The following is a 55,925-nucleotide window of genomic DNA, read 5'->3' as shown; positions in this document are numbered from 1 at the left end:
CGGTCAACAACTGCGTAAACGAGGGCATCCCCTGCCGAGCCGTCTTCGGGTAATACGTCCCGCAGTAGAACGGCTCCCCCGCGGGCGTCAGGAAGCAGGTCATCGGCCACCCACCCTGCCCGGTCATGGCAACGGTGGCATTCATATACACCGCATCCAGATCCGGCCGCTCCTCCCGATCCACCTTGATACACACGAAGTTCGCGTTCATCAGCGCGGCGGTATCCGCATCCTCGAACGATTCATGCGCCATCACATGGCACCAGTGGCAGGACGAATATCCTATGGACATTAGGATGGGCACATCCCGCGCCGCCGCTTCAGCCAACGCCTCGGCACTCCACTCCCGCCAATCCACCGGGTTCTCAGCATGCTGACGCAGATAAAGCGATGTGGCACTGGCTAATTGGTTCACGCCCACCAACCTCCTATTTCGAATCGACCCACAACCCACTCAGCCCAGCGCATGCCCCACGCTTCCACTGTGAAATCAGTCGGATTGGCACAACCGTCCCAGTATCGTGGTCTAGGCTCGTGCGCCATCGCATGAAGAGTAGTGCGCCATCACCTCAGCCAGTAGGAGCGGATATCTGGTCGCGAGTATCCAGCACCGATCCCAACCACCGGTAGCCCTGACCAGTCGGCGGCAACCGGGATCAGCACACCACCGCCTGCTGAGACTCCATCTGGGCAGCGTTGCGTTGCGTCGATGCGCATGCTCGCAGCGTTAGGTTCGTCGCATGGACCTAGGAATGCAGATCGCGTACGCATCGACGCTCCCGAGCGGGTGGTGACCGATGCATTTCTTGGTGATCGTCGTCGGACCCCACGTGCAACGGCAGTTGGCCTTCTGGGGAACCAGCACGCAGCTCACACCGTACCGCGAATACGTGACGGCCGAGGAGCTCGAGCAGCATCAGAACTATGCGCGAAGGTCCCCGGTCGATGGAGCACCCCGGCGGCCTGATCGTCCGCGAAACCTCGCCGGGCAGCAGCACACCGGCCGAAACCGTCGAACTCCAATCGGGCGGACGCGCGGGCCATGTCACCGAATACAACACCGACTGCACCGTCAGCGAAGCCGACTTCCGCCAAGGCGCGCTCGGCCCGACAACCGATATCACCAACCCCGACGGCACCCACACCCAGGTCAACACCGTCGGCGGTAGCACCAACGGCCACCCGGGCAGCATCATCACCGAAGACGACGGCAGCCGCTACGTTCTCGAACCTGACGGCACCGCTGTCCCCATCGACCGCTACAACAACGCCATCGGCACCGCGAACTACGGCAACCAATACGACCCCGTCACCGGCACCTGGCACAGCGACCCCGTCACGAACCGTGGCCTGATCATCACAGCCGCCGACGGCACCAGCACCCAGGAATGGTTCTTCCGCGACAAGAGCGGTGAAACACGCTCGGCCACCGCCTATTTCGACAAGAACGGCAGCCTCGTCTCGTTACAGTACCTCGACTACACCGGCGTCGAGATCACCACCTTCAGCACAATCAACGGTATTACCCTGCCCACCGACACCACCAAGATGGACGCCGGTAACGTCGTCGACAACGCCGACCTGGTTTTCAACGCCGTTATGGCAGTCACCGGTGTCGCTGAACTCGGCTACACAGCCGGACGATTGATAGGCAGCGAGCTTCTGGCCCGCGGATTGCTCGAGAGTGGAACGACCGCTCTTGGTGCCGAAACACTCACCAGCCAACTGGGTAACGCTGGAACAGCCCTCGGTGGGCGTGGCGGCAGCGGAATCGTCGCGCTCAACCCATCGACAGTACGGTTCAGCCAGAACAAGGTTAACGATGCCGCAGAAATCATCGAAAGCATGGCCCGCAGCGGCTGGGTCGGCGATCCCATCGATGTGGTTGTGGCCTCTGACGGCGGACTTACCGCGGTCGACAACACGCGCGTATTGGCCGCAAAATACACCGATACACCAATCTTGGCGCGAATTCACGCCTTTGACCAGCCGATCCCAGAGTCGATGGCGATACGCTTCACCCGCCAAGGCGATCTTCCCCAGACTTGGGGCGAGGCCATGGAGAACCGTATCGCAAACCAGAGTGCCCGATTTCGAGATACATATCCTGAGGGCGCGCCCCTTACGGGATGGACGGGAAACTGACGATGATCGAGTTGTTGAACGAGGGGGAACTGCCCGCGGGGTTCACCTACCCCCACGAATTCGCCCGGATAGTGGACCTTGGCCTACTGGACCTCGAGCCTTGGAATATCCTGCACGGCAAGGTGCTCGAGTTGCGATATCACGGCATGCGTGAACGATACCCCGAGCGGCAACTTGTGCCGTTCGCGGCACGCATCGACAACGACGATGTTGCGTGCTGGGAGCACGGATCGTCCGAGATCGTCACCGTTCACGACTTCGCTGAGCCTGGGTGGGAAAACCGCGACTCCTATCCCTCCTTCTATGACTGGCTCAGAAAAGCGGTAGACGACCTGATCGACTTTGACAGTTGATCTCCGAAGCCCGCGCCGGCCGATTCGGCCGATTCGACCTGCTGTCGTCGGCATCCAAATCAATCGACTCTGAAAGGAGTAGGCCATGACACCGCTTCCAATTCGAATCGAAAATATGCCGGACGACTCAGGCTTCCTCGGCATCGTGGACCTTCACGCCTACAACACATTCGTGAGCGAGAACTGGACCCTGGACTCCCTGTTCGGGCACTTCACGTCCGAAATGGGAAGGCGGACCATGCTGCTCTGGGGAACGGGCAGTGAGGGCAGCTGGCGAATCGACGTGTCCGCCTCATCGGTAGAACCACAGTTCCCCATCGCCCGGCAAGCCACCGGCCCCATCACCGTCACCAAGGGGGAGCTGATCGTCGTGAACTACGAAATCCTCACGATGGCCGCCCAATTCGAGAACGAACGCATCGACCGGGAAAAGGACTGGTACGGCACCGGCATAGATCTGCCCAACGGCGACTACGTATGCACCATCAGCCAGCTGACGGAACCCGAACTCAGCAGGACCCACGACGGCCCCGATTTCCACCTCCAACTCACCCCCGGTGAAACCCCGAACTGGACCAGCACGGCCTGGTTCGACCTCTGACCGGTGACGCGCCTACGGCTGTACAAGATCGCGCGAATCACCGGCCATGTCAGCTGGTGGGCATTCGTGGTCGCGGTGCTCCTCGGCACAACGACGACAGCCTCGATCGGCTGGTCCCGCGAACGCGTCCAATGCTCAACCGGCAATCCGACTCTGCAGGTATGCAGTTCGCTCGCCACTCGGGACGTGCCACCCGGAGTCGACATACTGGCCACCTACGCAACAGTCGCGCTCGGATTCGCCGTCGTGGCAGCCATAACCGAAGCGATCACGGTCAGTCAGCGCATACCCGGCGTGTTCACCATCGCCGTTCCGATCGCAGCCGCCACGGTGACCATCAAAGTACTCAACGGAACAAGCTGGTGGGAGAACAGTTTCGACTCCGCACGAACTGTCACACTCGTCGCGGCCGCCATCGCAGTCCGCGAGGCGTGGGCATACAAGTTCGCACCTGGAATAACAGACCTCAGCTCAGGCGCAGCCAGCACCTCGAAAGACTGATCCGGCGCGACCGGCCCAACCCCGCTGAATCGCTGGCGCAGATGGCCGATTCAACCAGAAATACAGCGTTTACCTGCGGAAATCCGACTAGTAACCTTAAACCATCACATGGCACCAGTGGCAAGACGCGTATCCGATGGACAGCAGAATCGGCACATCCCGCCGCGCCGCCTCAGCCAGCGCCACCACATCCCATTCCCGCCAATGCACCGGGTTGTCGGCATGCTGGCGCAGGTATGGCGAGGTGGCATCCTTCAGCAGGTTCACGCCCCAGCTTTCCACAGCGGCCCGCGGGCGAAACCCTCGACGACACCACTTTCCGCCTGAATCCAGACGCGCGGCCGCTCCGAATAGAGAGGTAGCCGCCCGCACCGGCAGTCGGCAGATTCAGGCTGGGTTCGCCGGCAGATCCACGGCCAGGGCGAGGTTGCAGTTCAGGCTGTCACGCCCGGCATGTCCTGCGGTAAACAAGGCAGCCCTGTGCGCACGATAAGGGCATGACCAGCAACGAGGGCGACGGTCGGCCGCCTATCCCGAACGTGTCGGTCACGTGGTGGCAACGTGCCGGATGGAAGTTCTGGACGTTGCAGATCGTTGGCTTGATCGGATGGGCTGTGTTCGTAGCGGGCATCGTGGCGGCCGTTCAGAACGAGCGGGACCTTGGGACCTACCGCGCAGAACCTCACCAGCAAATCACGGCTACGGTCACGAAAATTCTCATCCGCGAGCAGCTGGCCCGGCCATCGAGCTACGAGCTGACGGTGACCGCTACTGATGATGTGTCTCGCATCGAATTCCCCCGCGACAACTCGATCATCCGCCGCGCGTGGTCCGGAATGCCCGTCACACTCGAACGGTGGCATAGGAAAACGGTGGCGGTGAACAGTTCGGGTGCACGGGTGCTGACGACCGAAGCACCCGCCGTCGCACTGTGTCTGTCGCTGGGTTACGCACTCGGCGGTGCGGGATTCGGGCTGGCGGGCTCGACGCTGTGGTTCCTCGAACGCGACCGCACCCGTTACGCGCCGCACCGCGAAGCCATCTGCCTTGCACTCGCCTTCGACGCGGTCGTACTCCTGGCCGCTGCCATCCTGCTGTTGCGAGATCCCTTGCGGGAGAGCTGGTTCACACGGTGGGGGTTGAGCATGTCCTCGGCCGCCTGTGTCGCAAGTGTCGGCATCGGTCTATGGCGCTATCACCGGTCGCAGCGGAACCCGCCGGGTCACGGCGCGCACAGCGCAGTTCGATGAGTCCGCTGACCTGGTTGATGTGGGTATGAGATCGGCTCGCGACCGGATGCGGTGCGGCTACTGGTGCGATGTACGAGAACGACAGCCGTCCGATGCTACGCCAAGGTCCATCGACGTCGCGCCCCTCCGAGAGCATAGTCGACCAGTGCGGATGCCCTTCAGCCCACGTGGCCGCGCTACCCCCGCTACGCCGGATCGGGTGCAATCAGTTCGAGGTTCGGGAAGTAGGTTCGGAAACGCGCCGCGTCACGCGTCAGCAGCCGATAGCCCGCTACCGCAGCGTGCGCGCCGATGTAGAAATCCGGTAGCGGGCTTCGCTTTTCGCCTCCGCGGCGGCGATACGCCACGAATGCCTTGCTCGCCACGAACCCGGCCGGATAGGGCAGGCCCATCCGCCCCAATTCCGACTCCGGCAACGCATCGTCCAATTCTTCGATGGTGCCGAAGCCGCCAGCGACCTCGGCATAGATGATCGGATTGATCACGGTGGCTCCGAGGTCGCGCGCATCAGCCAACGCGTCGTCCGACCAGTCAGCCCACTTCGGGTCATTCGTGAGAATATCGAGGAGTACACATGAATCCACCAGCGTGACTGTATGTTCCGAGACCACCCGCAAGGCGCTGCTACTCCCCACGGAACAGTTCCATCAACTCATCAGTGCTCATCGACGTGGTCGCGCGCCCGCGCATATGCCCAGTGAGTCGCTTACCCCGCCGTTGCGCTCCCTCTCGACGCACGATCTCCAGCGTGTTGCCGACCTCGATCACCTCGACCTCGTCCCCCTCCTCCAGCGCGTACTTCCGACGGAGTTCGGCGGGAATGGTCACCTGCCCCTTGCTATTGAGTCGCATCGACAACCCCTTGTTCGTACGTACTACATCAGATACGTAATACTACGTCCGTCGGGGCGGTAGCGACCAGAATTCGGTGGGTCACAGCTCGAAATCAGCTTCAACGATGAGTTGGCCACGAAGAACTCCCCCGGTCAGCGCCGTTCCCATCTATATGTGATCCTGCCGAAGAACCGAACCTGCGACCGCTAGAACGATCACAGATGCCGCTCAAGCAAAACTCCTGAAACTCGGTCACTTGATGACATTTCCGATCGAATTCAACGCGCGCAGGACCGATCCGGAACCAAAATATACGTTTTACCTGCGGAAATGCGACTAGTAACCCTAAACCATCACATGGCACCAGTGGCAACTTGCGTACCCGATCGACAGCAGAATCGGCACGTCCCGCTCGGCGGCCTCCGCCAGCGCCGTGGCCTCCCACTCGCGCCAATCCACGGGATTGTCAGCGTGCTGACGCAGATAAGGCGATGTTGCACTGGCCAACCGGTTCATGCTTCCAGCCTCGTACACCGGGTCGGCGCATCACACGGCACCGCGCCACCTCGATTTCGAACCGGCTCGCCTACTGTCGCGGAGTCTCGGCGATGGCGGATCGGGTCGGCGCGGGAGCATCAGCGCCGGGGAGGACCGCGATGGCACCGATCGCGAGTACGCACTGGCGCCCAGCGGCGCGGCCGGCGGAGCCTGTGCCATTTGCCCTGTCCCCCGGCATTATCCGGCTACAGCCAGCCGCGGCGGCGGCGCAGGTAACCGGGCTCGAGCACGTATCGGTACAGGAACCGGATCGGGGTGGGCAGGAAGCCGAGCATCTTGGCCTGCGCGTCGGCGGGCGCGTCGTCCAGGGCCCACGGCAGGTACTCGGTCACGGCGCGAAGTCCGTTGCGTTTGCGCATTTCCGCGCCGAATGCCGCCCAGCCGGGCCCGCCGACGGTGCGGTCGATCAGCGGTAGCGCCATCTGCTCCTCGTGGGTGAAGTGCGTATCGAGCGCCGCGGCCAGGGCGTCCACATCCGACCGCAATCCCGGGCCGCCGGTGGAGCCGCTGATCGCGGATTCCACCTTGGCCAGCAATTCCTCGATGCCCTCGTGCTCGGTCTCCATATCCTCGAGAATCGCCAGGTCCGCGGGATCGGTGGCCGCGGCGCGCACCAGCGGCCACAGCGCGGCGTCCTCGGTGCTGTGATGCCGGTCGAGTTGGCGCCGGAAGGTCGCCCAGCCGATCCGCACCGCCGGTTCGGCGAGGCGATTCTCGGCGACGGCGGCGCTGAGGCGGATCAGATCGCGCATGCAGGCGTCGTGAGCCAGATACATTCCGAAGAAGTCGATCGTCGTGGTCGGTCTGAGATTGTTCATGATGATCCTTGCTCGATCTAGTTGAAATTTGTTGAGCTACAGCATGTTCGGCGGCAGGCGCGCACGGCTGCCCCCACCGTCCCTTCGCTCGCACGGTGTCCCGTGCCATTCAATTTAGTCAGACGGTATGTATGAATGAATCAGGTGCACCGGGTACTGTCAAGACTCATGAGTCCCCGCCAGTACAACCTGGGAAAGCGCACCGCTCAGATCGAGCAGAGTCGCCGACAGGTTATCGATGCCGCCCGGGCACTGCTGGGCGAGGCCGACAGCTACCACGGATTCACCCTCGACGCGGTGGCCAAGCGCGCCGACGTCTCCCGCGCCACGGTCTACTACCAGTTCGGGTCGAAAACCGGTCTGCTGGAAGCCGTCTGCGATGACCTCGGCGTAGCCGGCGGCCTCTCCGAACTGGTCAAAGCCTTCACCAATCCCGAACCACTCGCGGCGCTCGCCGAATTCATCGCCTGTTTCGCGCGATTCTGGCAGGCCGACCGCCCCGCCATGCGGCGACTGCGCGCGCTGGCCGCCCTCGACGCCGAAGTCCACGCGGTCATCAGCGCCCGCGACGAGCGCCGCCGCGAAGGCTTGGCGGTCCTGTCCGCCCCCTTCGCCGACCCGGACCCGTCAGCGCGAGACACGGCTCAGCAGGTGCGAATCTTGTTGGCCCTCACCAGCTTCGAGACCTTCGACACCATGGCCGGACCCGATGGCGACCTGTTCGACGCCGTCCCGGCGATCACCGGGTTGGCGGCCACCGTCCTCGGAGTGAACACGGAGGAGGATTCGGCGACTCACCCCCGATAAGGGTGGACACCGAATTCGCACACAGCCGATCACCGATCGAATTACCTGTTACCCACAGTAGCGGCAACTGTCCTTCGTATGTCACGCTGCATCCAGCAATGCCGCGACCAAGGGAGGTGCAGGCGTCAATGGCGACCCATGTATCTGTTCACAAGCCGGATGAGCCCGGACGAATCACCGCATTTCACCGCAATGGGCTGGTTTTCCCGGTGGTCGACACCGGGCCGATCTCAGGTGAGCCGGTGCTGCTACTGCACGGCTGGCCGCAGGACTCGCGCAGTTGGGGTGCGGTGGCATCGCTACTGAATCAGGCTGGGTACCGGACGTTTTCGCCGAATCTGCGCGGCGCGAGCCCGACCGCGTCGCCGCGCTGGCGGTGGGAGTATCGACTCGACGAGCTGGCCGCGGATGTGCTGTCCATGATCGATCGGATCGGGCGCCCGGTGCATGTGGTCGGCCATGATTGGGGAGCGGCCGCGGCCTGGGCCGCGGCGATCTCCGGACCCGACCGGGTGCGGTCGCTGTCCGCGTTGTCGGTGCCGCATCCGGGCGCGTTCGCCCGGTCGATGATCACGAGTCGGCAGTCGCTGGCGTCCTGGTACATGTACGTCTTCCAGCTGCCGCTGCTTCCCGAGCTGATGCTGCGCACCGGCCTGTTCCGCCGAATGCTCCGGCAAACGGGGCAGCCCGAGGAAATGGCCCGTCGCGATGGAGAACGCTTGCGCGACAGGGCGATCGCTCGCGGCGGCCTGCACTGGTATCGCGGCATGCCGTTCTCCTCGCCACGATTCCTGCGCGGCCGCGTGGGCGTCCCGGTGCTGCAGATGTGGAGTGACGGTGACACGGCGGTACTCGGCACCGGCGTTCGACTGGCGCGCCGGTTCGTCGACGGCCCGTACCGGCTCGAGGTCATACCGGGAGTGTCACATTGGATCCCGGAGGAGGCTCCCGAGCCCGTGGCCCGGCTCCTCGCGGAGCATTTCGCCGGCCCGGCCCACTGAGAGCCGCCTCACCACTACTCTGTGTTACAGTTTAGTGGTAGTCAGTAGCACTGAATAGTGCTTCCGATCGGAGGAGGACGCCACGGACAACTTGACGGAGATGCTGAAGGGCACGCTGGAGGGGTGCGTTCTCCAGATCATCGACAGCGAAGAGACTTACGGCTACGCGATCACTCGGCGGCTGAACGAGCTCGGGTTCGCGGACGTCATCGAAGGGACGATCTACGCCATCCTGATCCGTTTGGAGAAGAGCGGGTTGGTCGATGTTTCGAAGCGGCCATCCGGGGTCGGGCCGCCGCGGAAGTTCTACGCGCTCAACGATGCTGGGCGACAAGAACTAGCGACGTTCTGGGCGAAATGGAAGTACGTCTCGGCGCGTATCAACGAACTCGAGGAAATAAAGAAATGAGTTTCTGGGAGACAGTCACAGGAAGCGATCTCAGCAGGGAATGCCGAGCCTTCGAGGTTCGGGCCCAGGCACTCCCGGCCGAGTATCAGGCGGCGTGGGAACAGATCAAGACCCAGCTCTCGCCCTACGGGAGCTTCTCGGGCCGCAACTTGATGCCGATCCTCGACGGCGCTTTGGGGCTGCTCGAGGAGACGGCCTCGGATGGTCAAAGTGTGCACGAGGCACTGGGCGATGACATCAGAGGCTTCTGCGCGGCCATTGCCGGAGAGGAAGGAGCCAAGAGCTTCCGCGAGAAGTGGCGCGAGGAGCTGAACGACAACGTTGCGAAGAAACTCAGCCGGTTGGGAGGATGACGTGAGAATCCGCGACATGATCGAAGATAAGCGCGAGTGGCGAGCGCATATGGCGCGAGTCAAAGCGCTTCCGCCCGATTATCAGATCGTCTACAAGGAGATGCAGAAGTACTTCTTCAAGATCGGTCCGGTCGAACTGGTCGACGGGGGCCTGCTCTCGGGAGTCCTCGACTTCTTCGAGGAGGGGGTTGCGGAGGGCAAACGAGTCCTCGAACTGACCGGCGATGACGTCGCCGCCTTCTGCGATGACCTCGTCAAGGACTCCCCGACCTACGCCGACATCTATCAGGATTCAATCCGCAAGGGTAAGAGGTGATCTCGGCCCTCCGGGCCAGGTCATAGGCGAGCGGGCGGCCGATCAGGGCTTGTGCTGCAGCACGAACTTGCCAGGTACTCCATTTTCCTTGTCCGCGAACGCCTTCGGAGCCTCGGTAAGCGGGTGGACCGTAGCTTCGGGCAGGCGGATGGCGCCGGTCGCGAGGAGATTGGCCAGTTCGGTGAGCTGGTCGCGGTTCGGCTCCACGATGAAGTACACGGCACGACCGTCGGCGGGCTGGGCGGGCGGCGGCGCCGCGATCGAGACCAGGGTGCCGCCGGGTGCGATGAGCTCGATGGAGCGGGCGAGCACCTCGCCGCCGATCATGTCGAAGACCAGATCCATTGAGCCGCTCAGGGATTCGAGGGCGCCCTCGGCCAGATCGAGGAAGCTCGAGGCACCGGCGTCCAGCACGGCCTGGCGATCTCGGGCACGGCCGGTGCCGATCACCTCGGCCCCGGCGTTGCGGGCGAGCTGCACCGCCAGCGTGCCCACGGCGCCGCCCGCACCGTGGATGAGCACCCGCTGCCCGGCGGCGAGTCCGCCGTGGACGACCAGCCCCTGCCATGCGGTCAGGCCGGACATGGGCAGCGATGCCGCCTGTACATGGTCGATACCATCCGGGACCAGCGCCAGATCGCGCCCCTCGACGGCGACGAATTCGGCCGCCGCCCCGTCGCGGTAGCGGTCGATCATGCCGAGAACACGATCACCGATACGCAAATCGCTCGGATTGGTGCCGAATCCGAGCTCGACAACCACACCGGAGACATCCCGGGCCGGAATCGCGGGCGACCGATCACGCCCGGCGCGATCGACATACGTCGGCTCCCAATCCAATTCGCCGGGTGTGAAGGCGGCCGCGTGCACCTCGACGATCACATCCCCGACCGAGGCACGGGGGTAGGGCGCGACTTCGACGGTGAGATCGGCGGCGCGACCGGGCCGCGGCATGCGGGCGGCGGTCATGGTCCTGCTGGTCATGATTCCTCCAGATCGATTGTGGTGCCAAGATTTGTCAGTGTGCGAGCGGCTCGGCGAGTACCGATTGCCGCCGCGCCGTATTACGAGCGGCTGCACGGTGCGCGGCCACCGCGGCCAGCACACCCAGCGCCGCGATGGCGGCGAGACCGAGCTCCAGCAAGCGCGCCGACCCCAGTGGCGAGCCGCCGAGGTTCACCAGTACGCCGGAGATGGCAGCGCCGAAGGCCGTGGCGATCAACTGAACGGTGCCGATCGCGGCCGCGGCCTGCTGCGCCTCGGCCGGATCCGGACTACTGGCCATGACCGCCGCCGACAGATGCGGCCAGGCCAGGCCGATGCCCGCACCCGCGATCATCATGCACAGAGCCCACAGCAGCAGAGCCCACACGCCCGAGTGGCGGATCTGGGTGAGCGCGGTGAGCGTGAGCCCGATAGCCAGCACGGCGGGACCCGCCAATCGGAGCCGATCGACCGTGCTCGGCCGCCGCGCGCCGGCACTGACCACCTGTGCCAGCGTCCATCCCAATGATGCCGCGGCACCGACGAATCCGGCCGCCAGCGGGGCGAGTTCACCCAATTCCTGAGCGAAGAGCGGAACGAAGTTCTCCAGGCTGATACCGACGGCCAGCGCGACCATGGTCAGGTAGATCCAGCGCAGCGGTGAGCTCTCGGTGAAGGTCAGGCGCGGTAGCACCGTCACCGCGGCGCGGCGTTCCCAGCCCAGGAATCCGGCCACCACCGCCAGCGCGGCCACCATACCGACGGCGGTCCAGCCACCCTGCGGCAGCACACCGGCAATGCTGACCAGCGCGGCAGCCACCATCAAAAGGATCAGCGAGACCACCGGAATACGTTGCGCATGACCCGATTTCGAGGTACCGCGGAGCGCGAACGGCACGATCGCGCCCACCGAAACCGTGATCACCGCCAGGGCCGCGAAGGCCAGCCGCCACGGCCCCAACTGCGCGAACACCCCACCCAGCGCCGGGCCGATGAAGGTCCCCACACCCCACATCGCCGATACCAGCGCCGCCGCCCGGGCCCGCAGCGCGGCCGGGTACGCCTGGTGAATCACCGCGTACCCCAAGCCCATCAGCAGACCGCCGCCCAGCCCCTGCACCGCCCGCCCCGCCAGCAGCACCGGCATGGACGGGCTCACCAGACAGATGACGGTGCCGATGGAGAACAGCCCGAATCCGGTCAGATACGACCCGACCGGACCCCGCGCGGCGAGCATGGAACCCACCAGTGTCGAGGAGACGATCGAGGCCACCACGAAAACCGTTGTGGCCCAGGACAGGTAGCGCGCACCACCGATATCGTCGATGGCGGTCGGCAGCAGGCTCGCGGTGACATAGCTGCTGACGGCGTAGAGGGCGGTGCCACCGGCGAGCACGATCGTCACGCCGAGGCGGTCACGAGTGAGCAGATCGCCCCAGCGGGCATCGGCTTCGGATACCGAGTTCATCGGATTCTCAATCTCCCAGTACCGGGAAGTTGGCGCGAATCACATTGTGCGGATCGCGGTTTCGCTTGAGCTCACGCAGTCGCGCCAGGGTCTGCGCATCGAAGGCCGCGGCGGCGGACTCCCCGGGAGCCAGGAAGGTGTACGGCTTGGCGCCGGTGATGCTCGTACCGAGCGAAGCGATGATCTCCGCGAACCGGTCACCGATGGTCTCGAGCAGCTGCGGCAGCCCGAGTCCGAGCAGGTACAGCGCATAGGGTTCGGTGACCGCGCCACGCGCGCCGCCGCCCGGAACATCCTGTGCCAGCGCGCCACCGAGGTTTCGGATCTGCACATTGAGCAGCGGCGCGACGGGCGACTCGATGAGGGTCTTGACCACCGTGTCGTCGAGTCCGGTGAGCAGTTCACCGCGCGAGAGCGACGGGCTGGGATCGGTGGGCTCGGCGGTGATCTTGCCGATCTCGGCGGGGCTGAGCTCGCCGCGGGTGTCGGCGATGATGTCGTCGATCGCATCGAGCCGCCGGGTCAGGTGGCGGCCGTCGGCGGGATCGCCGAGGTAGGCGAAGTCGAGCGCGATGCTCGGCGCCATGCCGGGAATCTGATAGCGCTGCAACCACACCGACAGTTCGGCGGGCGCGTCGGTGGTGAGTTCGGTGAACAGGTCGAAGACCTCGGAGGTGCGATCGGCCGACCACATCACCCGACCGCCGTAGAGCCGGGGCAGCTCGAACAACTCGAACTCGAGACCGGTGACGATCGCGAAATCCCCACCGCCACCGCGCAATGCCCAGAACAGGTCCGGATCGGAGTCGGCGGTGACGCGCTGCGGACTCCCGTCGGCACCGACGATCTCGACCGCGCGGACCGCGTTCGAGGCCCAGCCGTACTTGCGGGCGAACCAGCCGAAACCGCCGCCGAGGGTGTATCCGGTGACGCCCACGACCGGGTTGCTCCCGGCCAGGCCGGTGAGCCCGTGCGCGGCCGCCGCGGCCTGCACCCGGCCCCAGGGCACGCCACTGCCCACCCGTGCGACACGCTGCTCGGCGTCGATATCGATGCTGTCGAAGTGCTTGGTGCGCAACAGGATCGCGCCGTCGATGTCGCCGGTGGCACCGTGTCCGGTCGGCTGTGTCACCACCGCGCGGCTCGACCGGCGGGCATACTCGAGCACTGCGGCGATATCGTGCGCATCGGCCACCTCGACAACACCGGCCACAGATTGTGTGACAGCGAAGTTCCACGGCTGTGCCGCGCGATCGAAATCGGCGTCGCCCGGCAGGATCACACCGCCACGGACCGCGGTGCGCAGGTTCTCGATAGACATTCTCAATCCTCGTTCATCAGGTTCATGCCGGGTTGTCGACTGGTTGACGACATAGGGTCCGCGGGTGTGACACGGGCTTGCCCGTTCCGAAAGTGACATCTGCTATCCGATTGCCCGGAGCCGATGGCACGTCGACTGTCGCGGCCACGAACTCGAGCCCGCGCGGCCTTCGAGACTACGAAATGCGACGCATCCGCACTATCGGACAGATGCCTTAATGTGCTGCCCGATTTGCTGCACCATTGCTTCTCCAACATGGGAAGCAGCGTCGCGCGGATCGCTCACCGCGCGCTCACCATCGGCTCACCGTCACTCGCCGATGAGTGCCGCCACCTTGTCGGGGGTGCACTCGCGACCCTCGCGATAGGCAGCGAGAAAGCTGGATTCGCCCAGGGCGGAGCGGGTCTCGACGACGAGGCGCGCCACCGCGCCATCGCCTTCGGAGCGCAGACCGCGCAGCGTTTCGGCGGCACCGAGTAGTTTTGCCGCACGCTCGGCATCGCCACACGCGGCGGCCACACCCGCCAGGCCCTCGACGGCAGCGGCCGCCGCCGGTCGCAGCTGTCGGCGGTAGGCGAGTTCGAAGGCCGCGCGATGGGTGGCGCGCCCCGCGGCCGGATCGCCTTCGTCGACGGCGACCCAGCCCAGACCTACCAGCGCGCGGGTACGGGCCTCGGTCGCGCCCACCGGACCTTCGGATACCAGGTTCAGCGCCGCGGTATATCGCTCGCGCGCGCTCGACAGGTCCCCGCCCGCGCGTTCCAGATCGCCGAGCCCGCGAATCGCATTGGCGCGCATATCCGTCGCGCCCACCGAACCGGAGAGTTCGGCGGCGCGTTCGTAGGCGGCGCGGGCGGCGCCGGGATCGCTCTCGGCGAGGATGTCACCGCGGTGATTGAGCAGATCCGCGGTGTCGTCGACGGTGCCCAATTCGGTGTAGAGCTGCACGGCCTCATCGATCAGAGCCAGGGCGGCCGGTCGATCGCCGCGCCGGTCGGCAACCGCCGCAAGCTGATCCAACGCGGTGGCGATCCCCCAGCGGTCACCGGTGACACGGAAACCGTCCAGGGCACAGCGGAATTCCGCCTCGGAGTCGAGAATTCGCCCGGACATGCGCATCCCCAGACCATCACCCAATCGGAGGAAGGCCCGCGACCACGGATCGGACCCGAAGAGCTGTCGCGAGCGATCCGGATCGGCGGTTGTCATACCGCCCGCGATGGCGAGCAGGAACACCACATGCGGTCTGCGCAGCGAGGTTCGGGACTCCGACACCAGTGTGGCCGCGCGTTCGATCGCCGCGCGCGAATCGCCGCCGGCCCGCGCCGCCATCGATACACACAGCGCATACTCCTCCACCGACGCCGAATCAAGTTGGGGCAGTAGATGTTCTGCTACCTCGACGGCGTCTCCGGGTCGGCCGTTCAACCACCAGTACCACGTGAGAGCGGCGATGAGCCGTTGTGCCAGTGCCGGATCGGTACGCGCGGCCCAGTGCAGTGCCGCCTGCAGATTGCCGTCATCGGCGGCCAGCCGGGCCAGCCAATCCAGCTGATCAGCCCCGCGCAGCAGCGGATCGGCGTGTTCGGCCAGGTCGGTGAAGTACCGAGCGTGCGCATCCCGCAGCCGCTCATGCTCGCCGGCCGCTATCGCCTGCCGCCGCGCGAACTCACGAATGGTCTCCAGCATGCGGTAGCGGCCGCCGGACACCTCCACCAGTGATTTCTCGGCCAGATCGTCGAGCAGTTCATCGGCATCGTCGATATCGCAGATCGCGCGGGTGATCCGGGCGGTGGCTCCGCCCGCGAACACCGAGAATCGTTGGGCCAGTACACGTTCGGCCGGATCAAGCAGCTCCCAGCTCCATTCGACCACCGCCTCCAGGGTGCGATGGCGGGGCTCGGCGGTCCGGTCGCCGCGAGCGAGCAGGCGGAAGCGGTCGCCGAGTCGCGCGTCGAGCTCGTCGAGGTCCAGGGTGCGCAGCCGGGCAGCGGCGAGCTCGAGGGCCAACGGCAGACCGTCGAGGCGGGCACAGACACGCAGCACGTCGCCGATGGTCGTGGCATCGACGGTGAATCCGGGGCGCGCGGCGGCGGCGCGATCGGCGAACAATCGGACGGCCGCGCAGTCGAGTTGTTCATCGACCTCGGCATCGGGCGCGGCCACGGGCAATTGTCCGACCGGGAAGACGGTTTCGCCGGTGATACGCAAAGGTTCACGGCTGGTGGCCAGTACCCGCAGACCGGGGCAGTCCAGCAGCAACCGGTGCAGCAGACGCGCGGTGTCGAGGATCAGGTGCTCGCAATTGTCGAGAACGATCAGCTGCGGTCGTTCCGCGAGCACGGCGCGCACCCGATTCTCGATATCGCGCGGCTCGCCGGGGTTGTGGCCGGAGCTCTCGCGCCCGCCCAGCGCCGCCGCCACGGCCTGGATCACCTGCGCCCCGTCCACCAGCGGGGCCAGATCCACGAAGCACACCGATCCGGCGGTGCGCGCACCCGCCGCCAGGGCCAGCCGGGTCTTGCCGGTCCCGCCCGGACCGGTGAGCGTCACCAATCTGGACTGTGCGAGCAGCAATGCCACCCGCGCCAACTCCGTATCGCGCCCGAAGAATTCGGTGAATGGTGTGGGCAGTCGGCGAACGGCGCGTTCGGGTGCGGCATCCGCGCGCAGGATCGCCAGATGCGCCTGCGCCAATTCGGCGGAGGGGTCGGTGCCGAGTTCGTCGGCGAGCAGTTCCCGGCCCTGTTCGAACAGGGTCAGGGCGTCGGCCTGCCGACCCGCTCCGTACAGCGCACGCATCAAGAGCGCCCGCGCTCGCTCTCGAAGTGGTTGCGCCGCAACGATTTCGGGCAGGCTGTCCAGCGCCGTCGGATGATCGCCGAGCGCCACCGCCGCCTCCGCGCGATCCTCCAGGGCCGCGAGCCGCGCCTCGGTGAGGCGTACGGTCTGCACGGCGGCGAAGGGCGCGTCCGCGATATCGGCCAGGGCGGGGCCGCGCCACAACCGCGCAGCCTCGTCCAGCAGTACGGCGGCGGTGGCGAAATCCTTGTCGTGCACGGCCTTTCGACCATCCTGAGCGAGTTCGACGAACCGGTGCGCGTCGACCTCCCCCGGCGCCACCGCCAATCGATATCCGGCGGCCGAGGATTCGATGACCTCTTCGTCGTGACCGGCCTTGCGCAGTGCGCCACGCAGCCGCGACACCTGCGCCTGCAACGCATGCCCCGCATTGGCGGGCGGCTCCTGCCCGTAGAGACCGTCGATCAACCGATCCCGCGAAACCACCCGGCCCGCATCGAGCGCCAGCAGTGCGACCAGCGCCCTCACCTGGGGGCCACCGACCGCGATCGGAGCTCCGTCGGCCAGGCGGACTTCGATGGGACCGAGGATTCCGAACTGCACGATTCACAGTATGCCCGCACTTCCCCAGCTACCGGGTGCACGGCTACCGGGCACCGATGGCCGGGCTGATGGCGGTCCCGCCGCTCACATCGACCACATTGGCGGTGATCCAGCGCGCCTGCTCGGAGGCGAGGAAGGCCACCACATCGGCGATATCGGCGGGCTGCCCCACCCGCCCCAGCGCGGTCATCGCGCTGATGCTGGCGCGCACCATCGGATTGCCGTCGAGGAAGGCCGCCATCCCCTCGGTCTCGGTCGCCCCCGCCGCCACCGCGTTCACCGTGATCCCGCGCGGACCGAGCTGTACCGCGAGGGTTTTGGTGAGTACATCGATCGCGCCCTTGCTCATCGCGTAGGCCACCTGCGCCGGTGCCGCCACCCGCGGCGCGCATGACGAGATATTGACGATCCGTCCGCCGTCCCGCAGCAGCGGTATCGCCCGCTGCGAAATGAACAGCGGCGCAGACACATTCACCGCGAATAAACTGTCCACAGCCGCCGGCGTCAACTGCTCGATCGACCCGTTCCCACCACCCCCGCCCGCATTGTTCACCAGAATATCGAGCTGCCCCTCCGGCAGCCTCCGCACCAATTCGGCGAACAGCGAGTCGATTCCGGCGGGCGACCCCAGATCCGCGCGAATGGCGAACGCCCGCCCACCGGCTGCCTCGATCTCCGCGACAGTCTTCCCCGCCGCCTCGTCATCACGCCCGTAGTGCACCACCACCGTGGCCCCATCCCCCGCCAACCGCAGCGCGATAGCGCGCCCGATCCCACGGGAAGCGCCGGTAACGAGTGCGATCTTGCCGATCTGCGACATTTGGAACTCCTGTGCTCGGGTTTGTTTCCGTGACACAGACATTCGCCGACCGCCCTCACCGAACGCTCACCGTGCGCTCACGACCGGGGGCATAACGCCATCCGACCGCAGCTACCATCGACGCGATGCATGTCGATCTGATGCTTGATTCGCTGGATGGCCTCTCCGTGGGCGATGCGGTCGGGGCCGAGTTTCCGGTGCTCCAGCGGCCGCTCGCCGAGTTGGCGGCGGGTGATCTCCCGGCCGGGCGGTGGGAATGGACCGATGACACCGAGATGGCCTGCACCGTGGTCGGTGAGCTGCGCGAACACGGTGAAATCAAGCAGGATCGGCTGGCCGCCGCCTTCGCCGAGCGCTTCGACGGGCGACGCGACTACGGATTCATGACGGTGGACACGCTGGGGCGGATCCGGCGCGGCGTGCACTGGCGAGAGGTGTCCGCGGCGGCCTTCGATCGACAGGGGTCGTGTGGCAATGGTGCGGCCATGCGGGTCGCACCGCTGGGCGCTTTCTACGCCGGGAATATGGAGAGGGTTGTCGCCGAGGCGGTTCGATCCGCGCAGGTGACGCACTGGCATCGCGAAGGTGTGATCGGCGCTGTCGCGATCGCCGTCGCGGCCGCCACGGCGGCGCAGGCGCGTATGACCGAAACCCGGCCCACGCCCACGGAATTCATCACCGCCATCCTCGACCGACTCGACGGCGGTGACACCACCCGATTGATCCACCGTGCTCGCGCATTACTCGGAGCCCCCGTCGAACAGGTCGCCGAGGAGCTCGGCACCGGCATTCGAGTAACCGCGCAGGACACCGTCCCCTTCACGATCTGGGTCGCCGCAACATATCTCGGCGACTACCGGTCCGCGATCGCCACCTGCGTCGGGGCGGGCGGGGATACCGATACCACCGCCGCGATTGTCGGTGGCATCGTCGCCGCCCATACCGGCGCCGGGGCGAGCGGAGTACCGCATACCTGGGTATCGGCGCGAGAACCGCTGCCCGCCTGGCTCGATCAGACCCGGCCCCGCCCACGCGCGGATTCGACATCCACTCGCCTGCGCCGCTGGCTGTCCGGCTCGCGCTGACCGACCGCGTACGCCTCGGACTCCCCTGTCACGTTCGCGGCGCGTAGGCCGGCGCAGCCCAGGCGAGCGGATCGACCGCCAGCCAGGGTGCCACGGCAAGAGCCTTGGGCGTCAGACCGGTGAAGGCCATGGCATCGCGATGGAAGTGGGATTGGTCCACGTAGCCGCTCTCCGCGGACACCTGGGCCGCGCTGCGCCCGGCGGCGAGGCGATGCGCCGCATGGTCGAATCGGACCAGCTGTGCGCCGTACTTGGGTGTCAGGCCGAGCTGGGATCGGCACCGCGACCACAATCGCTTCCGGCTCCATCCGGTCTCGTCCGCGAGCCGATCGATTCGAATCCTCCCATGGCTCGATAAGATTCGCTGCCACGCGAACTCCACCTCCGGATCGACCGCCCGCCCCGCCCGTGCGCGCGCGGCCAGCGCGCCCGCCACCATCGCGAACCGCTCATCCCACGATCGGGTGGCGTGCAATCGCTCCCGCATACGCTCCACCTCGCGCCCCCAGAGCGCGTCCAGTGCCACCACCTGCCCGGACAGTCCGGATGAGACACCCAGCATGGAATGCGCCGCCACCGGCGACAACCGCACCTGGATGACGTCGATATCCCGCCCACCCCCGCGCGCCCCGACCGTACCGAAGCCCACGACGCTACTGCCCTGCGTCCGAATGCCATTCGCCTCGTCGAGGATCAGATCGTCGCCCAGATTGAGGAATATGGTCAGCGCGGGATACGGAACCATCTCCAGGTCCAACCGCTCCATCGCGCGCCCCCGGAACCCGGCCATACCGACCCCCGGCACACCACCCGACCGCACCGGAACCGCGACCTCCACCGCGGCCCCCGCGATCCGAAACGGCGCAACAGGCATACCGCCCAGTTTAACGACCGTGCGAAATTGGGATGCGGCACGCGGATCGGCACCGGTACTGTCTGATCTCGCGCCCGGTGCGCAGGCAGCGGTTACTTCCTTTTGCTGGGGTTTGTCGCGGGTTCGAATCCCGCTCGGGCCTTCGGGTTCGGTAGCTCAGCTTGGTAGAGCGACCTGTACCGCCGCCGACATCGATCTCGGGCGCGCCACACTTTTCAGGGGAATCTCGATGGCCAAGTTCAATATCGCCCGGCTGCGCGGTGCGCCCACCTCCGCCGCCCTGCACACCCTCCGCGCGCGGGAAACCCTGCTCGCCACGCCCGTCGACGAACGCCGCGGGCTCTTCGGCAATGCCGAAATCGCCCGCGACACACTGCGTTCCGCTGGTATGACCCGGGAATCGGTGGCGGGCTGGCTCCCGGGCCCGATGGATGCGAAGGTCTGGGAAGCGCTGATCCCGACCATGGGCTACATGGCGCAACTTCGTAACCTGAGGAATTTCGACCAGGCCGGGGTATCGGACGATGTAGCCGCGAAACTGGCCGCGCGCCTGGCGGATCCGGCACAGGTGGCCCGCTCGCGACAGCTGCCCATGCGGTTCCTGTCGGCGTACCGGGCCGCGCCGTCACTGCGCTGGGGTCACGCCCTGGAGCAGGCGCTGACACATTCGCTGGCGTCGATTCCGGCCCTGCCCGGCCGCACCCTGGTGCTGATCGACACCTCGGGCTCCATGGCGGCCGGATTCTCCAAGGACGGCACCCTGCGGCGCTGGGATGCCGCGGCACTCTTCGGCATCGCCCTGGCGACCCGCTGCGCACACGCCGATGTGGTGTCGTATTCGCAAGCGGTGCAATGGAACAACCGCACCTACACCGACAGCCTGGTCTTCCCCATGATCCCGGCCGAACCGGTGCTGAAGGCGGTCGAACGCTGGAAGGCGGACGGCTATTTCATCGGCGGCGGCACCGATACCGCCCTCGCCGTGCGCAAGCACTTCGCGGGCCACGACCGCGTCGTCATCATCACCGATGAACAGGCCACCGGCGGCGACGTCGGCAAGGCCGTCCCCGCCACCGTCCCGCTCTACACCTGGGACCTGGCGGGCTACCGCCTCGGCCACGCCCCCAGCGGCGGCCACAACCGGCACGCCTTCGGCGGACTTACCGACGCGGCCTTCAACATGATCACCCTGATCGAGGCGGGCGAGCGCGCCGACTGGCCGTTCTGATCAGCCCAGCCGCTTATCGACGCGGGCGGCGATCTCGGCGGCCGCCCACGCCAGCCGCTCCGAATCACTCGGCATACCCAGCCAAGCCGCTACCCCGCCGCGATTGTCGCTCAGCTGGTGGAGGACTCCGGCTTGGCGACTTCCTGCTCCTGCTTGATGACACCGCGCTCGGTGCCCTCGTCCGCCTCCTGATCCGGCTCCGGATGCTCCGGGGAGAAGGTGGCGGGCAGGTTCTTCAGATGCCGGTTCATGCTCACCACGAGCAGCACCGTGCCGACCAGCAGCACCAGCACGATCACCAGGCCCAGCGGTGACGCCTTACCGAACTCCGGTCCGGTGGGCGCGTTCTGGGCCTGGGCGAGCAGGGTGAGCATCATCGGTCGGCGTCCTCGGAAACATCGTCGGTGTCGGCGTCGTCGATCCCCGCGAACAGATCGGTCTCCGGGATGGCGGTGCGCACCCGGGTCTTCGCGAGCTCGAACTCCTCGGTCGGCCACAGCTTCTGCTGCAATTCGACCGGGATGGCGAAGAACGCGCCGTTCGGATCGATCTGGGTGGCGTGCGCGCGCAGGGCGTCATCACGCTGCGGGAAGTACTTGGCGCATTCGATCTGGGTGGTGACCCGGCCCATGATGTCGCCGCGATCGCGGGCGTAACCGCGCATGCGGTCCATCCACTCCTGCATGGGGAAGGGTTCACCGCGCCGCTCGTACTCGTCGGCGAAGATCTCCAGCCGGGCCAGGCTGAAACCGTGGTTGTAGTACAGCTTCAGCGGCGTCCAGGGCTCACCGGCGTCGGGGAACCGCTCGGGATCACCGGCCGCCTCGAAGGCCGCGACCGAAACCTTGTGGCACATAATGTGATCCGGGTGCGGATAGCCACCCATCTCATCGTAGGTCGTCATGACGTGCGGCTTGAATTTCCGCACCACGCGCACCAGCGCCTCGGTGGCCTCCTCCAGGGGCACCAGCGCGAAGCTGCCCTCCGGCAGCGGCGGTAGCGGATCCCCTTCCGGCAGACCGGAATCCACGAAGCCCAGCCACAGCTGCTCGACCCCGAGCACCTCCGCGGCGGCCGCCATCTCCTGCTTGCGCACCTCGGAGATGTTGTCCTTGATACCGGGGGTATCCATGGCCGGGTTGAGGATGTCACCGCGTTCGCCACCGGTCAGGGTGACGACCAGGACCTCATTACCCTCGGCCGCATAGCGCGCGGTGGTCGCCGCGCCCTTGCTGGATTCGTCGTCGGGGTGCGCGTGTACCGCCATGAGGCGAAGACCACTCACTTCTCGTTCACCTCACCGATCACTGTTTTCACCTCATCGCTCTCCGCCAGGTCCAGGCAGGGGGTGTCCGATCTCCATTCCCTATAGTTCCATCCGACCATCGTTTGTTCCGACCTACCCCCCGGGAGGGGCCTGTCATGAGCGAAAGACCGGCCGGGCGGTACGGCGCGGCGCGGCGCAAGACCCCGCGCTGGATGATGTTCGCGATCGGTGCGGTGGTCATAATCGCTGGTCTCGTCGTTTCCTATGTGGGTTACAAGCAATACGGCCCCAAGGACATCGAACCCGATCGGCTGGGCTACACCGTCGTCGACGATGCCACCGTCGAGGTCGACTTCAAGGTGACCCGCAAGGATCCGGGCAAACCGGTCGTTTGTATTGTTCGCGCCATGACCGCGGACAGTGCAGAGGTCGGCCGCCGCGAGGTGCTCATCCCGGCCTCCGACAGCGGTACAGTCCGGCTCACCACCACGATCAAAACCACCGCGCGCGCCGGCGCGGGCAATGTCTACGCCTGCACCGATGATGTGCCGGCATATCTGCGCGCCGGGTGAAAAGTCCGGTACGCGACCCGCTTTGATGCCTCTACCTGCATCTTTGCGAATCGTGCTAAAATAGCGCAACACACGGTTCCGGGGTTCGGAGCCGTGTTTGCTGCATTGACGGCCGGCGCTGTCGGGAACCTCCCCCAGGATGGCTCTGGCTGTCCGCTGTTGTCATGCCCACCCTCGGGTGGGTGTGAACAACGGATTTCAGGGAATCCCGACACGCGTCGGGGACAACTACTAGGGAGTGATCGAGATGACTGAGACGAACGTGACCTGGCTGACCCCGGAGTCGCACGAGAGGCTCACGAGCGAACTCGGCGTCCTCATTGCCAACCGTCCGGTCATCGCGGCCGAAATCAATGAGCGCCGCGAAGAGGGCGACCTCAAGGAGAACGGCGGCTACCACGCGGCACGCGAAGAACAGGGCCAGCAGGAGGCGCGTATTCGCCAGCTGCAGGAGCTGCTGAACAACGCCAAGGTGGGCGTCGCACCGACCAAGTCCGGCGTCGCGCTGCCCGGCTCCGTCGTCAAGGTCTACTACGACGGCGACGAGAGCGATACCGAGACCTTCCTCATCGCCACCCGCGAAGAGGGCCTCAATGGCGACAACCTGGAGACCTACTCCCCCGCCTCCCCGCTGGGCGGCGCCCTCATCAACGCGAAGGTCGGCGAGACCCGCGAATACACCCTGCCCAACGGCAACACCATGAAGGTGACGCTTGTGAGCGCGGAGCCGTATCACAGCTGAGAGAAGCTGTCGCACTTTCGCGGCCCCCGGTCCTGAACGGACCGGGGGCCGCAGTGCATTACCGAGGTCGACGTCGCACGGCGGCTCACGGAGGTGCCGATCTCGACGAAGCGCCGCACCGGATTCCGGTGCGGCGCTTCGGTTTCGATCATGCTGCGGATCAGGCCAGGGCCTGCTCGATGTCCGCCAGCAGGTCGCTGATGTCCTCGATGCCGACCGAGAGGCGGACCAGATCGGCCGGGACCTCGAGGGCCGAGCCCGCGGTCGAGGCGTGCGTCATCGCGCCCGGGTGCTCGATGAGCGACTCCACACCGCCGAGGGATTCGGCGAGGGTGAACAGCTTGGTGCGGGCGCAGAAGTCCAGGGCCGCTTCCTTACCGCCGTGCACGCGCACCGAGATCATGCCGCCGAAGCGGCGCATCTGCTTCTGCGCGACGGTGTGCCCCGGGTGCTCGGGCAGGCCCGGGTAGATGACCTGCGCGATCTTCGGATGATTGGAGAGGAATTCGGCGATGGTCTCGGCATTGTCGCAGTGCCGGTCCATCCGCAGGGCCAGGGTCTTGATGCCGCGCATGGTGAGGAACGCGTCCATCGGACCGGGAACCGCACCCGCACCGTTCTGCAGGAACGCGAACTTGGTGTCCAACTCCTGATCGTTGGTGATGAGCGCGCCACCGACCACATCGGAGTGACCACCCAGGTACTTGGTGGTCGAGTGCAGCACGATATCCGCGCCCAGCAGCAGCGGTTGCTGCAGGTAGGGCGAGGCGAAGGTGTTGTCCACCACCAGCTTCGCGCCACCGGCGTGCGCCACCTCGGCCAGCGCCGAGATATCGCCGATATTCAGCAGCGGATTGGTGGGGGTCTCGATCCACACCAGCTTGGTGTTCGGCCGCATGGCCGCGGCCACCGCCTCCGGATCGTTCACATGCGCCACCGAGTACTCGATGCCCCACTGCGTGAACACCTTGTCGATGAGGCGGAAGGTGCCGCCGTACGCGTCATCCGGAATGACCAGGTGGTCCCCGGGGCGCAGATTCGCGCGCAGGGCACAGTCCGTCGCCGCCATACCCGAGGAGAAGGCGCGGCCGTACGTACCCGACTCCAGCGCCGCGAGATTCGCCTCCAGCGCGGTGCGAGTCGGATTACCGGTGCGCGCGTACTCGTACCCGCCGCGCATCCCGCCGACCCCGTCCTGGGCGAAGGTCGAACTCGCGTAGATCGGCACGTTCACCGCACCGGTCTGAGGGTCCGGATCGAACCCGGCGTGCACGGCCCGTGTGGAGAAACCCAGCTGATCGCTCATACCGTAAGCCTAAGTCGCTGCATATTCGCCCCAAACGCCGGGCGGGCGACGACTGTTCCCTGCCCGCGGAAAGCGCCGTGCCCGGGTCTCGCCCGTAGGTGCGACGGGGTCCTAGGCTGGGGCGCATGGTCACCGTAGACGAGCTGTTCGCCATCGACTCCCTGCTCAGCGATGAGGAGCGGGCCATTCGCGATACCGTGCGGGATTTCGCGGCAGAGCGGTTGCGACCGCGTATCGCGGATTGGTTCGAGGCGGGCACCTTCCCGGCCCGGGAGTTGGCGCCGGAGCTCGGCAAGCTCGGGCTGTTGGGGATGCATCTGGAAGGGTACGGGTGCGCGGGGACCTCCGGGACCGCGTACGGGCTCGCGTGCATGGAGCTCGAGGCGGTGGATTCCGGTGTGCGGAGCATGGTTTCGGTGCAGGGATCGCTTGCCATGACCGCGATCCACAAGTACGGGTCGGAGGAGCAGAAGCAGCGCTGGCTGCCGGGGATGGCGGCGGGGCAGCTGCTGGGGTGTTTCGGATTGACCGAGCCGGACTTCGGGTCCAATCCGGGCGGAATGCGTACGCGCGCAAGGCGAGACGGGGACGACTGGATTCTGGACGGGTCCAAGATGTGGATCACCAACGGGTCCGTCGCGGATGTGGCGGTGGTGTGGGCACAATCGCGCGAAGGTGAGCGGGACACCATTCGCGGATTCGTGGTCCCCACGGACACACCGGGTTTCAGTGCGAGTGAGATTCATCGCAAGCTGTCGCTGCGCGCCTCGATCACCGCGGAACTCGCATTCGAGGGTGTGCGACTGCCCGCCGATGCCATGCTCCCGGAGGCGCGTGGACTCGCCGCACCGCTGGGCTGCCTCTCCGAGGCCCGCTTCGGCATCATCTTCGGCGCGCTCGGCGCGGCCCGCGACTGCCTCTCCGCCGCAATCGATTACGCCCGCACCCGGGAAGTCTTCGACAAGCCCCTCGCCGCCTACCAGCTCACCCAGGCCAAGCTGGCGGATATGGCCGTCGAACTCGGCAAGGGACAGCTGCTGGCGCTGCACCTCGGGCGACTCAAGGATCGCGGGGTGCTGCGCGGCGAACAGATCAGCGCGGGCAAACTGAACAGCACCCGCGAGGCCATCGCCATCGCCCGCGAATGCCGAACCATCCTGGGCGCGAACGGGATCAGCCTGGAGTACCCGGTCCTGCGGCACGCCAACAACCTGGAATCCGTCCTCACCTACGAGGGCACCGCCGAGGTGCATCAGCTCGTACTCGGCGAGGCGCTCACCGGATCCAAGGCATTCCGCTGACGGAGTTTCAGCGCAGCCGCCATGCGCGCTGCCAGCGGGTGGTCGCGGTGTCGTAGAGGCATTCCAGCGGTGCGTGAACATAGTCATGAGGCCAGGTGAGCCGCGCGAGTATGTTCACGATGTCGCCGGTGAGCTCGCGGGAGTTCAGAATGCTCACGCGCAGGCGCAGGGTGGAGGGCAGGACACCGAGCAGATCGGCGGTCGCTTCGGCGGTGGCGGTGCCGGTGCCGGGGTCCAGGACCGACTGGATCGCGATGATCAGCACGGCCAGGGGGATCAGGCGGCGCACGGCCGCGATCCATACGCGCGCTTCATAGCTTCGCCTGTTCTCCCAGAAGCGTCGGCGGATCAGGGTGTGGTGCAACTGGTGGGTGATTTCGTCATTGCGGCCGGTCTCGGGTAGGTCCCGGTCGACAACGATGGTGGCGTTGTGGGTGATCAGGTGTGATCGCACGCCGAGGTCGGTCATGGGTTGGAAGCGAATTCGCACGCCGCGTTCCTCGGCGCATTCGTACGCGTCGAAGCTGCGTAGCCCGGCGATATCGCGCGGACCCGGGACGGTCCCATGGTGTCTGTGTGCATGCACAGTGCTGCGCGCCCCTCTGCATTTGTTGGTCGGAGAGTCGGATTCCCACAGGACTCGATCAAGGCGGGCTCGATCGGGTGGTCCCCCAAAGCGGCAGCGGGCGCGCCTTACGGCTGGGGCGAGCGCTGGTTCCGTATTAGCTGGGGGTGACCTTTGCCATGATGGGTCGCCGGCCTTGCGTCATCTCGGCTGGTCAACTGCGTGATCACTATCCAAACATTGTATTTGTCCGGTTTGCAAGCGGCGCACTCGATTTCGCCTACCCTCTTTGCGAGTAGCGATTTTCCCCCTACCCCTGATAGTGACACTCGAGGGCGATGGGAAATTGAGAGGAACGGTTGCGGGATGGGTGCGGAGTTCGAACTACCGACCTTGGGCGCGTATGTGAAGTGGCTACGGAACCGGTTGGGGTCGACGCAGGCCCAGGCGGCCGCGAGCGCCGCGATCGGGCTGAGCACATTGCGCAAGATCGAGCAGGACAAGGAGGCCGACTATCGCGGTGACACGCTCGATGCCCTGTCGAACGTGTTGTGCCGCAACGACCATGAGCGCACGCATTGGTCCGCGCTGGCGGGTCGGCCCACTCGCTCGACCGGTGAGACGACCACCGTGGACGATATCGGGGCGTTGCTGGCCCGGCTGTCGCCGATGCCCGCCGCATGGCTGGTCAACTGGCGCGTCGCCGCCGCGAATGACCGCTCTCGGGACCTGCTGCCGGGCTCGAGTGAGGCCGAGACGCTACCGCATTGGCTGTTCAATGACGGGCGGGCCAAGGTGGTGTTGCCGGACTGGCAGCATGAGGCCGAGGTGGTCACCGGCCTGTTGCGGCATTTCGTGGTGGCCACACACGGGCGAGGCGCGACCGCCGACATCATCGGCTCGCTGATGGCGCATCCGCAGTTCGCGCGCATGTGGGAGTCCGGGATCGTGTACACCACACGCCCGCGCCCCCGCCGGCGGATCTGGTCACCGTCCGCCGAGACGATGACCGTCCTGCGCGAAGTGGCTATCACCACCTCGGACTCGTCCGCGCTGACCATCGGATTTCCGGCGGGCGCGGAGGGACTCGAAACCTAGTCCGTGGGAAGGTTTTCGAGCCACTTGCGAATGACCGGGTTGGTCAGTTCCGGGTGGGTATAGGGCACGGCGTGGCAGGCGCCCGGAGCGTCGATGACCTCGATTTGGGTCGGGCCGCCCAGATGGCCGGCCAGCTCCTCTTGGATGGCACGCCCGTGGGTGGCGTCACCGATACCGCACATCAGCAAGGCGGGCATGGTGATTCCGCTGACCACATCCACGATGCTTTCGCGTTCGATCACGCTTCGCACCGCGGCTTCGGGCCTGCGCCGGTCAATCGCCCACTTCTCGACCCAGGCGGCCCGCTGCTCGCGAGTGCCGCCGATCATCTGCGCCGAGATCGGCTGAGTGATGTCCTCGAGCGGGCCATCCCCGAGTACCCAGGTCTTGAGCAGAATCCGCGTGTAGGCCGCGCGTTCTTCCCCGTCATAGGGTTTGGCGCTGCTGCCGATCAGGATCAGTCCGCGGATGCGTCGAGGTTGCTGCAAGGCCATGCGCATCGCGATGCCGCCGCCTTGGAAGATGCCGCCGACGACGAGGGTGTCGATGCCGAGGTGGTCCAGGACCGCCCAGCAGTCCCATGCCAGCCGCCACCAGTCGAAGGGGTTGCCGGGATCTTCGGTGCGGCCGTGTCCGCGCGCGTCGACGGCGATGACCCGGTAGTCCGGGTGCAGAGCCTGCTGCCCGTCCCACATTTCGGTGTCCATGAAGATTGTGTGCAGCAGCAGCAACACCGGTCCATCACCGCCGGTATCGGTGAAATGGATATTCGCTCCGTCATCGGTGGTGACAAACGGCATGATGCGGCCCCTCCCTGTGTGAATTCGCTTGCCTCGGGCCATGTTTGAGGCGACTTCCCGGCGCCAACAGTAACGTGTTCTATTTATGGCCGGAGCATTCCGGCCACCTGATGCGATGACCGACCGCGGCGCCGGGCCCCCTCCCGGTCGCCCGCGCATCGGCGGTGCGGCGTACCGCTGCCCCTTCTCAGAGCTCGCGACTCCACAGTTCGATCATCGCTTCGACTTTGGCGCGCCGCTCCGGGGCGAGCTTCTTGATCGATAACGCCAGTGCGTGCTCCTCGGCCGCGGTGGCTCCGGCAGAAGCGGGCTCGACGTCGGGTTCGTAGTCGGACAGTTCGAATAGGCGAGTTCGCTTGTCGAAGTCCAAGCGCAGGAGGTCGGCGAGTTTGCCGAGGACTTCACGAGGGGCTTTCGTAGCCTCCATGACCCCGCCCCTGGAGACCGTCCCCTTCTCGAGCTGATGTAGCCGGGTGACCGAGATCCCGGCGTATTGGGCGACATCGGCGACACGCAGGTCCAGGCGGGTGCGCGCGGTGTGCAGGATCTCGCCGACCTGGCATGCGTCGTCCACCGTGATGCCGGGGCGATTGCTCATGTGGGCGAGAGTAGCAGCGTTGTAGGTTGGTTACGACTGTGTTGTTGGTCTGTTGTAGTCATGTTGTAGGTGCGTTATCGTTCCGGTGTCCGGAAGGCGGCCGGTCCCGAATCACGAACCCGCACAAGCACCCCCACCGATGTGGGTGACCGAAGGCGGGAGGAGGGGAGATCCGGGGCCAGCTGCCGACCGGTGCCCGCGGGCGTTGGCGGCGTGCCGCCGCCCCGAGATCGAAAGAGCCGCGACGACGAGCTCGCCCGCGTTGCGCGATATCTCACAGGCGCTGCCGTACTCGCACCGAAATTGCTAGCATGACCAGGTGTTTTTGCCCGGCTCCGCGTTGCTCGTCGTTTCGGCGCGTAAGACTTTGAACCGCCTGCAGCGCACACACGGAGCTCCGGCCGTCGAGGCCATGCGCGAGTTTCCCGGTGTGGCCGCGGCGGTCGACCAGCATGCGGCCGCCATTCGCGACATTCTCGAAGTGGGCGTGGAGAATTCCAGCGTCGTGCCGGTGAGCGTCCTGCTCGCCGGATACGCTCGCGGCCTGCTGGAGGATCTGCGCGAAACCGGCCTGCAGGCCCCCTATGACTCCGAAGACTGGCAGTCCGCCGAATGGGTGCATCTGCGCCTGGCCGCGGTTTGCGCCCTCGCCCGAAACGAGTGACAACACAGCCGAATAAGTGAAGCGCCCACGTACTCGGAGTACGTGGGCGCTTCCCAATTCATCGAGTGGGCGGCTAGTACATTCCGGGCTGACCACCGTGATCGGGCAGGTAGCCGGACTGCCCCGGCATCTGACCGCCCTGCCACGGCTGCTGGCCACCCTGCCACATCTGCCCATACCCGCGCTGGTCACCGTAACCCTGCGGGCTTTGCGCCGAATAGCCCTGCGCACCCGGTCCTGGATAACCCTCCGGACTCTGGCCCGAATAACCCTGGGGGGTCTGCCCCGAGTAACCCTGCGGGTTGTGACCCGGCGAACCGGCGGACTGTTCGGCCCATTTTCCGGGCGGCGACTGCTGGCCGCTCATGGCGCGCTGGCCACCCGTACCCTGATGCGCCATCATCGCCTGTTGCTGCGCGGACTCGCGCTGCCGGGCGGCATCCTCACGACCGCGCTGAAAGGCTTCGGCGTGGCCCTTCACCTCGGGCATCTCACCCTCGATGGTGTCGAGCCAGCCTTCCCAGCGCTGCTGCATCGGCTTGATGAGACCGCCACCGACACCGACGACGAGCACACCACCGATCACCGCGAGGACGGTAATGAGGATCGGCATGGTGACCGAGGTCGCGACCCCGATCTGGTTCAGTGCGGCGATAATGCCCACGCCCCAGATGAACACGGCGGCAATGCGACCCATCATCCGGCCGTAGGACAGCCCGCTGAGCATATTCGCGATCATGTCCTTCACCACGCCCGCGATGGCGCCCGCGATACAGACGATGACGATCGCGACCGCCAGGCGCGGCAACCAGGACACGATGCCGTCCAGCATGTTACTGATCGGATTCGGCCCGAACACACCGAATCCCAGTTGCAGCGTGATCAAAAGGATTGCGTAGTAAGCCAATTTGGCGATGATGCCGACGGCGTCGTAGTTACTGTGCGCCAGCATGTCCTTGATACCGCCGCGTTCGACCAGCCGGTCGAAGCCGACCTGATGCAGTATTCGGGTCACCAGCCGGGCAACGATCTTGGCGACCAGCCAGCCGATGATCAGGATGGCCAGAAAGCCCGCGAACTTCGGGACGAACGTGGCGACCGAACTCCACGCGTCCGAGAGGCCCTGCTGGAAATCGATAGCCAAACTCGAGGTGTGCATACCCCGTCCCTTCGCTATCCCGTCCCGGCCGAGTGCCGGAACTTTGCTCCAAGGGCGGTTATACCCGTTGCCGATCATTGGATTCGTCTGTTTGCGAAATAGTTGCCAAATCGGGTACCTGTGATTTGCCAGACATTCGCGCGGGATAGCCGAAACCCTCCCGGAGCGAATGCTCCGGGAGGGCTCTGACCGGGTCGTACCGGCTCGATCAGTACGCGCTGTTGACGTTGTCCATCGAGCCGTAGCGCGCGGCGGCGTAGTTGCAAGCGGCGACGATGTTGGCGACCGGATCCCAGACATCGGTCGAGGTGCCCGGGACGTGGTACGCGTTGAAGGTCGGGTCGATCACCTGGAGCAGGCCCTTGGACGGGATGCCCATGGCGGCATTGGAGTCGTACAGGTTGATCGCCTGCGGGTTGCCACTGGATTCGCGCAGCACGTTGCGGAGGATGCCGTCGTAGCTGCCCGGGATGCCGTGGGCGGACATGATGTCCAGCGCCTGACGGATCCAGCCATCCAGGTTGTCCGGGTAGGACGGGGCGGGCGGCGCCGGCGGGGCGGGCACCACGACCGGAGCGGGCTCCGGCATCGGCGCGGGCACGGCGGCGGCCGGAGCGGGCTGCGCGTTGGCGGGGGCCAGTGCGGCCGGGGCGGCAGCGGCGAGGGTCTGCTTCAGTGCGACCGGGTGCACATCGCCGGAGGCGGTCCCGGCGGCGGTGATAATGGAGCCGAAGACTCCGAGAGCAAGGGCGGCGGTACCGGCCGTACGGGCGGCGGCAACCACCTTGCTACGTCTAGCAGGGTCACGCAGAGCAGTCATGGCATTCGTGGGCATGGCGAATTTGGATTCCTGTTCGGTTTCTGGGCTCGCAGGCCTGGAAGAAGGCAGCGCTGATCAAGGCGCGTCTCTCGACGGGCACCGGGTGCGCTGGGGCTGGTTCGCGTTGCTGTTGTGAGACCCATTGCGGGCCAGGGAAACTCGACGCTCTAGGAGATTCGCGAAGTGCGTGCCGACCGCTTCGGGTCGCGGCGCCTCATCGCACCGTTGTCGTGTGCACGTTCCGCATGCGTGTCGACATCTCCTTGCGTCAACCAGACTTGTGGTCTGTTTCCAACAAGGTCACAGCTTGATTGCGCTTAGTTAACACAGCCTGAACCAAAGTTGAACAGAAGGTAAATCGGCTAGCTTGGCAACCCAAGGACCTGCATTAATACAAGCACTGACCTGGTGATTCAATTCAAACTAGCAAGTGCTTTAGATCACAGAGAAATTTAGCTCCTGAATCGCGATTTACCCGGATTGCGTGATTTCTCGGCGTTTCGCGTCGCTAAAGGCAACGATTTGGCAATCGTTGTGATCACACCGTGATCGGCACAGTGAAGCGCCGCAGCCCCCGCATTAACATTGGCAACATCAGCATCATCAGTAACAGACGAATGGTTTGCACACTGGTGATGAGCGGCAGATTGGCATTCATTTTGTCCGCGGTGGCCAGTACCGCATTGATTCCGCCCGGTGTGGTCGCCAGATACAGATCCGACCTCTCCAACTCGACGAAATACCCCAAACCCAGCGCCAATGCGGCCACCAGCCCGCTGAGGGCCAATACGGCCATCGTCATGGCGGGGATCATGCGCATCATCTCGCACACCACCCGCCGGGTGAAGCGGCTGCCCACGTCGAATCCGATGAGCACGAACAGCAGATCCTTGAACAGATGCGTGGGCGCGTAGCCGTGACTGATACCCGCCGCGGTGAGCAGGGCCGTGAGCAACATCGGGCCCAGCAGTGCGGCATTGGGCAATCCGATCCGGCGGCCGACCCAAATTCCCATGACGCACAACATGATCGCCGTCGAAATTCCCGCCACCTGATCACCGCGGCCGACGATCATCCAGTACGGCAGCGAGGGATCGGTCACCGAACCGCCGAGAGTGGCTGTGCTGTAAGAGATTCCCTCTTCATCATCGAGTATCGCGGCGATCGCGGGCGCGCTCAGGGCGACCAGCGCGACGCGCAGATACTGCATGAACGCGACCCGGCGCGGATCGGCGTCGAGCTCATCGGCGGCGGCGACAACGGCGGCCGAACCACCGGCCAGCATGCCCAGCGTGGCGGTCGGGATATCCACCTTCGTCACCCGCGAGAAGAACAGCGCCACAACGATACTCAGGACGACAGTGGCCACGGTGACCGCCGCCACCGGCAGCAGATCCCAGCCGATCGAGGTCAGCAGCGAGATCTGCAGATAGCTGCCCATCACCACACCGAGCATGCCTTGCACACCCAGATTCAACTGCGACGGAAGAGGTTTCGGCAGTTTACCGGTCATGGCCAGCCCCGCGCCGACGATAATCGCGAGCATCATCTGCGGAGCCGGGAACCCGGCCCGATCCAGCAGCGTCGCACCGGCAAGCACCGCGCCCGCCAGTGCCACCCAGGTGAGCGCCTGCCGCAAGTTCATACGAGCCGATCCTGCCCGCTGCCCATGAACGGACAGTAACGCACCAGTTACCCGGAATGCGGGGCAGTTGTGACTTCCGATGCAGAACCGAATCACTAAGGGACAGGCCACAAATCACACACGAGTAATTCGCAGAAAAACAACTTCGCCCGCTCTACCGATTCGGTAAAGCGGGCGGGGCAATTGCCAGGTTATTAAGCGAGAACGCCCTCGCTGAGGAAACCGAGAAGATCGTGGCGGGTGATCACACCGACCGGCTTGCCGTCGTCGACGACCATCAGCGCATCGGTGTGCTCGAGCAGTTTGGTGGCGGCCGAAACCGGCTCACCGGAGCCGATGAGCGGGAACGCCGGGCTCATATGCTGCGCCACCGAATCGGTCAGCTTGGCGCGGCCTTCGAACACATCCGAGAGCAGATCGCGCTCGGTGACGCTGCCCGCGACCTCGCCCGCCATGATCGGCGGCTCGGCGCCGACGACCGGCATCTGCGAGACGCCGTATTCGCGCAGGATCTCGATGGCATCGCGCACCGTCTCCTGCGGATGGGTGTGCACCAGATCCGGCAGTTCGCCGGACTTGCCGCGCAGCACATCACCGACATGCACCTCGGCGGTAGAGCCGTCCAGGCGCGAGCGCAGGAAGCCGTAGGAGCTCATCCACTGATCGTTGAAGATCTTGGACAGGTAGCCGCGGCCACCGTCCGGCAGCAGGACCACCACGACGGCGTCCGGATCGCGCTCTGCGACCTTGAGCGCGGCGACCATGGCCATACCGCAGGAGCCGCCGACCAGCAGGCCCTCTTCACGGGCCAGCCGACGGGTCATCTCGAAGGAGTCGGCATCGGAGACCGCGATGATCTCGTCCGGGATGGTCGGGTCGTAGGCGCTGGGCCAGAAGTCCTCACCCACACCCTCGACCAGGTACGGGCGACCGGTGCCGCCGGAGTAGACCGAACCCTCCGGATCCGCGCCGATGACCTTGACCTTGCCGCCCGAGACTTCCTTCAGGTAGCGGCCGGTGCCGGTGATGGTGCCGCCGGTGCCGACGCCCGCCACGAAGTGCGTGACCTTACCGTCGGTATCGCGCCAGATCTCCGGGCCGGTGGTCTCGTAATGCGACTCCGGGCCACCGGGATTGGCGTACTGGTTCGGCTTCCACGCACCGTCGATCTCGCGGACCAGACGATCGGAGACGTTGTAGTAGCTGTCCGGATCCTCCGGCGCGACCGCGGTCGGGCAGACCACGACCTCGGCGCCGTAGGCGCGCAGCACATTGCGCTTGTCCTCGGAGACCTTGTCCGGGCAGACGAAGACGCACTTGTAGCCGCGCTGCTGGGCGACCAGGGCCAGACCGACACCGGTATTGCCGGAGGTCGGTTCGACGATCGTGCCACCGGGCTTCAGCAGCCCTTCTTTCTCGGCCGCGTCGATCATCTTGACGGCGATGCGGTCCTTGGAGCTACCACCGGGGTTCAGGTACTCCACCTTCGCCGCGACCAGTCCGGAGTTCGGGCCCACCACGGAGTTCAGCCGAACCAGGGGGGTGTTTCCGATCAGATCGACGACGGAGTCAGCAATGCGCATACCCCTTATCGTTGCAGAAAGGAGATGGCGGCTTACGCGCACGTCGGCGATCTCACGGTTACGGGAAATTACCATCGCCCCATGAGGACGCCGACCTGTGCGCGCGCTGCCCTGCTACTCGGTTGCCTGACCGGTGCGACCATGATCGTTTCCACCGCCCCGGCGCAGGCCCGAACCGTCGAATTTCCCCAGGTGCCGACCATGTTCCGCGATGGGCTCTGCGGCGGCAGCGTACGGGTCTGGGCCGATACCGATCCGCTGTGGGCGGGCCGCGCCATCATCAATGTGCGAGCCACCCCGATCGTGGGCTACGGCCCGGGCGAGTACAGCTTCGCCCCGCTCTGCGAGAACGTGACCACCGTCGCCTGGCGCAATATGAACACCGGTGCGGCGGGCGAATACCGGGTGACCGTCGTCGCGGGCATCTACGGCAGCATCCAGTACGCCCAGTACCAGGACACCGGCCCCGGCCACATCGTGGTGACGTCCTTCACCGATATGGCCAGCATCCCCCAGCGCGGCGAATTCGATGTCCCCGCAGCGCCTCCCGGACCACCGCCGGAACCCGAGCCCAACCCTCGATAACTCCGGCAGTGTGCCGCGAGTGAGGGATATTTCACCGTTCAGTGATTGGGATACCGGCATACCGGATGTTTGATGCAGAACACACCCGTCGTACATTCGAGAAGGTTCACCCCCGCACTTGAAGGAGTCCCTCCATGGCTGAGGCCGTTATCGTTTCGTACGCCCGCTCGCCCATCGGCCGCGCAGGCAAGGGTTCTCTCGTGGGCATGCGTCCGGACGACCTCGCCGCTCAGATGGTGCAGGCCGCCCTGGACAAGGTCCCCGGCCTGGCCGTGAGCGATGTCGAAGACCTCATCCTGGGCTGCGGTCAGCCCGCCGGTGAGGCCGGATTCAATATGGCCCGCGCGGTCGCGGTGCAGCTGGGCTACGACTACCTGCCCGGTGTCACCCTCAACCGCTACTGCTCCTCCTCGCTGCAGACCACCCGGATGGCCTTCCACGCCATCAAGGCGGGCGAGGGCGATGTCTTCATCTCCGCAGGCGTCGAGACGGTTTCGCGCTTCCCCAAGGGCACCGCCGACGGCTGGCCGGACACCCACAACCTGAAGTTCGCCGATGCCGAGGCACGCACCAAGGCCACCGGCGAGTCCAACGCCACCTGGACCGACCCGCGCGAGAACGATCTGCTCCCGGACGTCTACATCGCCATGGGCCAGACCGCCGAGAACGTCGCCACCTTCACCGGCATCTCGCGTGAGGACCAGGACCACTGGGCCGTGCGTTCGCAGAACCGTGCCGAAGAGGCCATCAAGTCCGGCTTCTTCGAGCGTGAGATCACCCCGGTGACCCTGCCCGACGGCACCATCGTCACCACCGACGACGGCCCGCGCGCCGGCACCACCTACGAGAAGATCTCCTCGCTCAAGCCGGTCTTCCGCGCCGACGGCACCGTCACCGCCGGTAACGCCTGCCCGCTCAACGACGGCGCGGCCGCGCTGGTCGTCATGAGCGACACCAAGGCCAAGGCGCTGGGCCTGACCCCGCTGGCTCGCATCGTCTCCACCGGTGTCTCGGGTCTGTCGCCCGAGATCATGGGCCTGGGCCCGATCGAGGCCGTGCGCAAGGCGATGAACAACGCCAACATGACCATCGGCGATCTCGACCTGTACGAGATCAACGAGGCGTTCGCCGTGCAGGTGCTTGGCTCGGCCCGCGAGCTGGGCATGGACCACGACAAGCTGAACATCTCCGGTGGCGCCATCGCGCTGGGCCACCCGTTCGGTATGACCGGCGCCCGCATCACCGCGACCCTGATCAACAACCTGCAGACCCAGGACAAGCAGTTCGGTCTGGAGACCATGTGCGTCGGCGGCGGCCAGGGCATGGCCATGATCATCGAGCGCCTGAGCTAATCCGCCTCCACGCGACTTCGGCGCACGGCTGAGAGCCGTCGCAGGTCGCGGACGCGTGGTGCGGTCGGGTGGAGAACCCATTTGGGGGTACCCCAGGAGTTACCCCGACCCTCACCAAATCAGTCGACCGGTCCCCCGCCACTGGCGGGGGACCGGTCCTCGTTATTACCTGATAGGTAATCGACTTCACTACCTGCGGGCGGAAAACTGAAGGGCACCAACGCAGTATCGAATTAGGAGTCACGATGCCCGGTTACGCCATTGCTCATCTGCACGACGTCGATGTCAACGCGGAAATCGTGGAGTATCTCGAGCGCATCGATTCGACGCTGGCTCCGTTCGGCGGCAGGTTCCTGGTGCACGGCGGCAATCAACTCTCCGTGGAGGGACCGGCGAGCGCGATCGCCGTGGTGATCGAATTCCCCGACTACCAGGCGGTTCAGGACTGGTATCGGTCCCCCGCCTACCAGGCCATCCTGCCATTGCGCACCGAAAATGCCCGGGGCACAGCCATTCTCGCCGAGGACTGCGGTATCGATCACATCGCGACCGATGTACTGAAATGACCGGGGTACAGAAATGAAAAAGGCGGGCACCGGAATCCGGTACCCGCCCTTCGTATTTCGAGCGCTAGTTATTGCTGTTGAAGTACGACAGCAGGCGCAGGATCTCGATGTACAGCCACACCAGGGTGACGGTCAGGCCGAATGCCACACCCCACGCGGCCTTTTCGGGCGCACCGGCGCGGATCATCTGGTCGGCGGCGTCGAAGTCCAGCAGGAAGCTGAAGGCCGCGATGCCGATGCAGACCAGGCTGAAGACGATGGCGAGCGTGCCGCCGTCGCGCAGACCGAAACCGCCGGGGGTGAAGAAGCCCGCGATCAGGTTGCCCAGCATGAGCACCAGCACGCCGATCATGGCGCCGACCATCATGCGGGTGAAGCGCGGAGTGACCCGGATGGCGCCGGTCTTGTAGACGATCAGCATGCCGAAGAAGACGCCGAAGGTGCCGAGCACCGCCTGCGCGATCAGCCCGGAGCCGCCCGCACCACCGAACGAGATATCGCTGAACACGAACGACAGCGCACCGAGGAACAGGCCCTCGAAGGCGGCGTAGGTGAGCACCAGCGCCGGATTGTTCTGCTTACGACCGAAGCTGATGACCATGGCCAGTACGAAGCCGATGAGCGCGCCGCCACCGGCGAGCGGTGCGGCCAGCGCGTGATTGCTCGCGGTCAGCGCGTACGAGATGATCGCCGCGACGGTGACCACGGCCAGCGTGATACCGGTCTTGGTGACCACATCGTCGATGGTCATGGGCCGCGTGGTCGGAATGGCCGGCTGCTGCTGGTATCCGCCGGTGGGCGGATACATCGGCGGCTGCGAACCGTACTGCGGCTGACCGTATTGCGGGGGCTGCTGACCGTACTGAGGGTTATTCGGTCCGGCTCCAGTGGGGGCCGAGCCGAAGCCGGCGTAGCCGCCGTTCTGCTGCGGCGACAGATTCCGGAAGACCGGGTTGGAAGTGGTGCGCAAGGCGCTTCCCTTTCTGGAGTCGCGGCCCACGAATGTCGTGGCCTCGTTCTACCTGTCCAACGGGAGGTGGCGTCGGCAAGTTCCCGAACCGCCATGGATCGGACGTACCAGACTTTACCCGAGCTTTACCCTCAATGCCGACTGGTCGGACAGTTGTTCGCTCGGTATCAGCCCAGTCGGCTCATCACGCGATCGGCGATCAACTCCAGGTGATCGAGATCGTCAAGATCCAGGATCTGCAGGTAGACCCGGCTGGTCCCGGCGATCTCGGCATAGCGGCCGATCTTGTCGACCACCTCCTCCGGACTACCGGCCAGACCATTGGCCTTCAATTCGTCGACCTCGCGGCCGATGGCGGCGGCGCGGCGAGCCACCTCGGCATCGGTGGCGCCGACACAGGCGACGAGCGCATTGGAGAAGGTGATCTCCTGCGGATCGCGACCGGCGTCCTTGGCCGCGCGGCGGACCCGCTCGAACTGCTCGGCGCAGGTCTGCGCGGATTGGAACGGCACATTGAACTCATCGGCGTACTTGGCGGCGATACGCGGTGTGCGCTTGGCGCCCATACCGCCGATCAGCACCGGGATCTTCGCCTGCGCGGGCTTGGGCAGGGCGGGCGAATCCCGCAGCGTGTAGTGCTGGCCCTCGAAGCTGAAGGTCTCCCCGGCCGGGGTGCCCCACAGACCGGTGATGATCGCCAACTGTTCCTTGTAGCGCGGGAACTTATCCGCGGGGAACGGGATGCCGTACGCGGTGTGCTCGGACTCGTACCAGCCCGCTCCCAAACCGAATTCGACACGGCCGCCGGACATGGCGTCGACCTGCGCGACCTGGATGGCGAGTACGCCCGGCAGGCGGAAGGTGGCGGCGGTGACCAGGGTGCCGAGGCGAATCCGCTTGGTCTCCCGGGCCAGACCCGCGAGGGTGATCCACGCGTCGGTCGGCCCGGGCAGGCCGTCGGCGTCACCCATGGCGAGGTAGTGATCGGAGCGGAAGAAGGCGTCGTAGCCCAGGTCCTCGGTGGCCTTGGCCACGGTCAACAGGGTGTCGTAGCTCGCGCCCTGCTGCGGTTCGGTGAAGATACGAAGATCAATTCGTCCCATGCCCGCCATTGTGCTCAGCTGTGCAGGCCACGCACCGAACGGGTGACGGTGAACTTGCGATTGCGGCCGATCACCTCGGTCTTTCCGACCAGGCGCTCCATCACACCGCGATAGTTCAGATGGGTGTTGTAGACCGTCCAGAGCTCGCCGCCGGGGCGCAGTACGCGACCGGTCTCGGAGAACATCTTGATGGCCGAACCGGTGTGCACGGCCGCGCCGACGTGGAAGGGCGGATTGCAGACGACCAGGTCGGCGCTGTTGTCGGGGGCCGTGGACATGGCATCGTCGCGCAGCACCGTAATGCGGTCGGCGACATGGTTGGCGGCGGCGGTGGCACGGGTGGAGGCCACCGCGGCGGCCGATTGGTCGGTGGCGATGACACGCAGGCCCGGGCGTGCCGTGGCCAGCGCGACCGCGAGAATGCCGGTGCCGCAACCGAGATCGATGGCATCGCGGGCATCGGGCTTCATCCGCTTGAGGTAGTCGAGCAGGAAGCGGGTGCCGATATCCAGGCGCGAACCGGAGAACGCGGCACCGTGCGCGACCACCTCGAGGCCCTGTTCGTCGAGTTGATTGCGCACCGGGAAACGCTGTTCGCCAATGGGTTTCGGGTCGGTGGCCAGGAGTACGCGGGACTTCTGACGGCCGCGGCTGGCCTGCACCGAACCGAAGGACTCGGCGAGGACCTCGTTCATCGCGGGCGTGAGGTACTTGTCCCGGCCGCCCGCGTAGACCCGGACCTCGGGTGCGGCGTGCCGGGCGATGGCGTCGGCGGTCTCGGCGATGCCCGAGAGCGCGCGCGGCAGCCGCCACAGCACCACCCGGACATCGGCGAGCAGCCGCTCGCCGAGTTCGTACGCGGAGTAGCGATCGGCGAGACCGACCTGGCGGGCGTTGTTGGCCAGGGCCAGCTCACCGGTGAGCAGGTCCTGATGGACGCGCAGGCCGCGCAGCCCGTGCGCGGCGGCCGCGCCGAGGGTGAGCGCGCCATAGCCGTCGTCGATCACCGCCACCCGGTCATTCCCTGCGGCAGCTAGGGATTCGGCTGCCTCATCGAGCAGCAGCCGATCGGCCGCATCGACCGCGTAGAGGTTCACCGCCTCCACATCCGGATACCGCCGCAATCGGCTCAGCACGTCCTCGACCTCAACCACACGTACAGTGTGCTGGATCATTGCCGAACCGTCGCATCGGGCCGGGTTTCCCGGCGACGAAGCGGTAGCCCGGGCGTTGCGCGCACCGGTCAACGGGGGTTGCGCGCAGCCGGTGAGCAGCGATTGCGATCAGTTCTTCGGCATCATGGCGGCCGCGGCGATCATCACCACCGCCATTGCCGCCACGCCGAGGAACACCAGATGGATGGCGGGCGAGAGGTCTTGCGGGGCCGGATGATCGGTGCTGCCGACCCGCGAGTTCACCAGTGCACCGAAGACCGCGACACCGAGGGCGCTGCCCAGGGAACGGGCGAACATATTGGTGGAGGTGACCACACCGCGCTCGGACCATTCGGCACTGGACTGAGCGGCAATGAGGGTCGGGCTGGCCACCAGGCCCATACCGGTGCCGACCACGAAGCAGCCCAGTGCCACCTGTAGCAGGGTCGAATCCTCGTTCACCAGTAGCAGGGTGGCCGCGCCGACGGCGGCCAGCACACTGCCGATGACGGAGGTGGCGCGGAAACCTATGCGCAGATACACCTTTCCGGCTTGGGAGGCCGAGAGCGGCCAGCCCAGGGTGAGCGCGCCGACGGTGAGACCGGCGATCAGCGCACCGGTGCCGAGCACGCCCTGGGCGAAGGTCGGCACATAGGAGGTGAGTCCGAGCAGTACCGCGCCGACCAGCAGGGAGACCAGACTGCTGGCCACGAGAATACGGCGGGTGAAAACCCACAGCGGCAGAATCGGATTCGCGGCCTTGCGCTCCACCAGGCCGAATAGGAACAGCACCACGACGCCGCCCGCGAACAGCCCGATGCTCGCCGGTGAGGTCCAGGCCCATGCCTGGCCGCCCTCGATCAGCGCCAGGATGAGTCCGCCCGCGCCGATGGTGAGCAGTAGCGCGCCCAGATAGTCGATCCGATGCTTTTGCCGCGGAGCGCTTTCGGTGAACTCGCGCAGAATCATCCAGGCGGCCACGACCGAGAGCGGCAGGTTCACCAGGAAGATCCAGCGCCAGCTGACGTATTCGGAGAACACTCCGCCCAGTAGCGGTCCGAGCACCGAGGAGGCGGCCCATACGCTGGCCAGGTACGCCTGCACCTTGGCTCGCTCCTGCACGGTGTAGATATCGCCCGCGATGGTGATGGCCATCGGCCCCACCGCGCCCGCGCCGATACCCTGTACGGCGCGGAAGATGATCAGCCCGAGCATGCTGGTGGCGAGCCCGCACAGCAGGGAGCCGAACGCGAATACCGCGATTCCGAAGAGCATCACCGGCTTTCGGCCCACCATATCGGCGAGTTTGCCGTAGATCGGCACGGTCACCGCCTGCGCCAGCAGATAGATGCTGAACAGCCAGGGGAACTGGGAGAACCCACCCAGCTGATCGGTGATGGTCAAGACCGCGGTGGCGATCACCGTCGAATCGAGTGCCACCAGTGAGGTCGCCAGCATGATGGCCGCCAGCACCGGCCCTCGTTCAGAACGCAGTCCAATACCCGAGGCCGATTCGGTGGCCGTCACCGGCAACCCCTTTCGTTAGCTCAACTCAACAATTGAGTCGAACACAGAACCCGCCCAGCTATTCCGGATCGGCGACGGAAGGGTCGCGAGCCGCCTCTGCGGTGGCGGCTCGCGACCGGCGCAGGGTCAGAGCGATCCTGCGAGTTCCCGTAGTACGGGCAGACTTACGGAGCCGGAGCCCAGCACGACATCGTGGAATTTCTTGATGTCGAAGTCCGCACCGAGCCGCTCCTGGGCGGCGGCGCGCTGGCGGCGGATCTCCAATTGGCCGACCTTGTAGGCCACCGCCTGGCCGGGCATGGCGATATAGCGGTCCACCTCGGTGCGGATCTCCTCCACACTCACCGGGGCGTTGGCGACCATGAAGTCGATGGCCTGTTGACGGGTCCAGCCTTTGGCGTGCAGGCCGGTGTCGACCACCAGGCGGCAGGAGCGCCAGGAATCGGCGGCGAGCATGCCGATGCGGGTGAGATCGTCCGGGTACAAACCCATTTCGTCGGCCAGGCGTTCGGTGTAGAGGGCCCAGCCCTCGACGAAGGCGGTATTCGCGAAGGACATGCGCTGGAAGCGCGGGAGATGATCGAGCTCATTGGCGATGGTGAGCTGGAGGTGATGGCCGGGAATCGCCTCGTGGTAGGCGACCGAGGCGGTCTCATACCTGTTGCGGCCCTTGGGATCATGCAGGTTGACGTAGTACGCGCCGGGACGGGAACCATCCGCAGCGGGCGGGAAGTAGTAGGCCGCGGGCGCATCGGCGGCGAGAAATTCCGGGACCGGCAGAATGTCGCAGGACTGCACCGGCAGGCGGCCGAACCACTCGCCCATGGCCTGCTGCGCGGCGGCCAGGCAGGCACGGGCATCGACCATGATCTCCTCACCATCGCCGTAGCGCAGCGCGGAGTCCTCACGCAGGCGGGCGAAGATCTCGCCCAGGTCGGTCAGTCCGAACAGCCGTTCGCCGATCTCCGCGTATTCGGCTCGCAGCCCGGCCAATTCGTCCAGACCGAGCTGATGGATCTCATCCGCGCCCAGATCGGGCAGCGTGGTGTGGTGGCGCAGCAGACGGCGGTAGATATCCACGCCGTCGTCACCGAGCCAGCACAGACCCGGCTGCTCATCCGGGCGGGCCACCGGCAGCAGCTCCTCGGCCAGCACCTTGCGGTAGGCGGCGAAGGCGGGGCGAACGACCTCGCGCACCACCTCGGCCAGTTCTGCGCGCCAAGCCTTTTCACCATTCCAGTTCGCGGGACCGGGGAAGACGGCGAACGGGTCGGTGGCGATATCGGAGGCCAGATAGCCGTCGAGCTGATTGAGCGAACGCTCGATGGTGATGCGCGCCGGCGTGCGCCCGGCGGCCAGCCCGGCGTGGAAGCGCTGCACGGCCTGATCCATCAGCACACCGAACTGCCGGTAGCGCTGGACCAGCCGCAACGCGTTCTCCGGCTCCGGCGCGTTGAGCTGCGGGGCCATGGTGAGCATGCCCGCGTGCACGCCCGTCATCTGATCGGATGCCATCTCCATCGGCCGCCACTCCAGATGCGCGGCGGCGGAGACCAATTCGGTGCGCAGCAGGCTGCGGGTGATGCGGTCCTCGGCGGTCAACCGCTCCGGGTCGAGGGCGTCGACCGCGGCGATCAACTCCCGCCACGTGCCCAGCAGCCGCTGCTCGGCCGCCTCGGAGAGATCCTCGATACGATCGTCGAATCGCCTGTCCCCCAACAGAGTTGCCTCACTGGGTGCATTCTCCAGCATGGTGTCCCAGTACCTGTCGGCAAGAGCGATGAGTTCCTCGTGCGCATCCATACGACCCATCATGCCCGCGCCCCCCGCCCTGGGAAATGCCCCCGCCGTCCTCGCACCCCTGCGACTTCCGGCCACCCGCTCAGCGGCGGGGCGGCACCGGAATTCGCATGAGGTCCTCGGCCACCACGATCTCCCCGTCGAACTCCTTGCGCGCCTCGGCCAGATGCTCGTCGAGTGAGCGATAGCGCTGGGAGAAATGGGTGAGCACCAGGGTCCGCGCACCGGCGCGGGCCGCCACTTCGCCCGCCTGCCCGGCGGTGAGATGCCCGAATTCGGTGGCCAGATGGGTATCAGCATCGACGAAGGTGGCCTCGATGACCAGCATGTCCACCCCCGCCGCCAGCTCGTGCACACCATCGCACAGGCGGGTATCCATGATGAACGCGAAGCTCTGCCCGCGCCGTAATTCGCTGACTTCGTCCAGATAGATGGTGCGGCCGTCGAACTCGACCTCGCCGTCGCGCTGCAATCGCCCGACCACCGGTCCCGAGAGGCCGAGTTCGCGCAGCCGCTCCGGCACGATGCGCCGGCCGTCGGCTTCGGTGAGGCGGTAACCGAAGGCCTCGACCGGGTGCGAGAGCGGTGCGGTGCGCAGTGTGAAAGGCGCTCCCGGCGCGTCCAGTTCACCCGCCGCGTCGATCGGATGCGGTCGCAGTTCACCGGTCTGGTGGTAGGCGGTGGAGGTGCACAGCCGCTGGAAATACCGCTCCCCCGAGGCCGGGTAGTACACGTCGACCGGATGCGGCACCTTGTCCAGGCTGATGCGCTGCACCACCCCCGCGAGCCCGAGGCTGTGGTCACCGTGGAAATGCGTAATCCCGATGCGGGTGAGATCGGTCGCCGACACCCCGGCGTAGATCATCTGCCGCTGGGTGCCCTCCCCCGGATCGAAGAGCAGTCCTTCGCCATCCCAGCGCAGCAGATATCCATTGTGGTTGCGCTGTTTGGTCGGTACTTGACTGGCTGTTCCCAAAATGACCAGTTCGCGCTGTGACACGGCGCCAGGCTACCGGGCGACCCGGTAATCCTCTCGGCAGCGCGATCCCGGGCGCGCCATGAATCGATACCAGGCGGGGGTATCGCATAGACCGAACAGGCTCGCACTAGAATGGCCGGGGTGGTGGAACAACAGGCCCTTCGAACCCGGTTGACCCGGGCATTCGGCCTGTTCACCCTGCTTGCCGGAGTCGCGATCATGCACGCGGTGGTCTTCGGTATGAGCGGTTCCGATTCGATGCACGAGATGAGTCATCCGGGCTCGGATACCGCTGTCACCGCCGCGATGGTCTCGACTCACGAACAGACCATGCCGGGCTGCGCCGGTGGTGAATGCGATGGCCATGCCGGAATGCACGGCTGCCTCTTCGTATTGACCGCCCTGCTGCTCGGTATGGGTTTGGCACTACTGGGCTGGTTCGGCCTACGGCAGCGCGAGACCGCCGCGACAAAGGTGCGGCAATCGCGCGCACACCGTGCCCGTCCACCACCGTGGACGGTGCTCTCCCTGGCCGAATTGGCGATTCTGCGGATCTGATGGGCGCACCGCGACGCGTATTTCCCACGCGGGCGCGGGTTTTCGCGTGCCCATTCTCAGTTCATCCACAATTGCCAAGGAGTTCAAGCATGTTCACCATCAGCCGTATCAAGCTCGCCGTCGTCGCCGGTACCGCCGCGGTCGCGCTCATCGCCGCGGGCTGTAGCGGCAACGATTCGTCCAGCTCCGCCACGACCCCCGCGAGCAGCACCGCCGCCGCCATGCCCGGAATGGACCACGGCACCTCGGCGCAGCCCGCCACCCGCACCGATTTCAATGCCGCCGATATCACCTTCCTGCAGATGATGTACCCGCATCACGCGCAGGCCGTGGAGATGGCGAAGCTGGTGCCGTCACGTTCGCAGAATCAGCAATTGCTCACGCTCGCAAAGAATGTGGAGCAGGCGCAGACTCCGGAGATGCAGCAGATCACCTCGCTGCTGCAGGCTTTCGGCAAGGGCGCGCCGAGTACCACCATGGGGCACGAGGGCATGGGGGGCATGATGTCCGCCGATCAGATGTCGTCCCTGGAGAAGCTCTCCGGCACGGAGTTCGACCGGCAGTGGATGCAGATGATGATCGAGCATCACAGGGGCGCGATCGATATGGCGAATACCGAATTGGCAAGCGGCAACAATGCCGAATCCAAGGCGATGGCACAGGCCATCATGACCGGTCAGCAGGCCGAGATCAACGAGATGAACACCATGCTCGGCCAGAGCTAGTCGAAAACCGGCAACGGGCGCACCGTATTCCGGTGCACCCGTTGGGTTTTTCCGCAGCAGCCGATATCAGCTGCCGATGACCGTATTCATGATCGTGCCGGCGCTGGTGGCGGTGGCGCCGCCGATCATGGCTCCCGCCACCATCTTCGGTGATTCGAGCCCGCCGCCGCTCCACTTCTCCCAGGCGAAGCGGCCGCCGCCGTAGGTGATGGCGGTGACGCCCGAGAGCATGGTGAACCAGGTGAAGTAGCGAACCAGTTTCATCAGCTTGTCCGCCACCGGCGGTGTCTCCGGTGTCGGATTGCCGATCTGCGCGACCACGGTCGTGTAGGTCTCGTGCACGGTGGCGAGGAGCATGCTCACGATCGGTTCCTCTCGAATGCTGAGGTGGTGCTGACAGGGCGGAACTTGTGGCGTAACTCTCACTAATGAGAGCAATTACACCCCATCCCTCCAGGTCATGCCGTGACGACACACCACCCGCAGCGAACTCGAGCGACCGTTCAGTTATTGCCCGGCATTCGCCTTGCCGAGCAGGGAGTGCCTGCGGCCGTAGGCGAAGTAGACGATGAAGCCCAGCGCCATCCAGATGATGAACCGCAGCCAGGTCTCCACCGAGAGGTTGAACATGAGCCAGGCGCAGGCGATGACGGACAGGATCGGCACGAACGGCACCAGCGGAACGCGGAAGCCGCGCGGCAGGTCCGGACGGGTGCGGCGCAGGACCACGACGCCGATGGAGACCAGCACGAATGCGAAGAGCGTGCCGATATTGACCATCTCTTCCAGGGTGCCGAAGTCGACGAATCCGGCCAGCACCGCGCAGATGACGCCGACGATCATGGTGATGCGCACCGGCGTGCCCTTGGGCCCGGTCTTGGCCAGCTTGCGCGGCATGAGTCCGTCGCGGGCCATGGCGAACAGCACGCGGGTCTGCCCCAGGAACAGCACCATGACGACGGTGGTCAGACCGGCCAGCGCGCCGATGGAGATGATGTTCTTGGCCCAGGTGACGCCATTGATGGCGAAGGCGGTGGCGAGGGTGGCGTCATCGCCCTGCAGGTCCTTGTAGGAGACCATGCCGGTGAGCACCAGCGAGACCGCGACGTACAGCACGGTGACGATGGCCAATGAGCCGAGGATGCCGCGCGGCACATTGCGCTGCGGGTCCTTGGTCTCCTCGGCGGCGGTGGCGACCACGTCGAAGCCGATGAAGGCGAAGAATACGATGCTGGCCGCGGCGAGCAGGCCGTACCAGCCGAAGCTGCTGTGGCCGCCACCGGTGACGAGCTGGAACAGCGTCTGATGCAGTTTGCCGGTGCTGTCACCGCTGTTGGGGACGGACTCCGGAATGAACGGCTTCAGATTGCTGGCCTTGAAGTAGGTGGCGCCGACCACGACCACCAGGGCGATGACGGCGAGCTTGATGGCCACCGCGACGGCCGAGACGCGCGAAGAGAGCTTGGTGCCCAGGGCCAGCAGCACCGCCAGGATGGCGATGAGTAGTACTGCGCCCCAATCGAATTTGATCGAGCCGAAGTGCCAGATGGGCTGCCGTCCGCCCATGACCACGCCCAGGTACTGCGACCAGCCCTTGGCGACCACGGAGGTGCCGAGGGCGAATTCCAGGATGAGGTCCCAGCCGATGATCCAGGCGATGAGCTCGCCGAAGGTGGCGTAGGAGAAGGTGTACGCGCTACCGGCCACCGGCAGGGTGGAGGCGAATTCGGCGTAGCAGAGGGCGGCGAGTCCGCAGGCCACGGCGGCGAAGACGAAGGCCAGTGAGACCGCGGGTCCGGCGAGGTTGCCGGCGGTGCGCGCGGTGAGGGTGAAGATGCCCGCGCCGACCACGACGGCTACGCCGAAGATGGTCAGGTCCCACGAGGTGAGGTCTTTGCGGAGTTTGGCATCGGGTTCGTCGGTGTCGCGGATGGACTGTTCGACGGACTTGGTGCGGAACAACCCGCTGTCGCGGCGGGACAGCTTCCCGACCGGACTCGGCTGGGGGTCCGATATCGCCACTGTGTCTCCTATGTCTGGCTTCTCGGCAACAATGCAGTTGGCGCTGGACGGATTAGGTCCGGCACCAGGTTCTTTCGCCTTCGCATGCGACCGGCAGACAGAAACCCTGGTCCTGCCCCGGTCGGTGCTCTCGATCTCGGGGCGAGATCTGAGTTGTCGGCGTCACACCGAACCGTATCACCCACTGGTACGAACCAGTTCAGCAACTGGACGGACAACATTCGCCCGATTGCAGTGCGAATGACTTCTCGCCCAGAACCGGCCGGTCCCGTTAGGGTTTGGTATGGAGTACGGGGATGACCCGAGCGGGGGTGATCGGACGGCTCTCGACCGCGTGCTCGCCGCCGCCCGCGCGGTGCAGATTCGCGAGATGCGGGGCGATTCCAAGGCACTGCTGGTGGAGCGGGATCCGGTTGCCGTGCAGGCGCTGCGCGAGGCGCTGCGGGTCACCGCCGAGCCCGGTTCGTCCTGTATGTGCTTCGGCGATGTCTCCCTGGTCTTCCTCGATACCTCCGGTCGCGAACTCACCGGAGTGACCCTGCACCACGGCCACTCGGTGCGCTGGGACGATGCCGCGCGCTGGGGCGGCTGGCGTGACGACGCCATCCTGGTGGACAGCGCACTCTCGCTGGAGTGGCTGGCGGTGCGGGGCATCACCTGGCCGCTGCGCGAATTCCGGGAATCGCAGCGCCGAGCCGATGCCGCCCTGCGCGCCCGCCGCCGTTGGATCGCCGATATTCCGGAGTCGATCGCTTCGTTCACCGCCATGTTCCTGGAGACCACCGATCGCGGTGTCCCCCTGCTCGAACCGGAGTTGGCCGAGGTCCGGGACCGCTTGCTGTCCGCTTACCCGGACGCGATCGATCGAATCGCGCGACTACTCACCTGGTACGCATCCGGCACCGGCAGCCCCTCGGGATATCCGACGCACGAGGCGGTTCCGGCACAATTCCTGGATCAGGAGCACCCCGCGGATTTCGCCCGCGCGGTGGAGACGGCCGCCGCGGTCGCCCTGCTCGGTACCGTGCGGTACCTGGTGAGCTGGCCCGGGCGGCAACGACTCACACCACTACTGGCACACCTGACGCCCGGCGCGCAGCGCAAGCTCCTGGACCACGCGCCGACCGTCGAGACGCGCGCGTGGCTGGAGCGCCGCCTCACCGGGCTGCGTTGACAAAGCTGAAATCCTCCGGACGATCAGGGGACGAGTACCGCGCGTCCTTGGATCTGCCCCTTGTCCAAGCGGTGCAGGGCTTCCGGGCCGTCGTTGAGGTCGAAGCGTTCGATTTCGATGTGGAGCTTGCCCGCTTGGGCCAGGCCGACGCAGTCGTAGAGGTCGGATCTGGTGCCGCCCAGGGACTTTCGGACCGTCGCGCCCCAGGGTAGGCCGGGGCCACCGGCGGGGCCGGAGTTGATATCGGGCGGGGTGCCGCCGCCGATGCCGATCATGCGGTACGCGCCATTGGGTGCGACGCTCTCGACGGACATCTTGGCGGTGGCGTCGATGCCGACGAAGTCGAAGACGGCCTCCGCGCCGCGACCGCCGGTGAGTTCCAGAATCTGCTTCGAGGTGTCCTCGCTGGACAGAATGCCAAGGTCCGCACCGCATTTGGCGGCGAGGTCGAGTTTGTCCTGGGTGACATCCACGGCAATGACACGCACGCCGGTGATGGCCTGGAGGATCTGGACGGCCACGTGACCGAGCCCGCCGATACCGATGGCGACGGCGGTTCCGCCGGGGCGCAACACATCTCGCGCGCCACGAATGGAGTGGTAGGCGGTGAGCGCGGCATCGGCCACCGGGGCGGCCTGTAGGAAGTCCAGGTCGCCGATGGGTATGAAAGCGGTGGCGGGGATGCGCACGTACTCGGCCATACCGCCCTCGATGGTGAGGCCGGGGGTGGGCGGCATGGCGACGCGTCCGGCCGCGATACAGACGTTCTCATTGCCGCTGACGCATTCGCGGCAGACGCCGCAGGTCCAGAAGAGGTAGACGAGGCCGCGTTCGCCGACCTCGCGACCGTTCACATGCGAGCCGACGGCCTCGATGGTGCCCGCGATCTCGTGGCCGAGGGTCAGCGGATCCTCGCGCAGCTGGTACGGGAAGTTCACCAGGGTCACGTCCGAGTGGCAGACACCCGCCGCGCCGACCCGCAGCAGCAGGTCATTGGGCCCGATATCGGGGACCGGAATGTCGTTGACCGCGACTTTCTCGGGGCCGGTCCACTGGAGTGCTCGCATACTTCATCCTTGGCTCGAGCTTGTGATCTGGGGCACACGGTAACACTCGCTTTACAGCGCGTCTACCGAATGACGGAATGTCTACCGAATTTCCCGAAAACTCTTCCCGGCGACGAGGCCCGAACCTAGGCTGCCGTCACATGAGCGAACCGCGTATCGCCGTCGTGGGCGCCGGAATCTCCGGCATCTGCGTGGGCGTGGCATTGCAGCGAGCCGGATTCCGGAATTTCACCGTCTTCGAGAAGGCCCTCGACTATGGCGGTACGTGGCGCGACAACACCTACCCGGGCCTCACCTGCGATGTGCCCTCGCGGTACTACCAGTTCACCTTCGCCATGAATCCCGAATGGTCCCAACTGTATTCGGCCGGACCGGAGATCAAGAACTACCTGGTCGGGGTGGCGCGCGAGCACGGCCTGCCCGCGCACACCAGATTCGGCGTGGAGGTGACCGGTGCGGAGTTCGAGGACAGCGCCTGGCGGGTCACCACCTCCGACGGCGCGGTGGAGCGCTTCGACTTCGTTTTGTGCGCAACGGGATTCCTGCATCATCCCAAGCGGCCCGATATCGCCGGGCTCGACGATTTCGGCGGGACCATCATGCATTCCTCGCGCTGGGATCACGGTGTCGAATTGACCGGGAAACGGGTCGGCGTGATCGGCACCGGATCCACCGGAACACAACTGGTGAGTGAGCTCGCCGGGAAGGTTCCGAAAGTCGTTATGTTCCAGCGGACTCCGCAGTGGATTCTGCCGACGGTCAACAAGCGGTATCGCGAGGTGACCAAGCAGGTCTACCAGCGACTGCCCGTACTCGGCTCTGCCGCTTATCATCTCAATCGCGGGTTCTTCGCCGCGTTCTCGCAGGGACTGGTGCATCAGGGTCGGATGCGATCGTTCATCCAGTGGGTGGTGGCGCGCAATCTACGCTCGGTCAAGGATCCGGACCTGCGGCGCAAGCTCACGCCGGACTATCAGGCCATGTGCAAGCGCCTGGTGGTCTCGGACCGCTTCTACGCCATGGTGCAGCGGCCGGATGTGGAGCTGGTGACCAGCGGTATCGACCATGTGCGGGATACCGGGGTGGTAACCGCCGACGGCGAGCTGCACGAGCTCGATATCCTGGTGCTGGCAACGGGATTCGACTCGCACGCGTATATGCGGCCGATGGCGATCACCGGGACCGGCGGCCACACCCTGGATCAGGCGTGGGCCGACGGACCGCGCGCCTACGAGGGCATCATGATGCCGGACTTCCCGAATCTGTTCATGCTGGTCGGACCGCACAGCCCCTTCGCCAATCATCCGCTGACCGCGGTCGCCGAGGCGCAGTCCGCACGTATAGTCGGTTGGTTGCAGCGTTGGCGCGCAGGGGAATTCGAGACAGTGGCGCCGACGCATGCCGCCACCGACCGGTACAACGCGATGATGCGGGCTGCCGCGCCGAGCACGGTGTGGACCACCGGCTGCCGGAGCTGGTACCTGGGTAAGGACGGGATGCCGGAGCTGTGGCCGTGGAGTCCCGGACAGTACGAAAAGCGCATCCGCCGCCAACCCGATCCGGTCGACTACCGGTTGAACCGACACGCCACGAGCGGAAAGTGAACGCGCCATGCTGATTTCGCTCACCCGACTGATGTCCCGCGCCGTCGGCGCCTGGTGGTTCGGCGCGGCACCCGACTGGGTGGAGGTGCGTCGCCGGGCGGCACTGAGCACCACCGCGTCCAGCGCACCGCGCGAGGTGAAGGTGACACAGGACAGTCTCGCGGGCCTGCCGGTCGAAATCCTCACTCCCCCTGCGGCTCCCACCGATGCGGCGGTGCTCTACCTGCACGGCGGCGGATTCGTCATGGGCAGTCCGAAGATGATGCGACCGCTCACCGGACCGCTCGCATTGGATATGCGGACCGCCGTCTACGCCCTCGACTACCGGCTCGCGCCCGAGCATCCCCATCCCGCGCCGATCGACGATGCCGAGGCCGCGTATCGGGCACTGCTGGATAGCGGTATTCCCGCCGAACGTATTGCGGTGGCGGGAGATTCGGCGGGCGGTGGCCTCACGCTGGAGCTCGGGCTGCGCATTCGCGATGCCGGACTGCCCGCTCCGGCGGTGCTGGGCATGATCTGCCCGCTGATCGACTTCTCACCGGATTCGGCGGCCTTCCACGGCGGTCCCACTCGCGAACCGCTGCTCACCCCCGCGGTCATCGCTAAGTGCCTGGACGGATATCTGCCGGGCGTACCGGCCGATGAGCGCCGCGCCATATCGCCGCTGTATCAGGACATCACGGGATTGCCGCCGATGGTGCTGCACTCGGCCACCGATGATCCACTCTCCGGGGATGGCCGCCGTCTGGCCGATAAAGCCGCGAAAGCCGGTGTGCCACTGCGTCATCGCGAGTACCGCAAGCTATGGCATGTCTTCCACGCCATGCCCATGAAGTCGGGTCGCGCGGCTGTCTCCGATATGGCCGCCATGCTCGCCGAGGGCATCTACGGTCATCGCACCGGGTATCGCGCCACGCACTGATCGCCCGGTTCGGCGAATCCGTCGCGGTCGATTCGTCAGCCTCGAGCGATATCGGCGTGCGTGTCGAGTTCGAGGTTGATGAAGGCCCCGATCATGGCGCGCCAGACCGCTTCTGCCACAGCGGGTTCCAGCCCCGCCGCAGTGGCACGGGTTTTGGCCAGCGCCACCACCTGCTCGACCCGATCCGGTGCGCGCACGGCCTGCTCATCCTTCTTGAAACCGGCCGCCGCGCGTACCAGCCGCTGCCGTTCGGCCAGCAGTCGAATCAACTCCCCGTCGAGAGCATCGATACGGGTGCGGACTTCGGCGAGCGATTCTGGAGCGGACACGGGCGATAACCTTACCCAGCGGTCTCGACGACCCCACCCGTCATCCCGGCGCGTTTCGGGCCGGGATCCGTAACTCGGGCGAAGGCGCGGCTGATGATCGGGGCGACGAACTCATCGAGCATGGCGCGCTCCTCCGCGTCGTCCCGGCCGGGTGCGGACAGCAGCGAGACGATAATTCTGGTGAGCCAGCGGGCGAGCCTGCTGCGCTCGGGATCGGTGAGATCGGTCGGTGTGAACAGGCCCGCCGCAATGGATTCGATGACCTCGGAGTCCTGGCTGATGCGTCCGGCCGCACCGGCCTCGCCGGGCCGGAACCAGGCGATGAGCAGCGGTTCGGCGCGGACCTCGTGCACGGCCGCGAGCATGGCGGCCACGATCCGCTCGCCCGGATCGGCGATATCGCGCACCTGATGTACGACATGCGCCGCGATGCGCCGGGTTTCGCGGTGTACGAAGGCCAGCCGTACGGCCTGCCGATTCTCGAAGTACCGATAGAGCGTGGCGCGTGAGCAACCCGCCGCCTTGGCGATATCGCCCATTCCGACCGCGGTCACCCCGCGCTCGGCGAAGAGCGCCGCGGCGGCATCGAGGATGCGCTCGGCGGCCAGGTCGGCCCGATCATCGGACAACCAGTCCCGGCTCATACTGTCTCCCTCCGCCCGTCACGCATCCGCCCGACCCTACCGGCGCGCCCGAATCCGCCGCACCGAGCGCGGGGTGATCATCAGCCGACCGCCTGGAAGGGGACGCTCATGGGCCAGCGCACGTAGTTGCCGTTGGACCAGATGACATTCTCGAGGTCGACGCCGAAGTCGGGGCAGCGGGTCAGCAGCTCCTCCAGGGCCACCCGGGCCTGCATGCGGGCGGCGGCCGCACCGAGGCAGTGGTGGTGGCCGTGGCTGAAGGTCATGATGCGCTTGGGATTGCGGCGGACGTCGAGTTCCCCTGCAGTGGGGCCGAATTCGCGTTCATCGCGGTTGGCGGAGCCGTAGAGCAGCAGCACCTTGCGCCCGGCGGGAATGATGGTGTCGTGCAGCTCCACATCGCGGGTGACGGCGCGGGCCAGACCCTGTACCGGTGAGGTCATCCGCAGGAACTCCTCCACCGCCTCGGGAATGAGCTCGGGGTGTTCGGCGAGCAGTCGCCGCTGTTCCGGGTACTGGTGCAGCAGCTGCACCGCACCGCCGAGATTGCCCGTGGTGGTGTCGTTTCCGCCGGTGATCATGGTGAAGGCGAAGCCGAGAATGGCCAGGATGCCCTCATTGTCGCCGTCCTCGCCGAGTCCGGAGGCGAGCAGGTGCGAGATGGTGTCGTCGCCGGGTTCGGCGCGGCGGCGGGCGATGAGTTCGGCGAAGTAGCCGACCATTTCGCCCAGGGCCGAAGGCAATTCGCCACCCGCGGCGATCTTGGCGCCGTCCACCGCACCGCCGACGATGGCGTACGTCCATTCGTCGAAGCGGTCGCGATCCGCCTCGGGCACACCGAGATAGTGCGCGACCACCATGGTCGGCAGGGGTTTGAAGAGTTCGGCGACGATATCGCCGGATCCGGCCGCACGCAGTCGCTCCAGGCGCTCCACCACAAAGGAACGCACCGCGGGTTCGACCGAATTCACCTGGCGCGGAGTGAATCCGCCCGCGACGCGGCGGCGGAAGTCGGTGTGTTCGGGCGGGTCCATGAAGACGAACGGGCGAATCGGAATGCCCGCGGCCTCGAGGCTCATGTAGTCCACGGTCAATCCGGCTGCCGAGGAGTAGGTTTCGGGGTCGCGCGCGGCGGCGTACACATCCTCGTGCCGGGACAGCACGTAGAAGTCGTCCGTTTCGCGGTCGGCGGGGACGACCCGGTGCACGGGATCGTTATCGCGCAGGGCCGCGTAGGTGGGCCAGGGGTCGCGCCAGGTCTCCCCCGACATCAACTCGAACCGGACTTCCTGAGACGCCATTGAACTCATGAATCGACGGTAAGACAAATGACACGGATTGTCTAGAACACGTTTCAGAACCGCCGTCACGCCTCACCCGTCACGGCGCCCCAGAGCCAGATGGGCGCACAACCCCGCCAATCCCAATTCCACCACCGCGCAGGCCACCGCCTGGGTGAAATCCGCACCGGGGCGAGCCGTGGTGAGGTCGAACCAGGCATCGAGCACCGCCATGGTCGCGGTGGCCGAGGCGGCGATACGCACCCGCTCGTCGCCGCGACTCGCGCAGAGGGCAGTGAGGAAGCAGCCG

58 protein-coding genes and 2 pseudogenes (2 of these 60 only partly in view) are annotated in these 55,925 nt (G+C 66.0%); 25 read left to right on the top strand and 35 right to left on the bottom strand.

What is annotated here, in order from left to right:
- Window positions 1-415 carry the 5' portion of a thioredoxin domain-containing protein gene (locus OHB26_RS16935; RefSeq protein ID WP_330185116.1) on the bottom strand. Its footprint begins 1,682 nt before the window's first position, so 415 of the gene's 2,097 nt are visible here — the first part of the coding sequence; its start codon is at window positions 413-415; its stop codon lies off the left edge, out of view.
- A gap of 509 nt (window positions 416-924) precedes the next feature.
- On the opposite strand from OHB26_RS16935, the gene OHB26_RS16930 reads away from it, so the two are divergent.
- The 4 genes from OHB26_RS16930 (at window position 925) to OHB26_RS16915 (ending at window position 3,600) form a co-directional block, all read left to right on the top strand.
- Window positions 925-2,145: a hypothetical protein gene (locus OHB26_RS16930; protein ID WP_330185115.1), complete on the top strand. Its 1,221-nt coding sequence runs from the start codon at window positions 925-927 to the stop codon at window positions 2,143-2,145.
- Between the two features lie 2 nt (window positions 2,146-2,147).
- The gene (locus tag OHB26_RS16925; RefSeq protein WP_330185114.1) at window positions 2,148-2,498 is read left to right on the top strand and encodes a hypothetical protein; all 351 of its coding nucleotides are present in this window, start codon (window positions 2,148-2,150) and stop codon (window positions 2,496-2,498) included.
- 85 nt (window positions 2,499-2,583) lie between these two features.
- A complete protein-coding gene (locus OHB26_RS16920; protein ID WP_330185113.1) occupies window positions 2,584-3,099 on the top strand; it encodes a hypothetical protein in 516 nt (171 codons plus the stop codon).
- A 3-nt stretch (window positions 3,100-3,102) separates the two neighbouring features.
- Window positions 3,103-3,600 carry a hypothetical protein gene (locus OHB26_RS16915; RefSeq protein WP_330185112.1) on the top strand — a complete coding sequence of 166 codons (498 nt, stop codon included), beginning with the start codon at window positions 3,103-3,105 and terminating at the stop codon, window positions 3,598-3,600.
- 102 nt (window positions 3,601-3,702) lie between these two features.
- On the opposite strand, the pseudogene OHB26_RS16910 reads toward OHB26_RS16915, so the two are convergent.
- Window positions 3,703-3,882, bottom strand: a pseudogene (locus OHB26_RS16910) (DUF255 domain-containing protein); the annotation flags it as partial.
- Between the two features lie 215 nt (window positions 3,883-4,097).
- Between OHB26_RS16910 and OHB26_RS16905 the strand changes: the two are divergent.
- Window positions 4,098-4,850: a hypothetical protein gene (locus OHB26_RS16905; protein ID WP_330185111.1), complete on the top strand. Its 753-nt coding sequence runs from the start codon at window positions 4,098-4,100 to the stop codon at window positions 4,848-4,850.
- Window positions 4,851-5,035: 185 nt separating this feature from the next.
- Here the strand turns inward: OHB26_RS16905 and OHB26_RS16900 are convergent, their stop codons facing one another.
- The 4 genes and pseudogenes from OHB26_RS16900 to OHB26_RS16885 all read right to left on the bottom strand — a co-directional run bounded on the left by OHB26_RS16900 (window position 5,036) and on the right by OHB26_RS16885 (window position 7,060).
- On the bottom strand, window positions 5,036-5,461 hold the full coding sequence (locus tag OHB26_RS16900) for a type II toxin-antitoxin system VapC family toxin (RefSeq protein ID WP_330185675.1): 426 nt from the start codon (window positions 5,459-5,461) through the stop codon (window positions 5,036-5,038).
- A 13-nt stretch (window positions 5,462-5,474) separates the two neighbouring features.
- The gene (locus tag OHB26_RS16895) at window positions 5,475-5,702 is read right to left on the bottom strand and encodes an AbrB/MazE/SpoVT family DNA-binding domain-containing protein (protein ID WP_330185110.1); all 228 of its coding nucleotides are present in this window, start codon (window positions 5,700-5,702) and stop codon (window positions 5,475-5,477) included.
- 333 nt (window positions 5,703-6,035) lie between these two features.
- Window positions 6,036-6,200, bottom strand: a pseudogene (locus OHB26_RS16890) (DUF255 domain-containing protein); the annotation flags it as partial.
- 227 nt (window positions 6,201-6,427) lie between these two features.
- On the bottom strand, window positions 6,428-7,060 hold the full coding sequence (locus OHB26_RS16885; RefSeq protein WP_330185109.1) for a hemerythrin domain-containing protein: 633 nt from the start codon (window positions 7,058-7,060) through the stop codon (window positions 6,428-6,430).
- Window positions 7,061-7,228: 168 nt separating this feature from the next.
- On the opposite strand from OHB26_RS16885, the gene OHB26_RS16880 reads away from it, so the two are divergent.
- The 5 genes from OHB26_RS16880 to OHB26_RS16860 all read left to right on the top strand — a co-directional run bounded on the left by OHB26_RS16880 (window position 7,229) and on the right by OHB26_RS16860 (window position 9,946).
- Complete coding sequence (locus OHB26_RS16880) at window positions 7,229-7,867, top strand: TetR/AcrR family transcriptional regulator (RefSeq protein ID WP_330185108.1); 639 nt, start codon at window positions 7,229-7,231, stop codon at window positions 7,865-7,867.
- A gap of 128 nt (window positions 7,868-7,995) precedes the next feature.
- Window positions 7,996-8,868 (top strand): alpha/beta fold hydrolase, encoded by an 873-nt coding sequence (locus OHB26_RS16875; RefSeq protein WP_330185107.1) that lies wholly within the window; start codon window positions 7,996-7,998, stop codon window positions 8,866-8,868.
- Between the two features lie 100 nt (window positions 8,869-8,968).
- On the top strand, window positions 8,969-9,277 hold the full coding sequence (locus OHB26_RS16870; protein ID WP_330185106.1) for a PadR family transcriptional regulator: 309 nt from the start codon (window positions 8,969-8,971) through the stop codon (window positions 9,275-9,277).
- On the top strand, window positions 9,274-9,630 hold the full coding sequence (locus OHB26_RS16865; protein ID WP_330185105.1) for a DUF1048 domain-containing protein: 357 nt from the start codon (window positions 9,274-9,276) through the stop codon (window positions 9,628-9,630). The genes OHB26_RS16870 and OHB26_RS16865 overlap by 4 nt, the downstream gene beginning before the upstream one ends.
- A gap of 16 nt (window positions 9,631-9,646) precedes the next feature.
- Entirely contained in the window at window positions 9,647-9,946 is a 300-nt protein-coding gene (locus tag OHB26_RS16860; protein ID WP_330185104.1) for a DUF1048 domain-containing protein, read from the top strand.
- A 42-nt stretch (window positions 9,947-9,988) separates the two neighbouring features.
- Here OHB26_RS16860 and OHB26_RS16855 read toward each other — a convergent pair whose 3' ends face one another.
- From OHB26_RS16855 to OHB26_RS16835, 5 genes are all read right to left on the bottom strand, one after another.
- A complete protein-coding gene (locus OHB26_RS16855) occupies window positions 9,989-10,915 on the bottom strand; it encodes an NADP-dependent oxidoreductase (RefSeq protein ID WP_442943018.1) in 927 nt (308 codons plus the stop codon).
- A gap of 49 nt (window positions 10,916-10,964) precedes the next feature.
- Window positions 10,965-12,398: an MFS transporter gene (locus tag OHB26_RS16850; protein ID WP_330185102.1), complete on the bottom strand. Its 1,434-nt coding sequence runs from the start codon at window positions 12,396-12,398 to the stop codon at window positions 10,965-10,967.
- A gap of 7 nt (window positions 12,399-12,405) precedes the next feature.
- Window positions 12,406-13,719, bottom strand: coding sequence for an FAD-binding oxidoreductase (locus OHB26_RS16845; protein ID WP_330185101.1), 1,314 nt, complete (start codon window positions 13,717-13,719; stop codon window positions 12,406-12,408).
- A 309-nt stretch (window positions 13,720-14,028) separates the two neighbouring features.
- On the bottom strand, window positions 14,029-17,124 hold the full coding sequence (locus OHB26_RS16840) for a BTAD domain-containing putative transcriptional regulator (RefSeq protein WP_330185100.1): 3,096 nt from the start codon (window positions 17,122-17,124) through the stop codon (window positions 14,029-14,031).
- A 43-nt stretch (window positions 17,125-17,167) separates the two neighbouring features.
- A complete protein-coding gene (locus OHB26_RS16835) occupies window positions 17,168-17,944 on the bottom strand; it encodes an SDR family NAD(P)-dependent oxidoreductase (protein ID WP_330185099.1) in 777 nt (258 codons plus the stop codon).
- Between the two features lie 125 nt (window positions 17,945-18,069).
- Here OHB26_RS16835 and OHB26_RS16830 point away from each other — a divergent pair, with 125 nt between their 5' ends.
- Entirely contained in the window at window positions 18,070-19,029 is a 960-nt protein-coding gene (locus OHB26_RS16830; protein WP_330185098.1) for an ADP-ribosylglycohydrolase family protein, read from the top strand.
- A gap of 28 nt (window positions 19,030-19,057) precedes the next feature.
- On the opposite strand, the gene OHB26_RS16825 is transcribed toward OHB26_RS16830, so the two are convergent.
- Window positions 19,058-19,903, bottom strand: coding sequence for an AraC family transcriptional regulator (locus OHB26_RS16825; protein ID WP_330185097.1), 846 nt, complete (start codon window positions 19,901-19,903; stop codon window positions 19,058-19,060).
- A 229-nt stretch (window positions 19,904-20,132) separates the two neighbouring features.
- Between OHB26_RS16825 and OHB26_RS16820 the strand changes: the two genes are divergently transcribed.
- Entirely contained in the window at window positions 20,133-21,131 is a 999-nt protein-coding gene (locus OHB26_RS16820; RefSeq protein WP_330185096.1) for a TROVE domain-containing protein, read from the top strand.
- A gap of 110 nt (window positions 21,132-21,241) precedes the next feature.
- On the opposite strand, the gene OHB26_RS16815 is transcribed toward OHB26_RS16820, so the two are convergent.
- Together OHB26_RS16815 and mca are read right to left on the bottom strand one after the other, a co-directional pair.
- A complete protein-coding gene (locus tag OHB26_RS16815; protein ID WP_330185095.1) occupies window positions 21,242-21,508 on the bottom strand; it encodes a hypothetical protein in 267 nt (88 codons plus the stop codon).
- Window positions 21,505-22,398 (bottom strand): mycothiol conjugate amidase Mca, encoded by an 894-nt coding sequence (gene mca / locus OHB26_RS16810; protein ID WP_330185674.1) that lies wholly within the window; start codon window positions 22,396-22,398, stop codon window positions 21,505-21,507. Before mca ends, OHB26_RS16815 begins: the two co-directional genes overlap by 4 nt.
- Before the next feature lie 155 nt (window positions 22,399-22,553).
- Between mca and OHB26_RS16805 the strand changes: the two genes are divergently transcribed.
- Both OHB26_RS16805 and greA read left to right on the top strand, forming a co-directional pair.
- The gene (locus OHB26_RS16805) at window positions 22,554-22,970 is read left to right on the top strand and encodes a DUF4307 domain-containing protein (RefSeq protein WP_330185094.1); all 417 of its coding nucleotides are present in this window, start codon (window positions 22,554-22,556) and stop codon (window positions 22,968-22,970) included.
- A gap of 247 nt (window positions 22,971-23,217) precedes the next feature.
- The gene (gene greA, locus OHB26_RS16800) at window positions 23,218-23,712 is read left to right on the top strand and encodes a transcription elongation factor GreA (protein ID WP_067573613.1); all 495 of its coding nucleotides are present in this window, start codon (window positions 23,218-23,220) and stop codon (window positions 23,710-23,712) included.
- Window positions 23,713-23,872: 160 nt separating this feature from the next.
- Here the strand turns inward: greA and OHB26_RS16795 are convergent, their stop codons facing one another.
- Window positions 23,873-25,018 (bottom strand): cystathionine gamma-synthase, encoded by a 1,146-nt coding sequence (locus tag OHB26_RS16795; RefSeq protein WP_330185093.1) that lies wholly within the window; start codon window positions 25,016-25,018, stop codon window positions 23,873-23,875.
- A gap of 125 nt (window positions 25,019-25,143) precedes the next feature.
- Here OHB26_RS16795 and OHB26_RS16790 point away from each other — a divergent pair, with 125 nt between their 5' ends.
- Window positions 25,144-26,319 (top strand): acyl-CoA dehydrogenase family protein, encoded by a 1,176-nt coding sequence (locus tag OHB26_RS16790; protein WP_330185092.1) that lies wholly within the window; start codon window positions 25,144-25,146, stop codon window positions 26,317-26,319.
- Window positions 26,320-26,326: 7 nt separating this feature from the next.
- Here OHB26_RS16790 and OHB26_RS16785 read toward each other — a convergent pair whose 3' ends face one another.
- Window positions 26,327-26,905, bottom strand: coding sequence for a hypothetical protein (locus OHB26_RS16785; RefSeq protein WP_330185091.1), 579 nt, complete (start codon window positions 26,903-26,905; stop codon window positions 26,327-26,329).
- A gap of 345 nt (window positions 26,906-27,250) precedes the next feature.
- On the opposite strand from OHB26_RS16785, the gene OHB26_RS16780 reads away from it, so the two are divergent.
- A complete protein-coding gene (locus tag OHB26_RS16780) occupies window positions 27,251-27,982 on the top strand; it encodes an MmyB family transcriptional regulator (RefSeq protein WP_330185090.1) in 732 nt (243 codons plus the stop codon).
- Here the strand turns inward: OHB26_RS16780 and OHB26_RS16775 are convergent.
- Together OHB26_RS16775 and OHB26_RS16770 are read right to left on the bottom strand one after the other, a co-directional pair.
- Window positions 27,979-28,824 (bottom strand): alpha/beta fold hydrolase, encoded by an 846-nt coding sequence (locus OHB26_RS16775; protein WP_330185089.1) that lies wholly within the window; start codon window positions 28,822-28,824, stop codon window positions 27,979-27,981. The two genes, OHB26_RS16780 and OHB26_RS16775, sit on opposite strands and share 4 nt — an antisense overlap.
- A 145-nt stretch (window positions 28,825-28,969) precedes the next feature.
- Window positions 28,970-29,380 (bottom strand): helix-turn-helix domain-containing protein, encoded by a 411-nt coding sequence (locus OHB26_RS16770; protein WP_330185088.1) that lies wholly within the window; start codon window positions 29,378-29,380, stop codon window positions 28,970-28,972.
- A 319-nt stretch (window positions 29,381-29,699) separates the two neighbouring features.
- Here OHB26_RS16770 and OHB26_RS16765 point away from each other — a divergent pair, with 319 nt between their 5' ends.
- Complete coding sequence (locus OHB26_RS16765) at window positions 29,700-30,044, top strand: DUF6401 family natural product biosynthesis protein (protein ID WP_330185087.1); 345 nt, start codon at window positions 29,700-29,702, stop codon at window positions 30,042-30,044.
- A gap of 73 nt (window positions 30,045-30,117) precedes the next feature.
- Here the strand turns inward: OHB26_RS16765 and OHB26_RS16760 are convergent, their stop codons facing one another.
- The 4 genes from OHB26_RS16760 to OHB26_RS16745 form a co-directional block, all read right to left on the bottom strand.
- The gene (locus tag OHB26_RS16760; protein ID WP_330185086.1) at window positions 30,118-31,203 is read right to left on the bottom strand and encodes a mechanosensitive ion channel family protein; all 1,086 of its coding nucleotides are present in this window, start codon (window positions 31,201-31,203) and stop codon (window positions 30,118-30,120) included.
- A gap of 208 nt (window positions 31,204-31,411) precedes the next feature.
- On the bottom strand, window positions 31,412-32,023 hold the full coding sequence (locus OHB26_RS16755; RefSeq protein ID WP_330185085.1) for a transglycosylase SLT domain-containing protein: 612 nt from the start codon (window positions 32,021-32,023) through the stop codon (window positions 31,412-31,414).
- 538 nt (window positions 32,024-32,561) lie between these two features.
- Window positions 32,562-33,668: an AbrB family transcriptional regulator gene (locus OHB26_RS16750; RefSeq protein ID WP_330185084.1), complete on the bottom strand. Its 1,107-nt coding sequence runs from the start codon at window positions 33,666-33,668 to the stop codon at window positions 32,562-32,564.
- 194 nt (window positions 33,669-33,862) lie between these two features.
- Window positions 33,863-35,251 carry a cystathionine beta-synthase gene (locus OHB26_RS16745; RefSeq protein WP_330185083.1) on the bottom strand — a complete coding sequence of 463 codons (1,389 nt, stop codon included), beginning with the start codon at window positions 35,249-35,251 and terminating at the stop codon, window positions 33,863-33,865.
- Between the two features lie 81 nt (window positions 35,252-35,332).
- Here OHB26_RS16745 and OHB26_RS16740 point away from each other — a divergent pair, with 81 nt between their 5' ends.
- From OHB26_RS16740 to OHB26_RS16730, 3 genes are all read left to right on the top strand, one after another.
- A complete protein-coding gene (locus tag OHB26_RS16740) occupies window positions 35,333-35,836 on the top strand; it encodes a hypothetical protein (protein ID WP_330185082.1) in 504 nt (167 codons plus the stop codon).
- Between the two features lie 134 nt (window positions 35,837-35,970).
- On the top strand, window positions 35,971-37,188 hold the full coding sequence (locus OHB26_RS16735; RefSeq protein ID WP_330185081.1) for an acetyl-CoA C-acetyltransferase: 1,218 nt from the start codon (window positions 35,971-35,973) through the stop codon (window positions 37,186-37,188).
- 245 nt (window positions 37,189-37,433) lie between these two features.
- Window positions 37,434-37,754, top strand: coding sequence for a DUF1330 domain-containing protein (locus OHB26_RS16730; RefSeq protein WP_330185080.1), 321 nt, complete (start codon window positions 37,434-37,436; stop codon window positions 37,752-37,754).
- A gap of 64 nt (window positions 37,755-37,818) precedes the next feature.
- On the opposite strand, the gene OHB26_RS16725 is transcribed toward OHB26_RS16730, so the two are convergent.
- The 6 genes from OHB26_RS16725 to OHB26_RS16700 form a co-directional block, all read right to left on the bottom strand.
- Complete coding sequence (locus OHB26_RS16725) at window positions 37,819-38,724, bottom strand: Bax inhibitor-1/YccA family protein (RefSeq protein ID WP_330185079.1); 906 nt, start codon at window positions 38,722-38,724, stop codon at window positions 37,819-37,821.
- Between the two features lie 167 nt (window positions 38,725-38,891).
- Window positions 38,892-39,818 (bottom strand): LLM class F420-dependent oxidoreductase, encoded by a 927-nt coding sequence (locus OHB26_RS16720; RefSeq protein ID WP_330185673.1) that lies wholly within the window; start codon window positions 39,816-39,818, stop codon window positions 38,892-38,894.
- Window positions 39,819-39,841: 23 nt separating this feature from the next.
- A complete protein-coding gene (locus OHB26_RS16715; protein WP_330185078.1) occupies window positions 39,842-40,981 on the bottom strand; it encodes a class I SAM-dependent methyltransferase in 1,140 nt (379 codons plus the stop codon).
- Between the two features lie 129 nt (window positions 40,982-41,110).
- On the bottom strand, window positions 41,111-42,508 hold the full coding sequence (locus OHB26_RS16710; protein ID WP_330185077.1) for an MDR family MFS transporter: 1,398 nt from the start codon (window positions 42,506-42,508) through the stop codon (window positions 41,111-41,113).
- Window positions 42,509-42,634: 126 nt separating this feature from the next.
- A complete protein-coding gene (locus OHB26_RS16705; protein ID WP_330185076.1) occupies window positions 42,635-44,311 on the bottom strand; it encodes a DUF885 domain-containing protein in 1,677 nt (558 codons plus the stop codon).
- A gap of 79 nt (window positions 44,312-44,390) precedes the next feature.
- A complete protein-coding gene (locus OHB26_RS16700; protein ID WP_330185075.1) occupies window positions 44,391-45,308 on the bottom strand; it encodes a ribonuclease Z in 918 nt (305 codons plus the stop codon).
- A 120-nt stretch (window positions 45,309-45,428) separates the two neighbouring features.
- Between OHB26_RS16700 and OHB26_RS16695 the strand changes: the two genes are divergently transcribed.
- Complete coding sequence (locus OHB26_RS16695; RefSeq protein WP_330185074.1) at window positions 45,429-45,845, top strand: DUF6153 family protein; 417 nt, start codon at window positions 45,429-45,431, stop codon at window positions 45,843-45,845.
- Between the two features lie 89 nt (window positions 45,846-45,934).
- Complete coding sequence (locus tag OHB26_RS16690; RefSeq protein WP_330185073.1) at window positions 45,935-46,570, top strand: DUF305 domain-containing protein; 636 nt, start codon at window positions 45,935-45,937, stop codon at window positions 46,568-46,570.
- A gap of 66 nt (window positions 46,571-46,636) precedes the next feature.
- On the opposite strand, the gene OHB26_RS16685 is transcribed toward OHB26_RS16690, so the two are convergent.
- Together OHB26_RS16685 and OHB26_RS16680 are read right to left on the bottom strand one after the other, a co-directional pair.
- Window positions 46,637-46,927 carry a hypothetical protein gene (locus OHB26_RS16685; RefSeq protein ID WP_153804144.1) on the bottom strand — a complete coding sequence of 97 codons (291 nt, stop codon included), beginning with the start codon at window positions 46,925-46,927 and terminating at the stop codon, window positions 46,637-46,639.
- Between the two features lie 150 nt (window positions 46,928-47,077).
- Window positions 47,078-48,592 carry an amino acid permease gene (locus tag OHB26_RS16680; RefSeq protein ID WP_442942961.1) on the bottom strand — a complete coding sequence of 505 codons (1,515 nt, stop codon included), beginning with the start codon at window positions 48,590-48,592 and terminating at the stop codon, window positions 47,078-47,080.
- Between the two features lie 283 nt (window positions 48,593-48,875).
- On the opposite strand from OHB26_RS16680, the gene OHB26_RS16675 reads away from it, so the two are divergent.
- On the top strand, window positions 48,876-49,766 hold the full coding sequence (locus tag OHB26_RS16675) for a hypothetical protein (RefSeq protein WP_330185072.1): 891 nt from the start codon (window positions 48,876-48,878) through the stop codon (window positions 49,764-49,766).
- Window positions 49,767-49,789: 23 nt separating this feature from the next.
- Here OHB26_RS16675 and OHB26_RS16670 read toward each other — a convergent pair whose 3' ends face one another.
- Complete coding sequence (locus tag OHB26_RS16670; protein ID WP_330185071.1) at window positions 49,790-50,833, bottom strand: NAD(P)-dependent alcohol dehydrogenase; 1,044 nt, start codon at window positions 50,831-50,833, stop codon at window positions 49,790-49,792.
- Between the two features lie 140 nt (window positions 50,834-50,973).
- Here OHB26_RS16670 and OHB26_RS16665 point away from each other — a divergent pair, with 140 nt between their 5' ends.
- Complete coding sequence (locus tag OHB26_RS16665) at window positions 50,974-52,437, top strand: flavin-containing monooxygenase (RefSeq protein ID WP_330185070.1); 1,464 nt, start codon at window positions 50,974-50,976, stop codon at window positions 52,435-52,437.
- A gap of 7 nt (window positions 52,438-52,444) precedes the next feature.
- Entirely contained in the window at window positions 52,445-53,362 is a 918-nt protein-coding gene (locus tag OHB26_RS16660; RefSeq protein WP_330185069.1) for an alpha/beta hydrolase, read from the top strand.
- Between the two features lie 35 nt (window positions 53,363-53,397).
- Here the strand turns inward: OHB26_RS16660 and OHB26_RS16655 are convergent, their stop codons facing one another.
- The 4 genes from OHB26_RS16655 to OHB26_RS16640 all read right to left on the bottom strand — a co-directional run.
- A complete protein-coding gene (locus OHB26_RS16655) occupies window positions 53,398-53,691 on the bottom strand; it encodes a chorismate mutase (RefSeq protein WP_330185068.1) in 294 nt (97 codons plus the stop codon).
- A gap of 11 nt (window positions 53,692-53,702) precedes the next feature.
- Window positions 53,703-54,335, bottom strand: a complete 633-nt coding sequence (locus OHB26_RS16650) for a TetR/AcrR family transcriptional regulator (protein WP_330185067.1) — start codon at window positions 54,333-54,335, stop codon at window positions 53,703-53,705.
- A gap of 80 nt (window positions 54,336-54,415) precedes the next feature.
- Window positions 54,416-55,645 carry a cytochrome P450 gene (locus OHB26_RS16645; protein WP_330185066.1) on the bottom strand — a complete coding sequence of 410 codons (1,230 nt, stop codon included), beginning with the start codon at window positions 55,643-55,645 and terminating at the stop codon, window positions 54,416-54,418.
- 63 nt (window positions 55,646-55,708) lie between these two features.
- On the bottom strand, window positions 55,709-55,925 hold the 3' portion of the coding sequence (locus OHB26_RS16640; protein WP_330185065.1) for a hypothetical protein. Its footprint extends 185 nt past the window's final position; 217 of the gene's 402 nt are visible here — the last part of the coding sequence; its start codon lies beyond the right edge, outside the window; it ends in the stop codon at window positions 55,709-55,711.

This window comes from Nocardia sp. NBC_01503, from assembly GCF_036327755.1.
Classification (GTDB): Bacteria; Actinomycetota; Actinomycetes; order Mycobacteriales; family Mycobacteriaceae; genus Nocardia.
Note: the sequence above shows the minus strand (reverse complement) of the source record. Positions and strands in the feature narration are given on the sequence as shown.

Bases quoted from the DNA above. Each gene is read 5' to 3' on its own strand.
- OHB26_RS16930 (WP_330185115.1), top strand. From the start codon at position 925: ATGCGCGAAGGTCCCCGGTCGATGGAGCACCCCGGCGGCCTGATCGTC.
- OHB26_RS16925 (WP_330185114.1), top strand. From the start codon at position 2,148: ATGATCGAGTTGTTGAACGAGGGGGAACTGCCCGCGGGGTTCACCTAC.
- OHB26_RS16920 (WP_330185113.1), top strand. From the start codon at position 2,584: ATGACACCGCTTCCAATTCGAATCGAAAATATGCCGGACGACTCAGGC.
- OHB26_RS16905 (WP_330185111.1), top strand. From the start codon at position 4,098: ATGACCAGCAACGAGGGCGACGGTCGGCCGCCTATCCCGAACGTGTCG.
- OHB26_RS16895 (WP_330185110.1), bottom strand. From the start codon at position 5,702: ATGCGACTCAATAGCAAGGGGCAGGTGACCATTCCCGCCGAACTCCGT.
- OHB26_RS16885 (WP_330185109.1), bottom strand. From the start codon at position 7,060: ATGAACAATCTCAGACCGACCACGACGATCGACTTCTTCGGAATGTAT.
- OHB26_RS16880 (WP_330185108.1), top strand. From the start codon at position 7,229: ATGAGTCCCCGCCAGTACAACCTGGGAAAGCGCACCGCTCAGATCGAG.
- OHB26_RS16875 (WP_330185107.1), top strand. From the start codon at position 7,996: ATGGCGACCCATGTATCTGTTCACAAGCCGGATGAGCCCGGACGAATC.
- OHB26_RS16870 (WP_330185106.1), top strand. From the start codon at position 8,969: ATGCTGAAGGGCACGCTGGAGGGGTGCGTTCTCCAGATCATCGACAGC.
- OHB26_RS16865 (WP_330185105.1), top strand. From the start codon at position 9,274: ATGAGTTTCTGGGAGACAGTCACAGGAAGCGATCTCAGCAGGGAATGC.
- OHB26_RS16860 (WP_330185104.1), top strand. From the start codon at position 9,647: ATGATCGAAGATAAGCGCGAGTGGCGAGCGCATATGGCGCGAGTCAAA.
- OHB26_RS16855 (WP_442943018.1), bottom strand. From the start codon at position 10,915: ATGACCGCCGCCCGCATGCCGCGGCCCGGTCGCGCCGCCGATCTCACC.
- OHB26_RS16850 (WP_330185102.1), bottom strand. From the start codon at position 12,398: ATGAACTCGGTATCCGAAGCCGATGCCCGCTGGGGCGATCTGCTCACT.
- OHB26_RS16845 (WP_330185101.1), bottom strand. From the start codon at position 13,719: ATGTCTATCGAGAACCTGCGCACCGCGGTCCGTGGCGGTGTGATCCTG.
- OHB26_RS16835 (WP_330185099.1), bottom strand. From the start codon at position 17,944: ATGTCGCAGATCGGCAAGATCGCACTCGTTACCGGCGCTTCCCGTGGG.
- OHB26_RS16830 (WP_330185098.1), top strand. From the start codon at position 18,070: ATGCATGTCGATCTGATGCTTGATTCGCTGGATGGCCTCTCCGTGGGC.
- OHB26_RS16825 (WP_330185097.1), bottom strand. From the start codon at position 19,903: ATGCCTGTTGCGCCGTTTCGGATCGCGGGGGCCGCGGTGGAGGTCGCG.
- OHB26_RS16820 (WP_330185096.1), top strand. From the start codon at position 20,133: ATGGCCAAGTTCAATATCGCCCGGCTGCGCGGTGCGCCCACCTCCGCC.
- OHB26_RS16815 (WP_330185095.1), bottom strand. From the start codon at position 21,508: ATGATGCTCACCCTGCTCGCCCAGGCCCAGAACGCGCCCACCGGACCG.
- mca (WP_330185674.1), bottom strand. From the start codon at position 22,398: ATGGCGGTACACGCGCACCCCGACGACGAATCCAGCAAGGGCGCGGCG.
- OHB26_RS16805 (WP_330185094.1), top strand. From the start codon at position 22,554: ATGAGCGAAAGACCGGCCGGGCGGTACGGCGCGGCGCGGCGCAAGACC.
- greA (WP_067573613.1), top strand. From the start codon at position 23,218: ATGACTGAGACGAACGTGACCTGGCTGACCCCGGAGTCGCACGAGAGG.
- OHB26_RS16795 (WP_330185093.1), bottom strand. From the start codon at position 25,018: ATGAGCGATCAGCTGGGTTTCTCCACACGGGCCGTGCACGCCGGGTTC.
- OHB26_RS16790 (WP_330185092.1), top strand. From the start codon at position 25,144: ATGGTCACCGTAGACGAGCTGTTCGCCATCGACTCCCTGCTCAGCGAT.
- OHB26_RS16780 (WP_330185090.1), top strand. From the start codon at position 27,251: ATGGGTGCGGAGTTCGAACTACCGACCTTGGGCGCGTATGTGAAGTGG.
- OHB26_RS16775 (WP_330185089.1), bottom strand. From the start codon at position 28,824: ATGGCCCGAGGCAAGCGAATTCACACAGGGAGGGGCCGCATCATGCCG.
- OHB26_RS16770 (WP_330185088.1), bottom strand. From the start codon at position 29,380: ATGAGCAATCGCCCCGGCATCACGGTGGACGACGCATGCCAGGTCGGC.
- OHB26_RS16760 (WP_330185086.1), bottom strand. From the start codon at position 31,203: ATGCACACCTCGAGTTTGGCTATCGATTTCCAGCAGGGCCTCTCGGAC.
- OHB26_RS16755 (WP_330185085.1), bottom strand. From the start codon at position 32,023: ATGACTGCTCTGCGTGACCCTGCTAGACGTAGCAAGGTGGTTGCCGCC.
- OHB26_RS16750 (WP_330185084.1), bottom strand. From the start codon at position 33,668: ATGAACTTGCGGCAGGCGCTCACCTGGGTGGCACTGGCGGGCGCGGTG.
- OHB26_RS16745 (WP_330185083.1), bottom strand. From the start codon at position 35,251: ATGCGCATTGCTGACTCCGTCGTCGATCTGATCGGAAACACCCCCCTG.
- OHB26_RS16740 (WP_330185082.1), top strand. From the start codon at position 35,333: ATGAGGACGCCGACCTGTGCGCGCGCTGCCCTGCTACTCGGTTGCCTG.
- OHB26_RS16735 (WP_330185081.1), top strand. From the start codon at position 35,971: ATGGCTGAGGCCGTTATCGTTTCGTACGCCCGCTCGCCCATCGGCCGC.
- OHB26_RS16730 (WP_330185080.1), top strand. From the start codon at position 37,434: ATGCCCGGTTACGCCATTGCTCATCTGCACGACGTCGATGTCAACGCG.
- OHB26_RS16705 (WP_330185076.1), bottom strand. From the start codon at position 44,311: ATGGATGCGCACGAGGAACTCATCGCTCTTGCCGACAGGTACTGGGAC.
- OHB26_RS16690 (WP_330185073.1), top strand. From the start codon at position 45,935: ATGTTCACCATCAGCCGTATCAAGCTCGCCGTCGTCGCCGGTACCGCC.
- OHB26_RS16685 (WP_153804144.1), bottom strand. From the start codon at position 46,927: ATGCTCCTCGCCACCGTGCACGAGACCTACACGACCGTGGTCGCGCAG.
- OHB26_RS16675 (WP_330185072.1), top strand. From the start codon at position 48,876: ATGGAGTACGGGGATGACCCGAGCGGGGGTGATCGGACGGCTCTCGAC.
- OHB26_RS16670 (WP_330185071.1), bottom strand. From the start codon at position 50,833: ATGCGAGCACTCCAGTGGACCGGCCCCGAGAAAGTCGCGGTCAACGAC.
- OHB26_RS16665 (WP_330185070.1), top strand. From the start codon at position 50,974: ATGAGCGAACCGCGTATCGCCGTCGTGGGCGCCGGAATCTCCGGCATC.
- OHB26_RS16660 (WP_330185069.1), top strand. From the start codon at position 52,445: ATGCTGATTTCGCTCACCCGACTGATGTCCCGCGCCGTCGGCGCCTGG.
- OHB26_RS16650 (WP_330185067.1), bottom strand. From the start codon at position 54,335: ATGAGCCGGGACTGGTTGTCCGATGATCGGGCCGACCTGGCCGCCGAG.
- OHB26_RS16645 (WP_330185066.1), bottom strand. From the start codon at position 55,645: ATGAGTTCAATGGCGTCTCAGGAAGTCCGGTTCGAGTTGATGTCGGGG.